Consider the following 56,271-nt stretch of genomic DNA (forward strand, 5'->3'; position numbering starts at 1 on the left):
TTCCCCCCAACTTTTTTGACTCCCTTGAGAAAACTGCCCCCCCTTACTTAAAGGCGATCAAAGCGCAGCAAAAAGACGCCTTCCACCGGAAGACGCCTGTGCTTGCAAGCATAAACGAACTGTTAGCCGCAACTAACTATTGTGCAATTTCGTTGCGTATGCTCTGCAGTATTTTTTTCTCCAGCCTGGATACCTGCACCTGGGATATGCCAAGGCGACTGGCTACCTCGGACTGGGTTTGATCCCGGAAATATCTCAAATATACGATAAGCCGCTCTCGCTCGGACAAACCGCCGATCGCTTCATTCAAGGCCAGCTTGTCAAACCACCGTTCCTGTGAATCATCCGCGATCTGGTCCATCAGCGTGATCGGATCTCCGTCATTCTCAAATACCGTCTCATGAATTGAAGTCGGCGGCTTGTTGGCCTCCTGGGCAAACACCACATCCTCCGGTGATACCCCAAGCTCCTCCGCCACTTCCTTAACCGTAGGCAGACGATCCAGCTGCTTGGACAGCTCATCGCGCTTCTTCCTTACCTTATTGGCCATTTCCTTCAGCGAGCGGCTGACCTTCAGTGTGCCGTCATCACGCAGGAACCGCTGAATTTCACCGATGATCATCGGAACGGCATACGTGGAAAACTTGACATCATAACTGAGATCGAACTTGTCAACAGACTTCAGGAGACCGATACAGCCGATTTGAAACAGGTCATCCGGGTCATAGCCCCGGTTCATGAACCTTTGTACAACCGACCAGACGAGACGAATATTACAATTGACGAGCGTGTCCCGTGCAAGCGTGTCCCCGCTCTGGCTAAGTGCAATGAGTCGTTTAACCTCCGCGTCGTCCAAAAAGGTCTGCGAAGTCTTCTTCACATCGGCATCCATTTGTCCAACCCCTAATTATATAAAGCTTTCTTGGATTCGATCCTCTTCTTCATTCTGATCGACGTCCCCTTGCCGGGCTCGCTGACCACTTCAAATTCGTCCATGAAGTTCTCCATGATGGTAAAGCCCATACCGGAGCGCTCAAGCTCAGGTTTGGAGGTATAGAGCGGCTGCTTCGCCATCTCCAGATCCTCAATGCCCGCTCCCTTGTCCTCGATCAGCAGCGTGATCATATCCCCGTCAATCCCTGCCTCGATTCGGACAACGCCTTCGGGGTTGCTGTCATAGCCATGGATGATACAGTTGGTCACCGCTTCGGATACTACGGTTTTCAGGTCGCTAAGCTCGTCCATCGTCGGGTCCAGCTGGGATACAAAGGCAGCCACAGCGACGCGGGCGAAAGATTCGTTCTCCGACCTTGCAGCAAATTCCAGCGTCATGAAATTGTGCTGTGCTTGAGCCTCACTCATGACACCACCTCCAGACCCGAGAGTGCGGTCCCCTCGTTTTCGTAGATCGGCATAATTTTGAACAGCCCCGACATCTCCAGCAGGCGGTATACCTGCGGTTTGACGTCACAGAGCGCCATCTTGCCGCCCTTATGCTTGATCGATTTATACCGACCCAGGATGACGCCCAGGCCGGAGCTGTCCATAAACTCCAGATTCTTCAGACTCATCACCAGATGCTCCGTCTGACGTTTTGTGATGGCATCATCCAGCATGATTCGGACATGATCGGCCGTATGATGATCCAGTTCACCGGACAAACGGACGATCAGGACATGTCTGTGATGCTCCATATCCACATGCAGATTCATGTTTGCTCACTCTCCTCCCTGACTTGAACAACAATTTCTACATGGTGAAAAGACATTCCTGCCCCGCGACAAAACTAGAAGAAAACTGCTATCAATCTACATCAAACAACTTGCTTGTCGTACGCTTGAACAGATTCCAGAAGCCGGCCTTCTTCACAGACACCGGGGAGGCCAGTTCAAACTCCTTGACCAGCTGCTCGCCTTGATAAACCGACAGCTTGCCAATGATCTGCCCCTTGTCCACCGGCGCTTTCAGATCCTCCACGAAATGAATTTCGTGCCGAAGCTCGGTCGTTTTGCCTCCTTTTTTCACAAGGACGCTATAATCCTTCTCGGCCTGGAGCGCAAGCTCAGGCACTTTCCCCTTCTGAATCTTGACGGTGCCCAGCACTTCCCCCGTCTTGAAGATCGAGTGCATGCTGTACTGCGAAAAAGCGTAATCAAACATCCGGGAAATATCGCTGTTCCTCGTCTTCGTGTCCGGGGCGCCCATCACGACCGCGACTGCACGCAGCCCGTCCCGCTTGGCCGTAGCCGACAGACAGAACTTCGCCTCCGACGTATACCCGGTCTTTAAGCCGTCAGCGCCCGAATAGAACCGCACGAGCTTGTTCGTATTGACGAGCCAGAATGGCTTCGGCGTATCCTGTCTTAAATAATCTTGATAGGCTCCCGTATATTTCGTGATTTCCTCATACTTGAGCAGCTCACGGCTCATGAGAGCAATGTCATGCGCGGTTGTGTAGTGATCCGCCGCCGGGAGACCGTTGCAATTCACGAAATGGGTGTTTTTCATGCCGAGCTCGGCGGCCTTGTCATTCATCATCTGCACGAATGCTTCTTCAGAGCCGGCGATCTTCTCAGCCATGGCCACAGAGGCATCATTGCCGGAAGCCATCGCAATTCCTTTGAGCATCTCTTCCACGGTCATCTCTTCCCCGGGCTCGAGGAAAATCTGTGATCCGCCCATCGACGCTGCATATTCGCTGGTCCGGACCTTGTCTGTCCATTTCAGCCGTCCGTCCTCAATCGCCTCCATCGTCAGCAGCATCGTCATAATTTTGGTAATACTTGCGGGAGGCAGCTTATCATGGCTGTTTTTCTCATAAATGATGGTTCCGGTATCCGCGTCGAGCAATATGGCAGAACGCGCGCTCGGTGCAAGCTCCTGTGTGCTTCCGGCATTTGCGCTCTTGTCATCCGCGGCATAACCAGGGGATGTCCCGCCAACCAAGCCGACAATCGCGGCCAGTATCCCGGTAAACAACGCTTTTTTCACAATCCGTCCCCTCCTGAAATATAGATCATCCCGTTCACATACGGGTCTCTATTCATTGTCGTCAGGATGTAAGCAAATTATTCCAATCGGGCACAACTAAAAATAGACCAACCGGAAGTTGCTCCGATTGGTCTATCACTGAAAGGCCGCACAGGCGTCAAAATCTCATCAACCTGCAAACCTGATGCGTTGTTACATGTTCGGGATGATGCCCATGACCAGTCCCAAAAATTTCTCTCTCACCTTCTCTGCGGTCTCCATCACTTCTTCATGAGACAGCGGCTGATCCAAAATGCCTGCCGCCATGTTGCTGATGCAGGAAATGCCAAGCACTTCAATGCCTGCATGCCTTGCAACAATCACTTCGGATACCGTGGACATGCCGACCGCATCGGCTCCGAGCGTGCGCAGCATCACAATTTCAGCCGGCGTCTCATACGTCGGACCGAGCAGACCGGCATACACGCCTTCGCGAAGAACGATGCCCTGACTGACAGCCACCTCCTTGGCTACCTGGCGCAATCTGCGGCTGTAGGCTTCAGACATGTCCGGGAAGCGAACGCCAAGCGCCGAATCATTCGGCCCGACCAGCGGATTGCGCCCGGTCAGATTCAGATGATCCGAAATCAGCATCAGATCTCCCGGCTGATAGGACAGGTTCACGCCTCCCGCCGCATTGGTAACCAGCAGGCTCTTGACCCCGAGCTCCTTCATGACGCGGACAGGAAATGCGGTTACTTCCGGACCATAGCCTTCATACATATGGAAGCGGCCCTTCATCATGACGACAGGGCGTCCCTGGATATTGCCCAGCAGCAGCTCGCCTTCATGCCCTTCCACGGTGGATACCGGGAAATGAGGAATGTCCGTATAAGCGATCGATACCGTATCCTCCATTAAATCAGCAAGCACGCCAAGACCTGATCCGAGAATGAGTCCGATTTCCGGCTTGATCGTCGTTTGCTGCGCTATGTATGCTGCAGCTGCTTTGATCGTTTCTTGATTTATTGTTGTCATTATAGTTCTCCTCACAAATGTATTAATTTCTTCTATATAATTATAGATTACCCCAATCGGCCGGAGTCCGAACACAATTGGCACAATATCTATTCGCCCGATTTCGGATGAAAGCGATCGTAGACCTCTTTCATGCTCTTCTTGGGCGCCTGGTACATCTGGGTCGTCGACAAGTCAGAATGACCCAGCAACTCCTGAACGGACCTCAGATCTGCACCGTTCTCCAGCAGATGCAGTGCAAAGGAGTGGCGCAGCGTATGCGGGTTAATTTCCTCCTCGATTCCGGCAGCTTCGCCATGCTTTTTCATAATCTTCCAAAAGCCCTGCCTTGTCATTCGTGTTCCCAGATTGTTCAAAAATAAAGCCTCTGCCTCCCGGTCCGGCTTCAGCATGCGGCCTCGCATGCCGTCCAGGTAAACCTCGACCGAATGCGCAGCCCCCGGGCTGATCGGAACGATGCGCTCCTTGCCTCCGCTGCCGACACAGCGCATAAACCGCATGCTTGTATCGACATCCCCGACGTTCAGGGACACCAGCTCGGACACCTTGATGCCCGATGCATAGAGCAGCTCCAGCATCGCCTTGTCCCTTGCGCCGTGTGGCGTCCCCGGATCAGGCATGGAGAGCAGCTTGTCCACCTGGGCCGTCGTCAGCGCCCGCGGCTGCTTGCGCTCCGGCTTGGGCGTGTCCATAAACAGCGTAGGGTCTTGCACAATGACCGATTGACGCACCAAATACCGGAAGAAGGAGCGAAGCGCCGCCATGCACCGCAGCAAGGAAGACGATGCGCGTCCCTGCTGCTTGAGGCTTCCGATATAGAGGCTGGGCAGCGCCCGGTTCACCTCTTGCGGATGCACGATGCCCCGCTCGGCAGCAAACGCGATAAATCCGGCGATATCTGTTTTATAGGATTCGATTGTATTCTTCGAAAGTCCTTTTTCATCTTCCAAATAAGACATGTAGGCTCCCAAATATGGTTCCATCTGTTATCCCCGCTTTTTCCTGTTCCGGTTCCGCTAGTATGCCGCTTATTCCCCATACCAATAGAACAGCTTCAGCCGCATCGCCGGTGAATATTGGCTGTCCATCGTGCTCTCGGGCTGAAATGCCTTCACAGCCTGTCCGCTTGGCACCTGGTACGGATTGGACGGATTGACCCAATCGCCCACCCAGTCCAGTACATAATAGAAGAACACCGTCAGCACGGCAAAACATGCAACAAAGCGAATCAAGGAGATCATTTTGCGAATGGATATAATCACTGGCAGCGCCTCACCTTCGTGAAATACCTGATCATTCCCAAACTATGTCCCGTCCTGCACAAATATGACCGTTCGCACTGTTTCGCACCGTCCGCTAGCGTATACGTTCTTATGGAATCTACTCTCCTAATCCCTTCTATATGTACAAGAATCCTATCTTCATATAAAAAGCCCTCCCGGAAGGATCGCCGGATGAGGGCTCGCCGTGATCGTTAGGAATCACTGCAGGTGATCGATTATGAGTTAGGATTTATCCGTATCATTCTTGCCCTTTTCCTTGCAACGGTAGCATATCCCGTGGAAATCAAGCCGATGGTCGTATACGGTAAAATTAAATTCGCGCTCCAGCCGCTCCTCTAATGGTCCAAGCCAATCCTCACGAATTTCGTCCATGCTTCCGCATTGAGTACATATCAGATGATGATGATGATGTTTCGAGGTATCGGTTCTGAGATCATAGCGGGCGACGCCGTCGCCAAAGTTGATTTTCTCCACAACATGCAGCTCGCTCAGGAGCTCAAGGGTACGGTACACGGTAGCCAGACCGATCTCAGGAGCCTTCTCTTTAACGAGCATAAACACATCCTCGGCGCTAAGGTGGTCGTCTTCATTCTCCAACAATACGCTTACCGTGGCTTCCCTTTGGGGCGTTAGTTTATAGCCTTGGGATTGTAACTGCTGTTTAATTTTGTCGATCCGCGCTTCCATCGTTTCCCTCCCCCTTGGAAATCACACCACGTAAAATGGTCACTTCCTTCATTATAGGGGGACTTTACAAACAAAGTCAATCGGTTTTGCTAGAAGGCAAGATTCGTGGCCTGAACCAGCATCGGCGTCACCCACCTCATCATGCTAGGGGTCACCCACATCTCAAACGAGGCTGCTGCCAGCGTCGCCAGAGCCATAACCCCGGTCGTTATCGCATAGGACATCAGCGGCTTAGCCAAGCTTCCGCCCCGCTGCACCAGCAGCCGGTTGCGTATCATATAAAGGGAGAAATGGATGGCCGTCACGCTGCACATCATGACGATAGGGATCATCAGCATATTTTGCGGGGCGACCGACACGAGGGCAAACAGCAGTCCGCTCCATGAATATTGGCCGACCAAATATCCGACGGTAAACCCGATCAGCACACCCTTCAAAAAGTCCAATATAAGAATGCCCGGCAGCCCGATCACTGACAAGCCTAATATCCATATCAACCCGATCCATTTCAGATGAAGGGAAGCAATCTCCCAGAAACTGGATTGTCCGCTCGCTGGGCCGCCTTCATGAAGATTAACAAAAAAATGATTCAAGTATCGCGCGATATCCTGCTGCTGCTCCAGTGACAGCGCATTGACCATCATCGCTCCGAACAGCACGCCTACCAAAAACAAGACGGCAACAAAAACATAGAGCGGGGCCTGATCCTTGAAGGCTTTGCGGAATGAATGCATAGAGTAGCGTCTCCTTTCATGGGTCTACTCTACTCTATGAAGACGGTCTCTTTTCTATGACTTTCTTATATCAATCGAGCGTGTGGTTCTTCGTATAGCCCACTCGTCATCCCTTGTCGCCAAGAAGCGACACCACCCGGATGCTGTAACGCCGCTTCATTTCATCACTTTCCCGTATGTCCCCCCGCCACCGGATGCTAACTGCAGCGTCCCGTTTCGGGCTTGTATAATGCTCTCCGCCAGCACCTCTCCAGCCACGGCTGCCAGCTCTGTCTCCGAAGCTCGGTGTAATATCGCCATCTCCGTCCCAAAGGCGTCCAGCAGCTTCTTCATCGCCGATTTCCCGAGTCCGGGAATGAACTCAAGCGGAATCTGGTAATGATAGGGCGGACGAAACGCAGGAATGATCGGCTCGGTGCGATCTGCGAAGCTCAGGATGCGGTCGAGCACGCCACCCACAAGCTTGGTGCTGCCGCAATAAGGGCATCGCCCTTCCTGTGAGGCCGCATCCGCCTCGTCCATAATGCTCTCACACCCCGAGCAATAGGTCCGGTGATATTTACCGAGCCTCGGGTTCAATCCGTAGTTCGCGGTTACTCCGCGGCCGTCTCTTCGCTCCAGCGCGAGCTTGAACTCTGCAAAGGACGGCTCCTTCATCGCGATCCGGTTGTACTCCCGGCCAATCTTGCCTAGGGAGTGGGCATCGGAATTGCTGAGAAAGGAATACGAGTCCAGCTCCGAGATCAATCCGGCCATCGCGGAATCCGCACTTAATCCAAGCTCGATGCCGGATATGCCACTCGGATCAAACACGTCGGCCAGCCGATCGGTCATGCTGCCGTAGAGCCCTTTATGAGGCGTAAACACATGGGCGGGAATAAGTATCCCGCCCCGGTCGGTCACCTCTTGCTGAAGCTCTCTCGGCGAGACATAGATGCGCTGCGAGCTGAGCTGGATATTTTTCATATAACGGGCCATCCAGCCTGTAAAGTCCTGCATCATGTTGAGGGATGGAAAATAGGCCAGCACATGCGCCGCTCCCCGGCCTGGCCCCCGAACCTCGATCTCGCTGCCCAGCAGAATCACCGTATCCCGGTAGGCGATGCCGCCTCCGGCCAGCTCCCTCATAATCCCGCTGTCCAGGCAGGCCATAATATCCTCCTGAACGGAGGGAGAATGGCAATCGATGATTCCGGTCATCTGGATCCCTTTGCGCTCCGAGCTTTCGACTGCAATGTTCTCGAAGGTCAGATTGTTGCTGGCGCTGATCTTGACCGCCTGTCCGTTGGTTGCCCGGCCGATGTGAATATGAAGATCACAGAAAAATTGCGTGAGTTCTTGCTGGTGAGAAGCTGTATTGTCCGTGCTCATCATCAGATTTTTCCCGTCAGGCTGTACATATTCCAGGCATATACCGCGAGGATCGTCTTCGCATCGCTGATGCGCTCCTCCTGAATCAGCTGGTAGGCTTCCTCAAGTGTGATCTCGGCCATTTCCAGAAATTCGTCTTCGTCGGGATTCATGTCGCCTCGCGTTAAATCTTCGGCCAGATAGAGATGAATAACTTCATCCGCAAAGCCGGGGGATGTATAGAAAGAATGCAGCTTTCGAATCGAGCCGCACGTATACCCCGTCTCTTCCTCCAGCTCGCGCTTGGCCGCTTCCAGCGGGTCTTCGCCAGGCTCCAGCTTTCCTGCCGGGATCTCCACCTCGCAGCGTCCCAGCGGCTGTCTGTATTGGTCAACAACAAGCATTTTTTGATCCTTCAAGGCCAGTACCGCCACAGCTCCCGGGTGTCTCACCACTTCACGGGTCGCTGTATTTCCGTTCGGAAGACGAACCGTGTCCACCTGAAGTGAGATGATCTTTCCGCTGAAGATGTTGTTCGTTGACAGTGTGGTCTCCTCCAGCCTTGCGTTCGGGACGTGCCCGTTCTTGCTGCCGATATCGCTCATATCATGGCCTCCTTTGTCTGATACGTGGCATCTTTGTCCATGCTATTGCATAAGGTGTATTATATCAAATTTCGCGAGAAAGAAGGAACGAGCCATGAAGAGCTACAAAGGAACAAATTCCTTTCATATGGTGGGACAAGCTTGGCAAATCCGGATTATGCTGAAGCAATGGCAAAAAGAATGGGGCAAGGACGCAACGGTACTGGATGTCATTATGCCTCCAAAACCGAGAAAATAACGTAAATATTAACCGTAGTTTATAGGACTTTAGAATCATTTTGCGACGTTTGGTGTGTTTTTTCAAAAAAAGTTCACGACTTATGCATCGTTTCGTGTGTTGTTACAGTGGGAGGCTTCGAATATGCGACAAATCATGCTTAATGAAATCGATTTAACAGCGAATCTCATATGGAATGATTATGAGCGGGGACAATGGTATGAACGGCGCGGGCTGCTGAAGGAAGCATTGGAGAGCTACCGCGCGGCCACTTCGCGCTCGCCGGACGTCGAGCGGTCCACTGGTCAGGATACGGCACTCATCTGGCTGCAATACGGCAAGCTCAGCATGCGTCTGCGCTCCTTCTCCAATTCAGAGTCGGCGTATGCGCATGTGGTTCAGAGCAGCAATGCCTATGCACAGCATGCGCTGAACCAATGGGCTGCCCTGCTTCTCACGCAAGGGTTAAGCGATCCGGAGATATACAAGCATCTCTCCGGCAGAATCTCCGGTCTCGCTGCTTCGCCGGAGATGATCGGCTGCGCGATGTTTTATATCGGCGCTTATCGCGAGGCTGCGGATTGTTTCAGAGGATGCCTCGACTCCCTCGGACCAAGCGGCGGCATCATGTATGCCAAGGCGCTCATTCGACAGCAGCAAACGTCGGAAGCGCTGCGGCTGTTGGAGCAATTGGAGAATCGCCAGGTCCCTTCCGGCAGCAGTAACAGGAATGCATGGCAACAAGATCTGCGCCATTTACAGCTGCTGTGCCAATGGAAGCTTGCAGGTAATTCCCAATCGACGCTGACGCTGACCGATCCGCTCGAGCTGGCGAAAACCGCTGTATCGGTCGGTCTGATTCCGGAGGCAGAATGGCTGCTCTCCTTGAACGGGATCGATGCCGGTTATGCTTTGATCTGCCTGTTATACAATGAAGGCTACATTACGGAGGCCGTTTCCCATATCGAGATGCTGGGGCAGCTTCCCATCGGAGACGCTGGCATCTACAGCGAGAAATTGTGTGTTATTGCTGCCGAAGTCTTGTATGATCAGGGCAAGTACGAGGAGGCCTCGTCCCAGTTTCAGCAAATCCGCCAAGCCTGGCCATCCTGCACGGCCGCCCGATTCGGAGAAGCGGCGTGTCATCTGCAATCGGCGCTGCTGTCGTTGTCCCGAAGACTGGAAACCAGCTTCTCCTCCCCTAAGCTGCAGCAGGAAATTATGGAGCATATCGACAACATCGTCGCCGCCCTCAACCTCGTTGACAGCTCTGGCTGGCACACAAGCTGGACACCCTCCCAGAAGCGGGTTGATAACAAACGAAAAGCCCCATGCGCTGTTCTGCTTAACTAAACGCTTGTGACTTCATTTCATCGCTCTTTATATATAAAGGGGTGTCCGGGCTTCTCATCCCGAAACACCCCTTTTGCTATGTCTCAATCATGCAATGAACCCATGCAATGAACCCATGCAATGAACCTTTACAACCTTTACCCACTTATGCCTTCGCATTCTCCTGTACAATCGCAACGACCAGTTCAGCCGCTTTGACGAGATCTGAAGCTTGAATACGTTCCTTGGTCGTATGGATCTCCTTGTAGCCCACCGCCAGATTCACAGTCGGCACGCCCAGACCGTTGAAGATGTTGGCATCGCTGCCGCCGCCCGAAGCAAACAGCCGCTCGTTCAGACCGATGCGGCCAATCGCCCGCTTGGCAAGCTGCACAACTTCATCGTGCTCGTTAAAGCTGAACGAAGGATAGATGATTTCGCTAATAAACTCAGAGTCAGCGCCGAATTCGCGCACTGTTGTTTCGAGCGCCTCACGCATATCGCTGATCTGCTTGTTCACCTTTTCCTGCACGATGCTTCTGGCTTCCGCTTCCAGCTGCACATAGTCACACACGATATTCGTCGGACCACCGCCGGCAAACTGACCGATATTAGCGGTCGTCTCATGGTCGATACGGCCCAGCTTCATTTTGGCAATCGCCTTGGCTGCAACCTGAATCGCGCTGATTCCATCCTCCGGATTGACACCCGCATGCGCGGATCTCCCCTTGATGATCATTTTAATTTTTGCTTGTGTCGGCGCAGCGACCGCGATGGAGCCGATATCTCCGTTGGAGTCAAGCGCAAAGCCCAGATCAGCATCCAGCATATTCGGATCAAGCGCTCTTGCGCCTACGAGTCCCGATTCTTCGCCTACCGTGATCACAAATTGAATTTGACCATGCGGAATGTTGTTTTCCTGAATGACACGAATCGCTTCCAGCAGAGCTGCGATCCCCGCTTTGTCGTCCGCACCCAGAATGGTCGTGCCGTCACTGCGAATCCAACCATCCTCTCCCAGCGTCGGTTTCACGCCTTTGCCCGGGGTCACGGTATCCATATGACAGGTAAACAGGAGCTTCGGCGCCTCCTCAGCCTGCTCCGCCTTCCAGGTAATGATCAGGTTGCCTGCACCATGTCCTGTCTTCTCCTTGGCGTCATCCTCCACAATGTCAAGCCCGAGGCTGCCGAATTTCTGCTTCAGCACGCCGGAGATCTGTTCCTCAAATTTCGTTTCACTATCAATCTGGACCAGTTCCATAAACTCTTTCACGATTCGCTCTTTAGAGACCACTGGACTTCCCTCTCTTTCACATATACGTTACAATGTCTTATAAGAATTGCCTATTTCGATATCAGGCATGCTAGCAATGTACATTATTAAACTTAAATTAAAGGAGCAACACCATGCAACGAAAAAAGTGGTTTAAATTTGTCATTTATCTGATGCTGCTCGCCATGATCTGCTCGACCTTGATGATTGTCCTCGAGCCTCTCTTGTTCCGTTAATCGGACATGTTCTGCCCATTGAGTGACATGAGGTTCCGTTCATCTTCCCGGATTCAGGCTGAATACCGTCCAATCCGGAAAAAACGCTCCCGTCGCCACCCAAGCAGGTGTAGCGGGAGCGTCCGTTATTTTAACGCCACACAGGTGCATAAGGAAATATACGGGTGAAAAAAGGCAACAGCTCACGCGCTACTTCCTCCACCTCAAAGGTGTTCCCCGTAATATCCTCCAGTGAGGTTACTCCGTATTCCTGAATTCCGCACGGTATAATTCCCGCAAATCCGTCTTCGGCAATGCCTGCCTTGATATTAAAAGCGAAGCCATGGCTCGTGACAAAGGCTCGCTGATGCCGGCATTTGTTAAACTTCACGCCGATGGCGCAAATTTTCCGGTCTCCGACCCACACCCCGGTATATTCCGGTTTTCTTCCGGATTCAATGCCGTGCGAAGCCAGATAATCTATAATGACCTGCTCCACGTTTCGGAGATAAGCGTGAAGGTCAAGCCCCTTTCCAGCATCCAGCATCAGCAAGGGATAGCCGACAAGTTGCCCAGGCCCGTGATATGTAATGTCTCCTCCGCGATCAATTTCGAACAGGCCTATGCCCCGCTTCTCAAGCTCTTCCCGGCTGAGCAACAAATGCTCGGGATGTCTCTGGGAACCAATCGTATACGTAGGAGGATGCTGGAGAAGCATCAGCTGCTCTGAACGCTTCCCCTCATCAATCCCTGCCACGATCTCCTTCTGAAGCTCCCAGGCATCTCCGTAATTCATCATCGGCGTGTACGTTACATCCAACTGTCTATTCATCTGCAGCGCCTTCTTTCACCTAAGAGTAATGCCGATGCCGATGGCCAATCTTTGTATCCATACCGTTTCTAGTACAGCTTGGTATCCAATGTATAGCCTTCCAGGTTGTCTTTGACCCTTTGCAAAAATCTTCCGCAGATGACACCGTCCAAAATCCGATGATCCAGTGACAGACACAGGTTAGCCATCGAGCGAACAGCAATCATATCATTGATGACAACCGGCTTTTTGACAATCGACTCAAACGTCAGGATGGCCGCCTGCGGATAATTGATGATCGGATACGACAAGATCGATCCGAAGGAACCGGTATTGTTGACCGTGAATGTGCCTCCTTGCATATCGTCGAGCGTCAGCTTGCCTTCCCGCGTCTTCCGCGCAAGCTCGTCGATCTCTCTGGCAAGGCCCGCGATGTTCTTCTGATCCGCACGATGAATGACCGGCGTCATGACGGAATCCTCGGTCCCTACAGCGAGCGACAGATTGATGTCCCGCTTGACCACAATTTTATCCACCGCCCAGAACGAGTTCATGATCGGATAATCCTTGATGGCGTTCACGACCGCCTTCAACAGAAAGGCAAGATAGGTCAGGTTAACGCCCTCGTTGCGTTTGAATTCATCCTTCAGTTTGTTCCGAAGCAGCACCAGGTTCGTTACATCCACTTCGATCATCGTCCAGGCATGCGGAATTTCGGTAACGCTCTGGCGCATGTTTCTGGCAATGGTGTTTCGTATCGGAGTTACGTCAATGAAATAGTCCGAGCGGCCGCCGCCTTCCACCTCAATGGTCGGAATCTTCGGCGTCTCCGTCAAATGCAGTCCGGAATGACGCACATCCGGGATCGGTGTGAAGAGATCCTCCTTCGACAATGGGGTAGCGGGTTGCTGCTTCAGGCCGCTAAACGGGGAGGCCGCTGATCCGGACTGCTCCCTTCTCTCTGCCCGGGCCGGTTCGGTAACAGCTGGCTGCGCCGCTGCGCCTTGTGATCCGCCCTGCTCGATATACTTCAATACATCCTTGCGCGTAATTCTTCCGCCCAGGCCGGTTCCCTGTACCCGGTTCAGATCGATCCCGTGCTGTGCAGCAAGCGTCTGTACCGCCGGGGAATACCGCGAACGCATCGACGTATCGCCAGATATCGCTGCACCCGGGGAATGTGCAAGTTCCGATGCGCCACCAGCTGGCGCCACCGTCCCGTCACTTGCTGCTGCAGTCTGAATACGGCAGATGACTTCACCTACACTGACAACCTGGCCCTCTTCGGCAAGAATGTCGCCCATAACCCCGTCAAGCGTAGACGGGATCTCCGCATTCACTTTATCCGTGATCACCTCACAGATCGGCTCATATTGCTCAATCGGATCGCCAGGCTTTTTGAGCCATTTGGCAATCGTTGCAGACACGAGGGATTCTGCCAGCTGAGGCATCGCAACGTCGGTCATCGTATATTTATCGGTCATGCTCACAACTCCCTGTTCTTAATAAAGCGCCAGCTGACGCATCGATTCCTTGACTTTGTCCTTGTTCAACATGAAAAACTTCTCCATCGGCGGGCTGATCGGCATCGCCGGCACATCCGGCCCGCACAGACGCATAATCGGCGCGTCCAGATCGTACAGGCAGTGCTCCGAGATGATCGCCGCAACCTCGCCACCGACACCGCCGGTTTTGTTGTCTTCATGAACGATAAGCACTTTCCCTGTGCGTCTCGCGGATTCAATGATGGCATCCTGGTCCAGCGGCTGCAGTGTGCGCAGATCGAGGACGTGGGCGCTGATCCCTTCCTCTTTCTCCAGCTCTTCGGCAGCCTGCATGACAAAATGCAGCGGCATGCTGTATCCGATCACCGTGATGTCGCTGCCTTCGCGCAGGACGTTCGCTTTCCCGATCGGAACGTCATAATCATCCTCCGGCACGTCGCCGGTGATCAGTTTGTAGCACTTTTTGTTCTCGAAGAAGAGGACAGGGTCCGGGTCGCGAACCGCTGCTTTCAGCAGCCCCTTGGCATCGTACGCCGAGAACGGAGCAACGATCTTCAGACCCGGCGTGCCAAAGAAGATCGATTCCGGACACTGGGAATGATACAGCCCGCCGAAGATGCCGCCGCCAATCGGCGCGCGGACGACGATCGGACAGCTCCAATCGTTGTTCGAGCGGTAGCGGATTTTCGCTGCTTCACTAATGATCTGGTTCGTCGCCGGAAGCATAAAGTCGGAATACTGCATTTCCGCGATCGGCTTCATACCGTACATGGCCGCTCCAATCGCTACCCCGGCAATCGCCGATTCCGCCAGCGGCGTATCCAGCACACGCATCTCGCCAAACTGCTCGATCAGCCCCTTCGTGGTCGTGAATACGCCGCCCTTCACGCCAACGTCCTCGCCAAGCACGAAGACGGATTCATCCTTCTCCATCTCTTCCTTCATCGCGAGGCGAATTGCATCAATATACTCCATTACCGCCATCCTTCAGTTCCTCCTTCGTCTTCGGCATACACATGAAGAAGCGTATCCTCAGGTTTCGGGAACGGAGCACGATCCGCGTATTCCGTCGCTTCTTTGATCTCCAGATTCAGCTGTGCCACCAGATCTTCGTCACGAGCCTCATCCCAGAGTCCCGCTTCGATCAGATACGTCTTGAAACGCGCCACGCCGTCCTTCTTCCAGTTCTCCTCCACTTCTTCCTTGGTCCGATAAGCCAGATCATTATCGGAAGTGGAGTGCGGGGACAAGCGGTACATAACCGACTCGATCAAGGTTGGCCCTTCTCCGCGCACAGCGCGCTCACGCGCTTCCTTCACCGCTGCGTACACCGCAAGCGCATCATTGCCGTCAACGCGGACGCCTGGGAAGCCGTAGCCGAGCGCACGGTCGCTCACCTTGCCGCTGATCTGCTTGTGCAAAGGTACAGAGATGGCGTACTGGTTGTTCTCACACATAACAACAACTGGCAGCTTGTGCACCCCCGCAAAATTCAGCCCTTCATGGAAATCGCCCTGGTTGCTGGAGCCTTCTCCGAAGGTGACAAACGATACAAAATCCTTCTTCTGCATTTTGGCCGCGAGTGCGATGCCAACCGCATGCGGCACCTGGGTCGTCACCGGACTGGAGCCGGTCACAATGCGCAGCCGCTTGGAGCCGAAATGGCCCGGCATTTGGCGCCCGCCGCTGTTCGGATCCTCGGCCTTGGCGAATGCGGACAGCATCAGCTCGCGAGGCGTCATGCCAACAGCCATAACAAAGCCGTAGTCACGGTAATACGGCAGGAAATAATCCTTCTCCCGATCAAGGGCAAACGCCGCAGCTACCTGACAAGTCTCCTGCCCGATGCCGGAAACGTGAAAATTGATTTTTCCCGCACGCTGCAGAAGCAGGTTGCGCTCATCGAATTTTCGCGCGAGCACCATATATTTGTACATGTCAATCACTTGTCCGTCAGTCAGTCCAAGCTGTTCATGCCTAAGCTTATTCGATGTCATCGTATCTTGTTCTTTCATGGAGATCCCTCCTTTTTCATGAGCCAGTCAAGCCTCCTGACCGATTCGGTTCCCCGATCAAGCGACCTCATATCAAGTATTAAAACCTGGTACTAAGACTTGGCTTAATCTTATTATAATCCCTTTTCCGGCAAAAAGAAATGAGGGATTGCATAGTGAGGTTATCCAAATGATCTGCCTAGAGGCCGATAGCTCGTCCATCCACGGCCAGCATGGCTTCGCCGAGCACTTCGGACAGGGTTGGATGCGCATGAACTGCCGCCCCGACTTCCCATGGCGTCGCATCCAGCACCTGGGCCAGCGCCGCTTCGCCGATCAGCTCGGTCACATGCGGGCCGATCATATGTACGCCGACAATATCGCCGCTGTCCTCATCGGCAATCACCTTCACAAAACCTTCCGTCGCCCCCTGCACCAAAGCTTTACCGATGGCCTGGAAAGGGAAACGTCCCACCTTGATCCGGCGTCCCTGCTCTGCGGCTTCCTTCTCCGTCAGCCCTACGCTCGCCGCTTCGGGACGGGAATATATACAGCGCGGAATCCACGCTTTCGGGTACGGCGCTGTCTTCTCGCCGGCCAGGTGGTTCACAGCTGCAATCCCTTCATGGCTGGCGGCATGGGCCAGCTGAAGACCGCCGATCACATCGCCGATGGCATAAATATGCGGCTCGGTCGTCTGGAGATGCTCGTTCACGGCAATAAGCCCGTTCTCAACCCGCACATCCGTATTTTCAAGCCCGATGTTTTCCGCGTTGCCTATGCGGCCTACAGACACCAGCAGCTTGTCTGCGCTTAGCGTCCGCTGCTCGCCCCCCGCCTCCACGGAAACGGTCACCTGCTCATCCACCACCGCATAGCTGTCCACAATCAATCTGGCGCCGGTATACACCTTCACGCCTCTTTTTTCAAGCTGCTTCCGCATTTCTTTGCCGATATCCTCGTCCTCGGTTGGCAGCAGCTGTGCGGTCGCCTCGATCAAGGTCACGTCCACGCCAAAATCATTCAGCATCGACGCCCATTCTACCCCGATCACGCCTCCGCCTACGATCAGCATCGACGCCGGCAGTTGCTCCAACTGGAGCGCTTCATCACTCGTCAGTATATGTATTCCATCCGCTTCAAGCCCCGGCAGCTGGCGCGGCCTTGAGCCTGTCGCTATGATAAGGTGGCCCGGTACGACCGTCTCCATCTCCCCATCCGGAAGCTCAACGGCAACCGCCCCGCTCCGCGGCGAGAAGATCGAGGGCCCGATCACCCTGCCTTTGCCCTGGATCACCGTAATTTTATTTTTGCGCATCAAATACTGAACGCCGTCGTGCAGCTTGTCCACAATGCCCTGCTTCCGCTTCTGCACTTTGTCAAAAGCAAGCCGGAGCCCGTCCGTCTCAATCCCGTATTGCTCGCTCTCTTTCATGTCGGCATACAGCTCGGCACTGCGCAGCAGCGCCTTGCTGGGAATACACCCCTTATGCAGGCAGGTACCGCCCAGCTTATCCTGTTCAATAATGACAACTTCCTTTCCCAACTGGGCAGCCCGAATCGCCGCGACATACCCCCCTGTACCTCCGCCAAGTATTGCAACATCACATGTTATGGCCACAAACGGCACCTCCACAATATAATCCATAATGGTTCTTCATTCTCTATCATTGTACTCTCTTTCAATCGTATTACAAAATAGCGAGAATTTAGACCAAAATCAATAGCCAGCATTTCGTTTGATCAATATATAGTATTGCTCACGAAATCTCATCTATATATTGTATTAGCAATGGATACTCATGCCCGATTTACGCATAGTGATTGACAACCTGTAAGAAAACAGGGAGCGCCGAAATGGACATCGAATCCGGAAAACGGTATGATAATCGATAGTTGAGTATCACTTACAGGATGGAAGGAAATTTGGTTATGAAAATGTTGATCTCCCGCTTTATCGCCATTCTTATTCTCGTCATCCCCGGATTTCTGGCGATGAAAGGTTTCCTGATGATGAAGGATGCATTCTTCCTATATATCGCCGTACACGGTGATGACAGCGTGCTCAATCCGACCTTCGAATGGCTCTCGTTCCTCGGCGGCCTGGCACTGTTTGTCATCGGCATCGGCTTCCTTGGCGGATGGATTCTGTTCCGTGACCGGAAGCGCAATTATGTAGGGCCAAGATTCAAGAAGAAACGTCCTGCCGCCAAGCCGGGAAGCTCATCCGGCAACTGACACTTCGCTTATCCGGATATTCGAAAGCGAAGCAGGTGCAGCAAAAGGTCGAAGACATCCGCTAGAACTTACGAAAGCGGCATCTTCGACCTTTTTGTATGTTACAACGATACCGCCAGACTTACCCCGATCCGCCACAACCGCCAAGCCGATGCAGTACTTGTCCAGTTCCGCGTGCTTCGCGCATGTGGTTGGCTGTTTCTATTCCATCAACGCATCCTTCAGTTTACTGGACATGCGGGCTTCTTTCCCGCTTGCCTTGAGTACCGCTTTTCTCAAATTCATGTTCTGCCGGGCAACCTGCTTCAGCTCCTCGAGCATCTCATGCAGAAGCGCGCGTGCCTCTGCCGTAAGCGCTCCGGCTGCCGCAAGCTCCTGAATTCGCTGTTCCCACATCTCCGCCTTGTCCATCATGCCTACCTTCCTTTCAACTTGCCATCCGCAAGCGTCCGACAGGGACGCTCGTAGAATCACGGACGCTTCTTCAAATTGGCGGCCAGCTCCCGGATCAGCTCGGGCATCCACGCCTTCACATTCCAGAAAGTAAAGCCGGACTCAGCCGCTCTTGCGTTGCTCATCACCCAATCTTGCGGCACGCCAAACGGTGATTGATGCTCTTGGGAAGCCTCCGACACCAGCGACGCTGTCTGTCCAATCTCCAGTTCGATCATACCCATAATTTCACGCACTGAAACAGTCCCGTCAGAGCAAGCATTGACCGGCCCCTCCAGTTTAACCTCGCCAATCCACTGCAAACATGCAGCTGCCTCCTCGGCATGAACAAACGATATTTGCGCATCCGGTGCCGGAAGTCCGATCGGCTCGCCTTGTGCAGCATGCTCAATGTGGAACCAGAGCCGCTTCGTGTAATCGTCTGTCCCGAGTACTATCGGGAATCGGACAGCTGCCACCGCCAGATTGCTTCTACCGAACAGCACCGCTTCGGACAGCCGCTTGCCTTCCTTGTAGCTGTATTTGCGCTCAGGATTGGTCTGAACCGGATAGTTATAAGGATCGAAATCGCCCTCTTGCAGCGGATGGTCTGCGTTATCGTACACGGCCAACGTCGAGGTCAGCACATACAGTCCGGTCCGTCCTGCAAAAATCTCCGCTGCCTGTTCCGCTTCCTCCGGGGTATAGCAGATGTTGTCATACACAACATCCCACTGCTGCCCCTCGACCGCTTGACGCAGCGCATCCGGATCGGTCCGGTCTGCTTGTAACCGTTGTACCTTATCCCCAAAGGGATCTTCACTAGCTCCCCTTGTCAATATCGCCACATCGGCTCCCGCTTCGATCAGCCGACTCACCAATCTGCGGCCAAAAAAACGGGTGCCGCCCAGCACCAGCACATTCTTCATCTCCGTCCCTCCTCCGTGTTATCCATGCCTCATTATCATACTCCCATTTGGTTCAAAAATCCAAAGCATGACGTTCACGCAAGCAAAGGAAAACGCCGTGTCCACACCACTGACCTTTCGTCAATGAGCGAAGACAACGGCGTTGCCGTCAGATGATAGGCTTTAGCGTGTATCCGGTCTTGGCACACCAAAGTTCGGCGTCCCGTCTTCATTCCAGCTTATCGCCTGCACGCGCGTATGGCGGTTCGGGTCGTAGAGCGGATCACCTTCAATCTCCTTGTAACTTCTGGCGTGATAGACCAGCAGGTCGAGCGAGCCATCCTCCGACACCGTAAAGCTGTTATGCCCCGGCCCGTATTGACGATTCACCTCTGAGGTGGCAAACACCGGCACCGGCGACTTGCTCCATGAGGATGGATCAAGCAGATCGCTGTTCTCATCCGCGGTCAGCATCCCCATGCAATAATGTTCACCGGTAGAACTTGCGGAATAGGTCATGAAAATCCGGCCATTTCGCTTCAGCACCGCTGCTCCTTCGTTGACAGAGAAGCCGATCTTCTCCCAGTCATACTCCGGAATGGACAGGCATAACTGCTCCCCTGAAAGCGTCCACGGGTTCTCCATCCGCGAAATGTACAGATTCGAGTTGCCCGGAATGTTCGGGTCCTTCTGGGCCCAGACATAATACCGGACGCCTCGGTGCTCGAACGTTGTCGCATCCAGCGAGAAGGATTCCCACTTTGTTTTGACCTGTCCTTTTTCCATCCAGTTGCCTTCAAGCGGGTTCTCAGCCGCATTTTCCAGCACGAACATGCGATGGTCGAACAGCCCGTCCCGTGTATCCGACGTATGGGCAGCCGCAAAATAAATGTACCATTTCCCATCCACAGCATGCAGTTCCGGCGCCCAGATGTTAGCGCTCATGCAGCCCGATTCATGCTTTCTCCAGACCGTGACGGCCGGCGCTTCTGCTAGCCCTTGAATGGTCAAGGAGCGTCTGAGCTCAATCCGGTCATACTCCGGAACCGAAGCGGTAAAGTAATAATATCCGTCCGTATGCTTGTATATCCACGGATCGGCCCGCTGTTCAATGAGCGGATTTTGAATATTGATTTGTTTATTTTCATGGATCATGGTGTTCTCTCCTATTTTCTTGTTCTATAGATCGGCTAGCCCTTGATGCCAGCATTCAGGTTAATCGACTGTACAAAATATTTTTGCGCGAACAGAAACAGCAGCAGTGTCGGGATGATTGCCAGAATCGCGGAGCCCATCAGCTGGCCGATCAGCCGGTAATTGCCGTAAATATCCTGGAGCAGCAGCAGTCCCGCCGTTACCGGCATTTTATCAACATCGGTATAGACGATGACGGGCCACAGGAAGTCGTTCCAGGAGCCTGTGAACGAGAACAGTCCGCACACGATCAGCACCGGCTTAATCAGAGGCAAAATGACCGAGAAATAAATTCTGAAATCTCCCGCGCCGTCTACTTTGGCGGATTCATCCAGATCCTTCGGAATGCCCTTCATGAACTGCCTGACCAGAAAAATATTACCCATACCAGCCAGACCGGGTATAATCATCGCCCATTCCGTATTCACCCAGCCGAACGCATCAATGATCTTGTAGGAAGGAATCAGGTTCACGACTCCTGGAAAGAAAGAAATGCCGAGCAGGGTAAAAAACAGCGTATCCCGGCCTTTAAAATTCATCCGCGCATAACCATAGCCGGTGATGGATATGATCACGATGACCAGTGCCGTATGTGTTGTCGCAATGAATATCGAGTTAACCAGCCACCGCAGGATAGGTGCCGTTGACGTGTTATTCAGGATCGTCACATAGTTATCCAGGATCCAGTTCACCGGAAGCAGCCTGAAGCCGGTTGATACCACCTCAGCCTGGGAACGAAAGGATGTCGTAATCCCGAAGATGACGGGAATGATCCAGATCACGCACAGGACAGTGAGAAACAGATAAGCGATATATTTGGATATCGGAAAACGCTTGCCCTGCAGCGGTTGTTGTACGGGAGATTTGATCTGCACTTCAGCCCCTGTATTGTTGAGCACTTGGTTGGACATTCACTTGCACCGCCTTCTTTCACTTATTCAGCATTTTGCAAAATCCACATAACTGCCGCCGCAAGTTTTACGAAGCATTCCGGTTCATCACATAGTACTGCAGCGCCGAGATGACCAGGATGACCAAGCCAAGCAGAACCGCCATCGCAGACGCCATGCCGGCAATCGATTCCCCATGACCAAAGGCCAGCTGGCGAATATACATCATCAGCACGGTCGTGCTCTGTCTCGGTCCCCCGTCCGTCATCATAAGCGGCTGACCGAACACGTTGAAAGCGCCGGCGGTCGTCATCACAAACGTATAGATGAGCGGGAAGCGAATCGAGGGCAGGGTAATGCTCGTAAAGCGGCGGATCGGACCCGCGCCATCCATCTCGGCTGACTCATACAGCTCTTTGGATACCCCGCTGATCGAGGCGCGATAGATGATCATGTTGCCTCCGACGCCGCCCCACACCGTAATGACGATGATGATAATCCAGGCGTAAGGCTGGTTCGCTGCCCACACTGTCTCTGAGCCGAACACATTGCCCGTAATGCCAAGCTGCTTGTTAAAGATCAACAGCCAGATGAGCGCCGCAGCGGAAATCGAGATAAGCCCAGGGATGTACAGCACAGCCTGGATGAAGCCCTTCAGCTTCACCTGTTTATGCTCCAGCGCAACCGCAATCATCAGCGGCAATGCAATCAGTATCGGCACGCTCAGGCCTACAAAAATCAACGTATTCTTCAAGCCGTTAAAGAACTGGGTATAGAAGGTCGAGCTCGTGTCTGACAATATCGTCCGATAATTATCAAGGCCAACCCATACCGGATCATTAATCAGATTCCATTTGGTAAACGAAGCGTATATCCCATAGATGGTCGGCAGACAGATAAAAATGATAAACAATATGAAATGAGGTCCTACAAAGAAAATAGGTGCAAAGGATTTCCTATTCATAACCTGACATTTCTCCTTTTAGTGGAGGAGCACCGCTCTGATGGAGCGGCACTCCTGCTCATGCTATTCATGTCATCTGCAGCTACTCATTCCCCTTGAGTGTTGCCCTCGGCAATTTTATCCTCCACAAACTTCTGCATCGTCTGCAGCGTCTCATCCAGGTCTACGTTCCCCCGAACGATGTCGGCAGCATACGTATCCACCGCTTCGGCTACATACGGATAATATTCGTAGGTGTAGATATACAGCGATTTAATCTCGTCCTCATTCGAGGTAAAGAAGGATTGAATGTAGTTCTCGTATTCCGGATTTTCAATGACCTGTTTACTCGCTACAATCTGGCCCGCCTTGGCCCATTCCATCGAGTTCTGGCGAATGAACTCTAGAAATTCCCCGATCCCTTGCTCTTTCTCGTCCGTGCGGTTGTCATTCTTCAGCATGGCAAACAGATGGGAGGAAGCGCGGTTGGTGAATTTGTCGGCAGAGGTAGAATAGATGTTCGTCACATCGAAGTTTAAACCCTCCACACTCGCATGGGCTGTCGAAGACCAGGTGCCGTCTGTGGAAAACAGGACATTCCCCGCCTGGAACATCAGATATCCATCCTCGCCAAATGGCGTCATCAACCCGGCGTCTGCAATCTTCTTCACTTCCAGAAACGCCTGCTTCATCGCTTCTGTATTGACCGCAGGCTGCCCGTTCTCTTGAATGTCTCCGCCCAGGTTCTGAATCTGGGCCATAATAACCCAGCCAAGCAGCGCGTCGTTCACCACATAATCGCCCTCTTCAAGCTTGCCTTGCAGGGACAGCATTTCATCAATGGTGACAACGTTGTCGTCCAGAAAGCCCTCAGCGTTGTATTTCTGTAACAGATCCTTGTTGTAATACATCACATTGCTGTGAATATCGAGCGGGACGGTGTATTGAACGCCATCGATGTTGCCGGTCGTCCAGGCTTGAGGCAGATAATTGTCCTCTTTCAATTCCGGCTGGGCTTCCATCACCGCGGTCATCGGCTCCAGCACCCCTTGTCTGACAAATCCCGGCACACGGTCGGCGTGGATAATGGCCAGATCCGGAACGCCTTTGCCGGAGTTCAGCACCGTCGAAATTTTCGTGTACATATCGGACGTAATGACATGTTTCACTTTGATCTCGGGATTGGTATCGTTGTATTCCTTAACAAGCTGATCCATATAACTGCCGTCTTCTCCTGTCAGCGGTGTCCAGAATGTAATCGTATTTTTGTCATCTCCGCCGCAAGCGGTTAGCATGGCCGATATGGCCAAAACCACCAAGGTGATCCCCCATCTTTTTTTCAATTTGCTCTCCTCCAGTCATTGATTTAGTTCTTGATTAACAAAAGCCAACACCAAAGCAGATATAAAACAACTTTTGGTTCAGTATACAGGCAGATTGAAAGCGTTGTCAATAATGTTTTTGTAAACTTAATCGTGTTTATTTTATTATTATTAATATATTAGTTAACTAAAATGAGTTGTAATCGATGATTTCCAACTAGTGATTTATATACTAGTTAATCAAATTTGTGTTATGATTAACTTATACATAGATGGTGTTACGCCACAAGTAATCCTAGAGAAAGAAGTGATCGCATGCAGCTTGAAATTGATCAATCCTCGCTTATCGTTTATGAAGCGCTGGCCAGTGAAGTGCGTTTGAAAATCATCCAATTGCTCTCCAAAAATAAAATGAACATCAAAGATTTGGCGAAGGAGCTGCAGATCAGCAGCGCGATTGTCACGAAGCATATCCAGAAGCTGGAGGATGCGGGCATTATTAAGACAGAGCTTGTCCCGGGGAAATCGGGGCGGCAAAAAATTTCGATTCTGAAGGTCGATCATATCGAAATTAATTTTCCGAAGAAAATATTCCATTCCTATGCGTCCTATGAAACGTCGGTGCCGATCGGCCACTACACGGATTATGATCTGAAGCCAACCTGCGGTCTGGCAACGGAGAAGGATTTTGTCGGCCCGGTGGACGAGCCGAAATACTTTATGGACCCGAAGCGGGTGGATGCGGAGATTTTATGGTTTACAGAGGGGTATGTGGAGTATAACGTGACCAACTTTCTGAAGAAGGACGAGAAACTGCAGCAGTTTGAGATCAGCCTGGAGATCGCTTCCGAGTTCCCGTTTGCCAACGATGTATGGCCGTCGGACATCACCTTCTCCCTGAACGGTATAGAGCTCGGCACATGGACGAGTCCCGGTGATTTCGCTGATACGAGGGGCAAACTCACCCCCGAATGGTGGCCAAGCAACATTAACCAGTACGGCCTGCTCAAGACGATCCGGATTACCAGCCACGGCACCTATATTGACGGCGACCCGCTGTCTCCGGTCTCCGTCAATGATTTGGACACCACCTGTGATCGCTGGAGTTTTCGTATCGAAGTGAAAGAAGATGCCGAGCACGTTGGCGGAGCCACCCTCTTCGGCAAGAAATTCGGCAATCACAATCAGGATATTGTGTTTAAGCTATATTATTTGTAGCAGCTGTTCGAAGAATAAAACTCTCGTCCAAGTAGACAGTAGTTAAAATGATTCTGCTGCTGCATGAAATAACAAACAAGCGCCACCTCGAAGAGATGGCGCTATTCGTTATTTGGTATCATTTCAGCAGCAAATATGCGTAATGAAAGTTCTGATAATAAACACAGAAACATGAGATCGACTAGATAACCAATGAATCGCAGACCGAGCACCATCACTTCGATGTGTCCGTCCTATAATTTTACGCAAACCGCGTGCTAGTCATCATCCGATTTCCGCGTCCCATCACCCTTTCACGACACTTTATGCTCGATTCTCAGCTTGTCTGCCACCATCGCGATGAACTCGCTGTTGGTTGGCTTGGATTTGCTGATGTTGATGGTGTAGCCGAACAGATGGCTGATTGAGTCGATATTGCCGCGTGTCCAGGCCACCTCGATCGCATGTCGGATCGCACGCTCTACGCGAGACGGAGTTGTTTTGAATTTCTCGGCAATGGCCGGATACAGTGTTTTGGTGATGGCGCCCAAAATTTCAATGTTGTTGTACACCATCGTGATCGCTTCGCGCAAATACTGATATCCTTTAATATGCGCAGGCACACCGATTTCATGTATGATCGATGTAATGTTGGCATCCAGATTTTTGCCTTTGCCCATCGGTACCACATTGGATTTGTTCGCCGAGGTGAACGGCGTGCTGGAGGACAGACCGCTCGGAGCGCCCACCAGCTGGCGAATACGGCTTGCGAGCACTTCCATGTCAAACGGCTTCAGGATGTAATAGGAAGCGCCGAGCTGAACCGCACGCTGCGTAATATTTTCCTGACCAAATGCCGTTAACATAATGACTTTAGGCTGAGGAGACAAGTTCATATCGCGAAGGCGTTCAAGCACACCGAGACCGTCCAGATGAGGCATGATAATATCAAGGATCAACACATCCGGAACCTTACCGGCTTCCTCGATCATATTCAATACTTCCTCGCCGTTGTAGGCAATACCAGATACAACCATATCGGGCTGATCCGAAATGTATTCGCCAAGCAAATTCGTGAATTCACGGTTGTCGTCTGCTAATAAAACTTCAATTTTTTGCAATTCTTGCTCCTCCTTTATCTGATCAGTAGTCATTTTGATTTTCTTTTCTTGTATTTTAAACTTTCGACAGCCACATTTAAATTCCTTCTGTCGAAAATTATTTTTCTTTATTTTTTTTTAATCTTGATTTATAATTTATTATTTGCGTCAAATTAGGATCATTTTCGTCTTTTTACGACAAAAAAAAATCTCAAGGCATTAACCTGCCTCAAGATTTTGGTGAACTGATGTTTCGCGAGACGGAAGGACGCCGGAGTCCTGCAGCATCCATTCGATAAAGCATCCATACCCCGATTTCGGATCGTTGACAAACACATGGGTCACTGCTCCGATCAGCTTGCCGTCCTGAACAATTGGACTGCCGCTCATCCCTTGCACGATTCCGCCTGTCTTCTGTAACAGCTTCGGATCCGTAATTCGCAGTACAAGCCCTTTGGTCGCCGGGGCGTCCTGCTTGGATACATGAACAATCTCCACAGAGAAGCGCTCTACCTGCTCCCCTTCCACTACCGTCAAAATTTCGGCCGGTCCAGGCTTCACTTCATGGGCAAACGCAATCGGAATCGGCTCCTTATACACGCCTTGCGCCGGTTTTTCATCCATTTTGCCGAAGATGCCAAACTGGGTGTTTCGTTCAACATTGCCAAGCACTTTTCCATCCTTAGCAAAGGAAGCCCGCTTCTCCCCAGGATCACCCTCCTCGCTCTTGGAGATGGAGGTGACGTTCGACTGAACAATATTTCCGCTGCCTACCTCAATGCGGGTCTGGGTGTTCATGTCTGTGATCACATGCCCAAGCGCACCGTAAACCTTGTGCTCTGGATCATAAAAGGTCAGCGTCCCTACACCAGCGGCTGAATCGCGGATGTACAGACCAAGTCTCCACGATTTGTCCTCTTCATCAAAGGCCGGGTTCAGCTTTGTCTTCATGACTTTCCCGCTGCGTTTAAATGTAATATCAAGAGGCCGTTTGTTTTTACCTGCTTTCTCCACAATGTCGGCGACCTTGGTTACATCATTCAGCGGCTTCCCATCCATATGGGTCAGAAGATCGCCCAGCTTTAATCCGGCTGACTCCCCGGGTGATACCCTTGCGCCATTCTCGGCATGAACCAGATGATGTCCGACAACAATAATACCGGATGATTTGACTTTGACGCCAATGGTCTGTCCCCCAGGAATGACCTTCAGTTCAGGCACTACATCCACGTGAACAGTTTTGACAGGGATCTTGCCAAATAATTTCAGGGTGACCGCAGCTCTGCCGATCTGCTGGGGCTGCAGGTGAAGCGGTTGTTTTGATGCAAGGAGAGATGTCTTGCCGGAACCATTCAGCTGCAGGATATCCGGCCTGTCGACCGAGGCAAGTGCCTGCACCGGCATATCCACATCCAGATGGGCCTGCTGGCCGGTAAACAGTCTCACTTCATCGGGCAAAGAAACAAAAGATTGGACAGGCTCGGCAGTGCCAAGGAAACAGAGAAGGAAAGCAAGAAGGAAACCGAGCAGTTTTTTCCTGATGTTAGGCTTCAATGGCTGTCACGCTCCCTTTTTCTTCTTTCGCTTGACGAAAAGGTGGTCGCCAATTGCGTACCTTTAAGTTACCCTGCCCCTAAGCTTTTATAACTGTTAATCATTGACCCGAAGCCGTTCTGGAAGCCTTTTGCGCTGCCGCCAGATTGAGCATTTCCTGGGCATGATGAAGTGTCTTCTCCGTGATTTCCACGCCTCCAAGCATACGGGCAAGTTCGGTCACTCTTCCCTGATCGCTCAAGTGCTCGACCTGGGTTCGCGTTCGGGATTGCTCCAGCTTCTTCTCAATTAAATACTGATGATCCGCCATACACGCCACCTGTGGAAGGTGAGTGATGGAGAACACCTGGCATGTCTTGGCCAGCACAAACAGCTTCTCCGCAATCGACTGCGCCGCTCTGCCGCTCACACCGGTGTCCACCTCATCAAAGATAAGGACCGGAATCTGATCATGTCGAGCAAAAATGCTCTTCATCGCCAGCATTATACGCGACATTTCCCCGCCGGAAGCAATTTTCGCGAGTGGACGGAGCGGCTCGCCAGGGTTGGCTGAAATCAAAAACTCAGCGTTATCCATTCCCTGACGCGTCAGGCGGATGCGCTGTCCTTCGTATTCATAGCCGTTCGCATCTTGAACCAGTTCGAGCCGCACATCAAATGAAGTCCGTTCCATCTGCAGATCCTTCAGCTCCCGCTCAACCGCTCGGGCCAGCTTTCTCGCGCTTTCCCTCCGAGCCGTGCTGAGCTCTCTGGCAGCCTGCAGCAGTACGCTCAGCAGCTCATCCCGCCGCTTCTCAAGACCCTGCAGCACCTCATCCTTGTTTTCCAGAAGCTCGGTCTCCTGTTGAATTCTACCGTAGTATTCCAGAATCTGCTCCACATTATCCCCATATTTTCGCCGCAAACCGGTAATCATATCAAGGCGATGTTCTATCTCATCCAGCCGTTCCGGATTGAATTCAATGTCATCCCGATAGTCGCGCAGCTGAAACACCGCATCCTCGAGCTGATAATAAGCAGATTGCAGCTGTTCAACAACTGGCTTGAGACCTTTCTCATCATAAGAAACGACATCCTGCAGGCGGGTGATCGCCCTGCTGATCGTCTCCAGGCCCTGCGGGCCGTACAGCAGATCATACGAACCGGCTACAGCATCCATCATTTTCTCGCTATGGGACAGCTTCAGCCGCTCTTCCTGCAGCAGTTCATCCTCTCCGACCTTCAGCTTGGCGGCCGCAATCTCCTCCAGCTGAAAGCGATACATATCCAGCATTTGATACGCCTTCTGGCTCGTTTCCTGAAGCTCCTTCAGCTCTTTCTCCACTTTGCTGAATTCAGCGAACAGCGCTTGATACTTCCGTTTGGCAGGCCCGATCACCGCTTCCCCATACGTATCCAGCAAGGTCATATGCTGCTCCGGCCGAAGCAGGCTTTGGTGCTCATGCTGGCCGTGGATGTTAATCAGCTTCTCGCCCACCTCCCGCAGCATGCTCAGATTGACCATTTGACCATTGATCCGAGAGGTGCTTTTCCCCTGGGAGGTCAGTTCCCTTCTGATGAGCAAATGCTCCGCCGGGTCCGCTTCAATGCCGAGCCGCCCGAGCGTATCCCAGACCGGATGAGCAGCAGGCAGGTCAAACAGCGCCTCGATCTCCGCCTTCTCACTTCCGTAACGAATCAGATCCGCGGAACCTCGGCCTCCGGCAATCAGACCGAGCGCGTCGATGACAATCGATTTCCCCGCACCCGTCTCCCCTGTCAGCACATGAAATCCCGGATAAAAATGCACGTCCACCTCTTCCACAACGGCGAGATTGCGAATGGACAACGTAACCAGCATCGCTAACACCTCCAAATCGTAACTGCATCCATCAAGAAATATAGCTGTTAATTTGCTCGACTACCTGCTTCCCGTCTTCCTCAGACCGGCAGATGAGCAAAATGGTGTCATCTCCGCTGATCGTCCCCATCACATGAGACCATTCCATATTATCGAGAAGCACTGCAACGGAATTCGCCGTTCCCGGCAAACATTTCATCACAACCAAATTGCCGGTCCGATCGATAAATACAAAGCTGTCGACCAACGCCCGCCTCAGCTTTTGCACCGGATTGTACCGCTGATCTGTCGGCATGGAATATTTGTAACGCCCGTCATCAGTCGGAACCTTGATCAGCAGCAGTTCCTTAATATCTCGCGACACCGTAGCCTGTGTCACCTGGAACCCTTCGGCCCGCAGCGCCTCCACCAATTCATCCTGGGTTTCAATATCCTGATGTGTAATAATGTCCCTGATCTTGATATGTCGTTGTCCTTTCATGTCCGAAAAATCCTCCTGTAAAAATAAACTTGGTCATCGTCAATCCTCATTGCCTGCCCATTCCTCATCTGACCACTCCATGTTCAGACGATGGACGCTGTGCGCGTGGGTGTCCACATACAGCAACCCTTCACATTCCGGGTACAGCAGAAGGAACGGCATTAATCGGTCTCGAATCCCTGCCCCCGTCCAATCGACAGGCAGCCGTTCACGTGCCAGCTTGACCAAATACAGCTCTCCGTTCTCGCCGGAAGCGATATAATCGATAAACAGCCGACTGTGGATTGGACGCTCGTCCGTATCGAAGGTAAGATTTATTTTTACTTTTCCCCCTACGACTTCATATCCCTCTTGCTCCAGCAGTGCAATCGCTGGGTGATCTGGAATTCGCTCGTTGATCGGCACACCCGGCAAATGATCAGGCTCAGGCGACATCAGCCAGCGGTTCAGCTGATAGCCAATCAGCAGCAAGATGATGATGCCCAGCAATATCATTAACAACCAATCGTAACTTTCACTCATCCCCTCACCTCGACTTTTGTATTCGAGAATGGGAACATAAATTCCTCTTTTTCAGCAAAAGAAACCCATCATTTCGATGAGTTTCCTGTGAAAGTATGAGCTGCCTGCTGCACAACGGCTGCAATCCGTTCCGCTAAATCCGCCGGCGCTTGTCCGGATTCCTGAAGCGGTTCTTCCGTAACTTCAGGGCCCTCCGGCTCTAATCGCCAGTGGGCCAGGAATTCGATATTTCCTTCCCCTCCGGTAATCGGAGAGAAGGTTAAATGCTGCAGTGCAAAGCCGATCTGACTGGCAAAGGTCAGCACCTCGGTTAGCACTTCCTTGTGCACCTTCGGATCGCGAACAACCCCGGATTTGCCAACCTTCTCGCGTCCCGCCTCGAATTGGGGCTTGATCAGCGCCACCACATCACCAGGCCTGCCGAGCAGCGCCTTCAGTGGCGGCAGAATAATCCGCAGCGAGATAAACGACACATCAATGCTTGCAAAGTCCGGTGCCGGCCCCTTCAGGTCCTCGGGCGTCATGTACCGGAAATTGGTCCGCTCCATGACACATACCCGCTCATTATTGCGCAGCGACCAGTCCAGTTGGTTGTACCCGACATCGATGGCATATACATATCCGGCGCCATGCTGCAGGGCGCAGTCGGTAAATCCACCGGTGGATGCGCCGATGTCCAGCATCGTCCGCCCGTCCATCGCAATGCCAAACTCCTTCAGCGCTTTCTCCAGCTTGAGCCCGCCCCGGCTGACATAAGGGTGCACCGCCCCTTTTACCCGCAGCTCTGTGTTTCTCGGCAGCTTGGTGCCCGCCTTTTCAATGCGTTCACTGCCCGCATAGACCAGCCCGGCCATAATCGCGGCCTTCGCTTTCTCCCTGCTATCGTAAAATCCTTGCTCCACAAGCAATATATCAATGCGTTCCTTTTGTGTTGAATCCATCTATATCTCCTAAACCGCCTAAGACATCAGGCTTCGCTTCCCCAAGGTAGATGCCCGCGAAGTCTTGAAGCTGCGAATTCTGTTACATACCTGTTCAAGCGTTAGCCCAACCTCTTCGCGCTGCTCCGGAATGCTGCCGTGCTCGATAAAGCGGTCTTCAATGCCCATAAGTGAAACAACGGTATCAAACAATTCCTGTTCCGCAAAAAACTCCAGCACCGCGCTTCCGAGACTGCCTGCCTGCGAAGCTTCTTCCAGCACCAGCATCGAAGTGCCGCTAGCCGCCAGCTCCTTCAGCATCGTCTCATCCAGCGGCTTCAGGAACCGGGCGTTAACGACCTGCACCGATAGCCCTTCCCGCTTGAGAAGTTCAGCCGCCTCTTCCGCCAGCTGAACCATCGGCCCGACTGCCAGAATCGCGTAGCCTTCGCCAGCGCGAACCGTTTCCCATGAACCGATCGGAATCGGGACAAGCTCCTTGTCGAGCTCGACGCCGCGACCATGAATGCGCGGATAGCGGTAGGCGATCGGACCGTCATCGTAATCCAGCGCCGTCTTCATCATATGCCGCAGCTCATTCTCGTCCTTCGGCATCATCAGCACGATATTCGGAATATGACGCATGAAGGCGATATCGTATACGCCCTGGTGCGTCTCGCCATCCGCCCCGACAAATCCTGCCCGGTCAATCGCGAACATCACGTTGGCGTTATGACGGCAAATATCATGCACGATCTGATCGTAGGCACGCTGCATAAAGGTTGAATACACGGCAAACACCGGCTTCATTCCTTCCATGGCAAGCGCAGCGCAAAGCGTGGCCGCATGCTGCTCGGCAATGCCGACGTCGATCATCCGTTCCGGAAATGTCTTCCCGAACGGAATGAGCCCGGAACCGCCCGGCATCGCCGGTGTGACAGCGACAATGCGCTCGTCCTGCTCGCCCAGTTCGACCAGCGTTTGGCCGAAAATCTCGGTGTACATCGGATTTCCTACTGCCTTGAGCACCTTCCCGGACTCAATCTTATAAGGCGTAATGCCATGCCACTTGTGTGAATCGGACTCGGCCGGGCTGTAGCCCTTCCCTTTGGTGGTGACAACATGAACCAGCACAGGCCCCTCCACGTTGTCCGCCTGATTAAACGTATCAATCAGTTTGCCCACATCATGGCCGTCGACTGGCCCCAGGTACGTGAACCCAAGCTCCTCGAACAATCGGCCCGGAACCATCGCAAATTTAAGGCTGTCTTTCATCTTCTCCGCCGTTTTGGCAAGCTTGCCGCCGATGGCCGGAATTTTCTTCAGCAGCATTTCAACTTCATCCTTGGCCCGCAAGTAGGTGCGGTCCGAACGGATCTTGCTTAAGTAATTATGCATCGCACCGACATTCGGCGCGATGGACATTTCGTTATCGTTAAGTACAACCATCAGCTTCTTCTTCTCATGGCCGATATGGTTCAGCGCCTCAAACGCCATGCCGCCCGTAAGCGCACCATCGCCGATGAGCGCGATGACCCGGTTGTCCTCACCTTTCAAATCCCTGGCCATCGCCATGCCCATCGCAGCAGACAGTGAGGTGCTGCTGTGGCCAGCTTCCCATACGTCATGCTCGCTTTCAGAGCGCTTCACGAAGCCGCAAAGGCCGTTCTTCTTGCGCAGCGTATCGAATTTGTCCATTCTTCCGGTCAAGATTTTGTGAACATAAGCCTGGTGCCCCACATCAAAAATCAACTTGTCCTGAGGGCTGTCGAAACAGTAATGCAAAGCCAGCGTGAGCTCAACTACTCCCAGATTCGGCGCGAGATGCCCTCCGGTCACTGACAGCTTCTCAATCAGGAACCGGCGGATTTCCCCAGCCAGATCATTCAATTGGTCTACAGTCAAATTCTTCAGTTGTTTCGGATGATTGATATTCGGAAGCAGCACGAGAATCCCCCCGCTTTCCTTCTAAATAAGTTTTCGAATTCAGATGCCATATGCTATCGTACCGCATTGCAAACACGGAATCGAATTTTGCAATATTGTAAAATCACATAAAGACATTATATCACAAAAAAACCGTTTGCATGTAAAGCGGCCTCAGTGATCGCGCGACATTAGAAAATCGGCGATTTCCAGCAATCTGTCCGGAGCCTCAAGTCCCGCTTCCTTAATCAGCGTCTTCGCTTCGTCTGTCAGCCGCCCCACTTCAAGCCTGGAAGCCTCGAGGCCGATAAAATAAGGATATGTAACCTTCTGCTGCTTCACATCACTCTGCGTGCTCTTCCCAAGCTTGGCTTCATCCCCAATCAGATCCAGAATGTCATCCTGGATCTGAAAGGCAAGACCGATTCGCTGACCGAATGCGCGCAGCGCTTCAATCTGGCGCTCCGAGCAGCCGGCCACTCTGCCTCCTGCGATGAGGGAGAACATGATCAGATCGCTCGTTTTGTGCAGATGAATGTATTCCAGTTCCTCCAGCTTCGTGATGCCTTGCTCCCCTTCCATATCGGCCACCTGCCCGCCGACCATGCCCCTTGGGCCTGCATACTCCGCCAGATCCTCCACGATGGACAGCACACGCTCTGCCGGAACCCCGAACTTCCTCGCACTCTGAACCACCATATAGAAAGCATGGGTCAGCAGCGCATCCCCTGCTAGAATGGCTGTCGCCTCCCCAAACACCTTGTGATTGGTCGGCTTGCCCCGCCGGAAATCATCATTATCCATCGCAGGAAGATCATCGTGGATGAGCGAGTAAGTGTGCACCATCTCCACAGCGCAAGCCACCGGAATCGCCGCTTCCGCACTGCCTCCTCCTGCTTCACAAGCAGCCACGACCAGAAGCGGCCGGAGACGCTTGCCGCCGGCCATCAAGGAGTATGTCATCGATTCGCGTAGAGAGTCCGGTACATCCCAGGCCCCGGGAAGGACATGCGTCAATTCGGTTGCAACCCGGTCTGAAATGCTGCTCATATATTGGTTAAAGGACGGTCTGCCGTTATTCACCAAGATCACCTGTCTCATCGAGAGCCCCTTTAAACGGCTTGCGTTTCAGCTCCCCGCCTTCCTCAATGATCATCTCAATTTTGTGCTCGACCTGCTCCAGCTTCTGACTGCACATCTGGGACAGCTTCATTCCCTTCTGGAACAAATCGATCGCCTTCTCCAGAGGAACATCACCGTCTTCAAGCTGTTCAACGATCTCCTCCAGCTGCATCATCGCCTCTTCAAAGCTTACTTCCTTCTCACTTGTCACGACTGTTCTCCTCCTTCATTCCCCACACCTGACACTGAAGCCGGCCGTCGCTGACCCGGACATGAACCAGATCGCCGAGCTGCACGTCGTCCAGCGATTTCACGAGATGCTTCTCTTGTTCATCGTATACGAGACTGTAACCTCTGGACATAATTTTCAGCGGACTCAGCGCATCCAGATGCCGGATTTCAGATTGCAGTTTGGATGTCTTCTCTTTCATCATGGACTGCATCGCCGAGACCAGCTGCCGCGTGGACGCTTCCCTGCGCTGCGCCGCCGTCTCCAGCTGGGTCCGGGGATTAAACCGGATCAGTCCCTGCTTCAGGGACAGCTGGCGCTGGCGCTGCAGCGACATCTTCGATTTCATCGTTCGCTGGAGCCGCAGGCTGAGCATGTCCAGCCGTTCGGCATGCTGAAGCATGTAGCGGCGCGGATAGACAAGCACCGGCGATCGCTGCAGCGCCGCCAGCCGCTCCTTGCTCGTCTTCAGCCGCTGCTGCAGAGCTTGTCCGAGCTGGCGCTGCCTTTGCCTCAGCCGGGCCGCCAGCTCGGCGCTGCTCGGCACAGCCAGTTCGGCGGCTGCGGTAGGCGTCGCCGCGCGCAGATCGGCCACAAAGTCTGCAATCGTAAAGTCGGTCTCATGCCCGACCGCCGAAATGACGGGAATCTCGGATTCGGATATGGCCCGCGCGACGATTTCCTCATTGAAAGCCCATAATTCCTCCAGCGAGCCGCCGCCTCTGCCGACGATCAGCACGTCCGCTTCACCGATCTCATTCATTGTCCGGATCGCCTGGACGATGGAAGGGGCTGCGCCTTTTCCTTGTACCAGCACAGGATAGAGCACGGCTCGCGCCTGCGGATACCGGCGCCGAATCGTAATCATTATATCCCGCACGGCAGCCCCAGTCGGAGAGGTGATCACCCCGATGGTCTCCGGGAATTTCGGGAGCGGTCGCTTGCGCTCGGCAGCGAACAATCCCTCTTCCTCCAGCTTCTGCTTCAGCTGTTCATACGCCAGATAGAGGCTGCCGATTCCGTCAGGCTGCATCTGGACCGCATAGAACTGATATTGCCCGTCCCGTTCATAGACCGATACGTTGCCGCGCGCAATGACGCGCGCGCCTTCCTTCGGAATGAACGGCAGCCGCCGGTTGTGGGTAGCGAACATAATCGCGCGAATCCGGCTGCCCTCATCCTTCAGCGTAAAGTACATATGGCCGCTGGAATGATGGGTGAAATTCGAAATCTCCCCGCGAATCCATACGTCCGACAGCACCGCATCGCCTTCCATTTTCATGCGGATATAGCGATTCAAATCTTTGACTGTCAGTATTCGGGATTGATCCATAGAGCTCATCTTAAACCAGCCCGTTCAACTTTTTGGCTGCAATCAAAGTGTTCTGCATCAGCATCGTAATGGTCATCGGACCTACGCCGCCAGGCACCGGCGTAATCGGACCGGATACCTCCTTCACGCTCTCAAAGTCAACGTCTCCGGCCAGCTTGCCGTTCTCAAGACGATTCATGCCGACATCAATGACAACGGCTCCCGGCTTGACATAGCTGGCGTCGATCATATTCGCTCGGCCGACAGCCACCACAAGAATATCCGCCTGACGCGTCAATTCAGCCATATTGGCGGTGCGGGAGTGGCACATGGTCACGGTCGCATTCTCCCGCTGGAGAAGCAGCGATACCGGTTTGCCCACGATATTCGATCTGCCGATGACAACCGCATGCTTGCCGGAAATTTCAATTCCGGTGCGTTTGATCAGCTCAATCACACCAGCCGGCGTGCACGGCAGAAGGCTGTCGTCGCCGATCACGAGATTGCCGACGTTCACCGGATGGAAGCCGTCCACGTCCTTTTCCACCGCAATCGCGTCGATAACGGACTTCTCATGAATATGCTTCGGCAGCGGCAGCTGAACCAGAATGCCGTGAATGGAAGACTGCTTGTTCAGCTTGTCCACCAGGGCAAGCACGGTTTCCTGGGTGGAATCTGCCGGGAGGCGATGGACTTCCGAGTAGAACCCGAGGTCATGACATGCTTTTTCCTTATTGCGTACGTATACATGGGAAGCCGGATCATCGCCGACAAGAATCACCGCCAAGCCCGGGCGAACCCCCTGCTTGGACAATTCCTGAACCTCTAGAGCAATGCCCTCCCGAATTTCCTGGGAAACCTGTTTACCGCTAATAATCGTTGCTGCTGTCATCCTAATCTCTCCTCCATTTCAAATAAATGAAACCGCTGATCCATAGTGATGCTATGCGTTTGACATTACAATTGCTGCAGCTTTTCCTTGACGCGATCCAGCTCCTGGATCATCCGGCCAAGCACCCCGTTCACGAATTTCCCCGAATCCTCTGTGCCAAAATGCTTGGACAGCTCAATCGCTTCGTTGACGGCCACCTTGCCAGGCACATCCTCGGCCTGGGTCAGCTCATAGACAGCCAGACGCAATATTTGGCGATCCACACGGGAAAGACGACTCACCTGCCAGCCTTTTAAATAATGAGCCAGCAGTTCATCGATGGCTTCCCTGGAATTCCATGTTCCGTTTACAAGCTGCAGCACATACTCCTTCAGCAGCACTTCATCACCGATGACCCGCTCGGTCTCATTTTCTTCGGCCGCCTCCGAGAGCAGCATCGTTACAGCCTCCATGCTGTCGACTTCGTTCATCTCCATCTGATAAAGGCTTTGAACGGCGATCTCTCTAGCTACACGTCTCTTCATCTTGTTCCTCCTGTGGACCTTGTAAAATCCAAATCCATTTTTCTGATTAGTATGATCAATTCCTTAAACTAAAAAAACCCGTAGACAGCCACTCCGCAAAAAAGGGCGAGCCTGCAGCCTGTCCCAGCATTTTTCGGAGAAAGCTATCACGGGTTCATTTAAACGGCCGCCAACGCTCCGACAGCCAGCGCCCCCATTCCTGCCAATGGAACAGGGAGCCTTGCTTCAGGTCCTTGCGTTTCCCAAACACATAGCCGATAAAAACCACTAATGCAAAGAACAGCATATCCCAAAAACCGGATATTAAGTAAATCAGTCCGCAAACAATGCCTCCGGTAACACCGACAATCCGTCCTCTGTGACTTTCCCATATCTCTTTCCAAGGCATCGGGAAGTTCACCTCTATTCCACACGACTCTTGAAGCTTGGCGCCTGTACCACATTCGCAATATACACGGATACAGAGGCCACTGGAATTCCTGTCGTATCCTCAACAAAATCATGCACCTGTTTCTGAACCTCGGTCGTCAGCTGAGGAATGGATTCCTCTCCGTCCACCACGGCACGAATCGCAATATCAAGTCCGGCCTGGGATACCTTGATCCGAGACTTCAGATCCTTGACACCGCGAACGCGGGAGGCTGCCTTCAGGCACAGATTCTCAATCGTCTCAACCGAGATCTGAATTTCACCGAAGTCGGTGCGCTGATCGATCGAATTCAGATTCGAGCGGTCACGCCGTACCGATATGTAGAAGAAACGGATGCTCATAAGAAGCAATATCCCGGCGATGATAATGCCGGTTAGAAACAGACGCTGTTCCTGAACGGGAGTCACTTCATAAGGAACTGCCCCGCTCAGGAGGAGGATGGCAATAACGGATATTACACCAATGCTGATGCTGTAAATAAACAGCAGCAGTCTGTCCATGATTTTGGCCACGCAAGCACAGCCTCCTTAAAATTGGATTAAACCCTCGACATTGCTGTCGGGGGCTCTATGATCTCTATATTCTGCGTTTTATTTCACGCGCTGAACAAGGTCCAGATCCTCGGTTTTGTCTGCTGACTTCGCAAACTGTACATCGTGAATATGTACATTTACCTCCACGACGTTAAGCCCGGTCATATTCTCGATCGAACGCTTCACATTGCGCTGGATCTCCCCAGCCACTTCAGGAAGGCGATGACCGTATTCGATAATAACGGATACGTCAACAGCCGCTTCGCGCTGGCCAACCTCAACCTTTACGCCCTTGGACAAATTCTTCCGGCCAAGCAGCTCGGCGATTCCGCCGGCAAACCCGCCGCTCATCCCTGCAACACCGGCAACCTCAACCGTTGCAAGTCCTGCAATGACCTCGATGACCTCCGGAGCAATTTGAATCTCACCGATATCCGTACGTTCAAATTCTGTTGGCAAAGATTCTACCATGATCTAAACACCCTTTCGTATAAGTTTGCGGATGCACCCGGACTGCTCAAGGCATGCGCCCTTATTACACATACTATACCATTTGGCCAAGTTTATGACAAACTTGGCCATATGGATCAAACTTCATTTTCTTCCAGGAATTTAATATCAAAATCACCTTTCAGGAAGGTCGGATGCTCCAGCAGCTTTTGATGGAACGGAATTGTAGTATAAATTCCTTCAATCTCAAATTCCATCAGCGCGCGTCTCATCTTCGCAATCGCCTCCTCGCGGGTCGGAGCCCATACGATCAGCTTCGCGATCATCGAATCATAATACGGACTGATGGTGTATCCAGGATAAGCCGCGCTGTCCACGCGAACACCCGGACCGCCTGGCGGCAGATAGAACTGAATCGTCCCCGGCGCAGGCATGAAGTCCTTGTCCGGGTTCTCCGCGTTGATGCGGCATTCAATCGACCAGCCGTTGATCTTGACATCCTCCTGCGTGAAGGAGAGCGGATTGCCTTCGGCAACCGAGATCATCTCCTGAATCAGGTCCACACCCGTGACCATTTCGGTTACCGGATGCTCAACCTGGATTCGCGTGTTCATTTCCATGAAGTAAAATTGACCGTCCGGACCGAGCAGAAATTCCAGCGTTCCGGCACCGGAATATTGAACGGCCTTGGCCGCGCGCACAGCAGCTTCCCCCATTCGGCTCCGGACTTCTTCCGTCAGAACCGGGCAAGGCGCTTCCTCCACCAGCTTCTGGCGGCGGCGCTGCACCGAGCAGTCACGCTCGCCCAGATGCACCGCATTGCCGTGCTTGTCGGCAATAATCTGGATCTCCACATGCTTCATGCCCGTCAAGTATTTCTCCAGATAGACGCCGGCATTGCCGAACGCCTTCTGCGCTTCCTGCTGAGCGGTTGTAATCTGCTTGATGAGCGCTTGCTCATCCTCTGCGATGCGAATGCCCTTGCCGCCGCCGCCGGCGGTCGCCTTAATGATGATCGGGTAGCCGATATCTCTGGCCAGCATCACCGCCTCGTCCAGATCCTCGACCAGACCGTCCGAGCCTGGAATGACCGGCACGCCGGCATCCTTCATCGTCTGTTTGGCGACAGCCTTGTCACCCATGCGGTTGATGGCATCGGCAGAGGGGCCGATAAAGGTGATGTTGCACGACTCGCAAATTTCCGCGAAGTCAGCGTTTTCAGCCAGGAACCCGTATCCGGGATGAATGGCGTCGCATTCCGTCAGCGTGGCTACGCTCATAATATTAGTAAAGTTCAGATAGCTGTCTTTGGATAAGGTAGGACCGATGCAATAAGCCTCATCAGCCAGTTTAACATGCAGTGAATCCCGATCCGGTTCCGAGTACACCGCAACGGTCGATATGCCAAGCTCACGGCAGGCCCGAATGATGCGGACAGCAATCTCCCCGCGGTTCGCAACCAGCACTTTTTGAAATGTCATGAAGTAACCTCCTTCGAACTCGTATGGCGTTCGTTCGTAAGCAATGTCCCGCGGATCAATCCGCTTTTACCAGGAACAGAGGCTGTCCGAACTCGACCAACTGGCCATTTTCCACAAGCACTTCAACGATCTGGCCTTTCACTTCGGCTTCCAGCTCGTTCATCAGCTTCATGGCCTCGATAATGCACACCGTTGTTTTCTCATCCACACGGTCGCCAGGGCTGACGAATGGACCCGCCTCTGGAGATGGGGAACGGTAGAAGGTTCCGACCATCGGAGACACAATCTTATGTAATGCGCTGTTGCTGTCCACGGCTGCAGCTTCCTGCGACGCCTGGGCTGGTGCCTGTCCGGTCTGAACGGTCTGCGGAGCCACAACTTGAGGCGCAGGTATAAACGTCTGAGGGGCTGCCTGCAGGCTGACCACCTCTTGGGTGCTAGGCTTTTTAATAGACAGGCGGGTGCCTTCGTTCTCAATCTCAAGCTCCTGAACAGAGGTTTCATCCACCAGTTTAATCAGTTCCTTAATTTCATCCAATTTAAACATTCTCGACGCTCACTCCTTCATATTCTGGAAAGCCCATCATAGGACAAGTCAGTCAATAGCTTAAAGTATTATATCACAAACATAAGAAATAGAAAGAGCCCCGAAAAAATCCCGGGCTCTTTGATATTTGGCGTTTTTCGCCGCATTTTGCGGAATTTTGCCGATACCGATTATGGCGATACGTATTGAACCGTAACTTTATCCGGGCTTACCTTGAGCTCTTTCATCACGAGGGTTACAATGCCAGCAGCTCCCTTGGCATCCAGCTCGTTTGTCAGCACCACGACATTATATCTGTCATTCTCTTCTTTGACAACTGCATTTCCGAACTGTTCTTGGAGTTCTACCTCAATGCTCTCGATGACCGCTTCTCTTTCCTCGGCAGCTCGCATCTGCTCGCTGGCCTTCGCCAATTCTTCCGGCGTGCTGTCCTGATTGCCGATTCTGGCCATCAATTCATCATACAGCTTCATATTTTTTTCCGTGCGCTCCATTTTGTAAGCTTCGATTTTGGATTCGCTGGTGCCCGCCTGGGCGGCAACCTCCTCCAAAATTTCCTTCTCTGTCTTGGCTCCGGTTGTGCTGCTCGTTTCACTCGACTTGTCCTCGCCTGAAGGTTCGGTCTTCGGCTGCTCGGCTCCGGTGTTCGATTGTCCGGCATTCTGATTGCCTTCAGCAGCCGACGTATCGGCATCGGCAGCACCGGAATCCGCATCAGCCTCCCCGGTTTCCGTGCCTGTGCTTTCCGCATTCTCCGGCGCCGTTCCCGGCTCTTCGGAAGCTCCTTCTTCCACGATCTCGTTGATCACCAGCTCATCCGGATTGCCTGTGCCGTCTGCGCCTTGTACGCCTGGGCCCGCTCCATCGGCCTGGGTGCTGTCCGCTACCGGCGGCGTCGTTGAGCCCGGATCATCCGTGAACAAGTAGTAGGCCGAGAGGACGACCATCAAACTGAGCATCGATACTAACCAAATGGTTTGTCTTTTGTTATTCATTATGAACGCTTCCTCCTTTAATTGAGAACCTGTGGGAACGATCGGCTCGTTCACCCTGCTACTGCTGCTTGCGAGGCACGACCGAGATGCGATAGGTTGGAACATTCAAACCTCGCTGCACCGCATCCACAATCAGTCCTTTCACCACTTCGTTCTCGGCGCCCTTGGCCACAACCAGCACGCCTCTGACCTGCGGTTTGATCCGCTTCGTCACGATCGGAGCCTGGTCTCCGGAAGTTTCGTAAGTGACGATCTGACCGTCGCGGGTGTAGCTGGTAATGTGACGTTTGCCCCCGTTCGCGTCGGTTTCCTCTGTCAGCTCCTGGGTATCCCTGATGTTTTTATGGACGACCAGCTCTTCCGTAGATTCCACCGTCACCATGACGTCGACCTCGCCGACGCCGACAATTTGCTCCAGCATCGCCTTGGTGCGCATCTCGAAGTCCTGCTCGATCGTTTCAAATTCGCCGGCCGCGTTATCCGCATCCGTTGGCACGGATGTTGTTACCGAGGCGTCCGGCGGCTCGCGGCTGACATTGTCCTGATCAATCTTCTTCACATTGATGAAGGAGCTGAACAGCATGATGGCCACGCCGACGAGCCCAAGTATGATGAGCCAGCGTAAGGTTTGAACCTTTTTAGCACCGCCCGCCCCGCCACCTAGCCACTCCTCCAACCGCTTTAGCCAGTTCCCCATCCGATTCACCTCCGTTCATAATGTCGTATCGCCTTTCACACCAGGCAGTTCGACGGTGATTTGCTCCGGTTTCAAATCCCACTGGCTGCTAAGCAATTCGCGAACCGGCTGAACCCTTGCCTTCGCTTCTGCCGAGCTCGCCTCCTGGACGCTGCCTGACTCGTTCTCCGGATTATCCTTATTCGGGTGTGACGTTGATTGAATGTTCACATCTATAGCATCAACGGGTGTTATACCGATTGGTTTATGGGTGATCTTGGAGTCGGGCTCCGCCGTCTTCGACTGATCCGGCACGAGCTTGACACTGACCGACTGAATGACTGCTTCCGACAACTCTTCCGATTTGCCAAGCGCCAGGACAACCTGCACGCTCTGTACACGCTCCCCCGTCTCCCGGCTGATGTCTTCCTTCATCACCCGGGCCAGCTCCTCGCCTGCCCATTGCAGGCTCTGGTTCCGCTGCTGTTCCTTGAACTGCTCGGCCTGGGCCAGGATGGCGTCCAGCTGCGCCTCGTCAGCGCTCCCTCTCTCCAGCTGCCTCAGCTCTGCGGCCAGCTTATTCTCCGGCGAATCCGTCAGCAGGCTGACGATGGGTCCGAGCAGCGTCAACAGGATGAGAAAGCTGAGCACGACTCTGGCGTAGCGTTCCATCTTTTTTCCCGGCAGGATCATATCCACGAAGGCTGCAAACAGCACGATCATGATGACGCTTTTCAGCCATTGTCCCAGCCAGTCCATTCTTCGCTTCACTCCCCTTCGGGCTCAGATAAGCGGCAGCGATCCGGTTCTCCTTCAAACGGGAAGCTTCATCTGCAGCTCTCCCCCTCCGCCTCACCTCATCATGACGGTGATGTTGCCTGCCGTCAGCATGATGGTGATCGCCAGAAAGAACATCATGCTCACCGCAGCCAGCGCTGCGAACACGTACAGCATCGTTTTGCCAATCGTCTGGAGGCAGGTGACAATCGGAGTGTCACCAAGCGGCTGCATGATTGCCGCGGACACATTGTAGATGAGCGCCAGTATCAATATTTTGATCGCGGGAAACGCGCACAGGAACAATATGATGATGACGCCGGCCAGACCGATCGAATTCTTCACGAGCAGCGATGCGGATATGACCGTGTCCGTTGCATCCGCGAACATCTTGCCGACGACCGGCACGAAGTTGCCGGTCACGTATTTGGCGGCCCGGATGACAACGCCGTCCGTAATCGAGCCGGATATGCCCTGCACGGAAATCACGCCGAGGAAAACGGTTAGCAGCACCCCCAGCACCCCCATACCGACACCCCGCAGCAGATTGCCAAGCTGGGTCAGCTTGTACTTATCGGACAGCGAGCTTACCAGATGCAGCATCGCCGAGAAGAACAGAAGCGGAAATACGATCGTGCTGATCAGCGTGCCCACGGTATGAACCATAAAGATGACCAGAGGATGGGCGACGGAGACGGTGACGACATTTCCCATCGAAGCCATCAGAGCGAACAGGAGCGGCAGCATCGCCAGCATGAAGTCAACCATGCTGCTGATCGCGCCCTTCGCGTAGCCGATGGCGACACTGAAGCTGTTGACCGCAAGGATCAGCACGACCATGTAGCAGATGGCGTAGGCGACGCGGCTGACCGTGTTTTTTTCAAAAGCGGATTGCAGCTGCTCCAGGATCATGCTCATGATGCTCAGCATCACGATGCTGACCAGCAGCTTGCCATTAAACAGCACCTCGTGCCACATGTACTTGCCGAGCCCGGAGAGCACCGACGTAAACGATAATCCGTCTCCTCCCGGCAGAAGCATATCCATCAGGGAGGGCGTTCTGCCCTCCGGGAAGAAGCCGCCATAATCCTTCATCAGCTGTTCCCAGTATTTCTCTACCTGCTCTGTCGGCAGCTGCTCGGTCTGCTGTCTGACCCAATCCTCCGCTGGGGAAGAGGCATGGACGGTTCCGGAAAACAGCCCCATCATCAACAACATCACGATCATCCATCCAAGAACTTGCAGCAGCCGATATGCTGAACGCGTCATGACACCCCCCACCTTCATCAGACCGGGAGCAGCTTCAGGACCGTCTCGATGATAATCCCGATTATCGGTATCGCCAGCACCAATATGAGCACTTTTCCCGCCAGTTCTATTTTCGAAGCGATGGACTCCTGGCCTGCATCCCGCACAATTTGAGCCCCCATCTCCGCGACATAAGCAATGCCTATAATTTTGAGCACGGTCTTCAAATATATCAGCTCTACCCCTGCGTTCTGAGCCATATTCTCCAGCATTCGAATGATCGAGCCGATCCGGTCTACCAGCACCAGCAGAATCATGAGCGAGGCGGCTACCGCAATCAGAAAAGCGAACAGCGGCTTTTGTTCCTTGACAACGAGTATCAGTATTGTGGCAATCAGACCAAAGCCGACCACCTGGATAATTTCCATAACTCCACCTACTGGAACAGAAAGATGCTTTTGATTTCCTTAAGCAGATCATCTAGCAGCCTGACAACCATAAACAGCACAACGACAAACCCGATAAGCGTCACCCAGTGTGCCATATCCTCTTTTCCCATCTGCTTCAGGACTGTATGAATCATGGCGATGATGATGCCGATTCCTGCAATCTGAAAAATGGCGTTCACTTCAATGTTCATTCCCTGGCACCTCGCTAAAAGATCAATATGACGATCAATGCTCCAATAAGCAGACCCAGGCTTTTGCTCATCTTTTCGTACTTGGCCTGGTCTTCCCTTGCCGCGGCCTCCTCGTGTTGTAGCTGGCCGACGGCCAGGGCTATATGCTTGATCTGGTCCTGCCTGTCACTGGTGCCAAGTACACCGCTTAACCGGTCTAACACGTCTTTCTCCGCAGTTTTCATGGAGGTTCGTCTCCAGTGCATATTCAGCGCCTTTCTGATGCTGTCCTCGGCCGAGAGTCCGTAATCGGGGCTCATATAATCCGATGCAGCGATAAACAACGTTTTCAGCGGCTCCTTGAGCCCGCCTCCAATTCGCTCCAGCGCATCCGGAAGCGGGGTGAAACCGTAGCTGATTTCGGTCTCCAGACGTTGAAGGGCCAGAATCAGTTCCCTCAGCTGCCTGGGCCTTAGCGCAAACTGATGAGCTTGATAAAAACCGGCTAAAGTTCCCGCTGCCAGCACCAGAATGGCCCCGATCAGATTAAGCATAGGCATCACCGCCCGGGGGACCTGCGCCGGCGGTTTGCAGCGTGCGCTGCCCGCCGTCGTACAGCTTGTAAGACCGTTCATGTCCCTTGCGGCATAGGACCGCATACATTTCAAACCTTCGCTGCTGCACCAGCGCCGACAGTGCAGGCCGCCCGCCAATATCCTGTATCGAGGAGCCATGTGCCGTAGCGATGACACTGATTCCGGCATGCAGCGCCTCATTGACAGCCTCGGCATCCTCCGGCCGCCCGATCTCGTCCACAATGAGCACATCCGGCGACATCGAGCGAATCATCATCATCATGCCTTCCGCCTTCGGGCATCCATCCAGCACATCGGTGCGCGGCCCGACATCGAACCCCGGCACGCCCCGCTGACAGCCGGCGATTTCGGACCGTTCATCAATAATGCCAACCTTGAGTCCGGGCCATTGAAGCTGGGCGTTCCCCCAGCTGCCATAGCTGATCTGTCTGGCCAAGTCTCGCAGCAACGTCGTCTTCCCTTGCTGGGGAGGGGAGAGAATCAAGGTGTGCATCACCCTGCCCCGTTTTCGGTCAAGCAGAAAAGGAAGAATCTCATCCGCTGCGCCCCGAATTTCCTTTGCTATCCGGACGTTGAACCCGCTGATGTCCCGTATATGCTCCACCCTGCCGCCGCTCAGCACCGTTCTGCCGACCAGCCCAACCCGGTGGCCGCCGGGAATCGTAATGAAGCCTTTTCGCAGCTCCTCCTCCATCGTGTACAAGGAGTGGTTGCTGATCAGGTCCAGCAGCCGCCTTGTATCCTCCCGGGTCGGCTTGTACGCTTCGCCGGGGTGCAAGCTCAAGCCGCCGTCCCGGTCCAGAAAATGATGCCGGCCAGCGGCATTGATCTCAAGCGGACGCTCCTCGCGGATTCGAATCTCCTCAAGATGGTCCAGCATCGCCTTCGGCAGCTTCAGCAGGATGAGCCTGATGCTTTCGGGAAACAGCCCTAACCAATCCAGTGTCATATCCATTTCCCCCAACCTACCTGTCCTCATGGTAACTACCTCATATAAAAGAACTTTCTTACTCCCATGTGTATGCTTGTACCTGACTTTTATGCCGCGAATCTATCATTTTTTTAAGATCCCGTATAAGAGACAGGACACCCCGCACAATATCCAGCCAATCTTGCCCCAGGACAATTTGTCGGCCATTCCGACAAGCCCGATCGTGGTCGTCACAATCAGGATGAGCGGCCCCATAAACGCAAGCGCCGAGTTGACCGCCAAGGCCTTGTCCACTTGGTTCAACCGGAGCATAATAATGGCTGCGACAATTTCCAGGCTGCCGGAGAAAAATCGGAGCGAGGCCATGCTCGTGACAAACTTGTCCAGCATCAGTAAACCTCCTTCTGCTTGTTATGATGTTTAAAAATATGCAGCCTTCTCTCGGAATATCTCTATTTTTTTCAATATCATAGACAGAAATGGAGGGAACTTGCGGGAAGGGGCAGCGAAACTGCTGCCCTATTAGGCTCGACAATGCAGGGCGGGGCGTTCAAGATTCGAGAGATCTCCGGGATATCCTGGCTTCCCACGGCAGGTGAGTATAAAAAAAGCGAGCCGAGCAAAGGATTTCTCCTTGCTCGGCCCGCTGTTATGGTTAGAGGTGCGTATTATCGGCGTACCTGAGGCCCGCCGACAACCGCCTGCTGATCCGTGTCCAGTCCGTACGCGGTATGAAGCGCCTGAACGACATTTTGTAAATTGCCGCTCTCGATGACGCAGGACACCTTGATCTCCGACGTGCTGACCATCTTGATGCTGACGCCCTGTTTCGAGATGACATCGAACATCTGGGCGGCCACGCCCGGATGGCTGACCATGCCGGCGCCAACGATGGATACTTTCACCAAGTTATCCTCGGAGGTCACGTCACGGTACGGCAGCTGATCGCGGATTTTCTCAATAACCGCAAGCGCCCGCTCCCGATCCTCAAGCGAGACGGTGAACGCAAAATCCGCCTCTCCGTTCTGCACGCCGCTCTGCACGATGATATCCACGTCGATCCCTTCTGTGGCAAGGGCACCGAACATCTGGGCGAGCACGCCCGGAACATCGGCTACCCCCAGAATGCTGATTCTGGCGACGTTCTTATCATAGGCAATTCCACTGACTACCACACCCTGCTCCATGCTTGCTTCCTCCTTAACAACCGTTCCTTCGTTATAATTGAAGCTCGATCTGACGACCAGCTTCACCTGATTGTGCTTCGCATACTCCACCGCCCGCGGATGCAGGACCGCAGCGCCGAGATTGGCAAGCTCCAGCATCTCGTCATAGGAGATTTCATTCAGCTTTCTGGCGCATTTGACAACGCGCGGATCGGTCGAGTACACGCCGTCCACATCGGTGTAAATCTCGCAAACGTCAGCGTCAATAGCCGCCGCAAGCGCAACCGCCGTCGTATCCGAGCCGCCGCGGCCGAGCGTCGTGATTTCGCCTTCCTCGGACATGCCCTGGAAGCCGGCTACGATGACGATGTTCCCTTCATCCAGCGCTTTGAGCACGCGCTCCGGATGAATGTCGGCAATACGCGCTTTGCTGTGGACGGAATCGGTAAGGAATCCGGCCTGCCAGCCGGTATACGATAACGCCTTGCGCCCGAGGCTGTGAATCGCCATCGACAACAGGGAGATCGAAATCTGCTCCCCTGTCGTCAGCAGCATATCCATTTCCCGAGCCGGCGGATTGTCGTTTAATAGCTTCGCCTGATCGATCAAATCATCGGTTGTATCCCCCATGGCGGACACGACGACAACGCATTGGTGACCTTCATCCTGCTTCTCTACAATTCGTTTGGCGACGCGCTGCATCCGTTCCGTATCCCCTACAGAACTGCCTCCGAATTTCATGACGTACAGTGACAACGCTTCTTTCACTCCCCACATAGAATCTGTATCTGCTCACATCAGTTTCTCACTTTAAAACAGTATAATACGAAAGTGACTTGTTCCGTCAAGGTTTTTCGCATGAATGACGGCTATCTGTTATAAATTGGGCGTCCGTTCGTCCCTTGGAAAGGACGACAGCAGGACCTCCGGGAATTGCGCAAAAAACCCCTGTACACTGTACAGGAGTCTCTCACGTCATGATGCCTGGAAGCCGCCGCTTGCGGTTTCCAAGTCTTCATTATGCACGGGAGATGTACTTGCCGTCACGGGTATCAATCAGAAGCACATCGCCTTCGTTAATAAAGAGCGGAACCTGAACGTTCAGACCCGTCTCTACCTGGGCATTCTTCGTTGCTCCTGTCGCTGTGTTGCCCTTGATGCCTGGTTCGGTTTCTACAACCTTCAGTTCAACGCTGTTTGGCAGGTTGATCCCGAGGATTTCGCCTTGATAGCTGATGATATTTACATTCATATTCTCTTTCAGGAAGTTCAGTTCCCATTCCAGCTGTTCGCTGGTCAAGCTGAACTGGTCATAGGTTTCGTTATCCATGAACACATGCTCTTGTCCGCTTGCATACAGGTACTGAACGCCGCGGTTGTCGATTTGAGCGCGGCCGATCGTTTCGCCTGCGCGGAATGTTTTTTCAACGGTGTTGCCATTGCGCAGGTTTTTCAGCTTGGAGCGAACGAACGCTGCACCTTTACCCGGCTTTACATGCTGGAAATCGAGAACGGTATAGATATCGCCCTCCACTTCTACGGTTAATCCTGTTTTAAAATCGTTAACTGAAATCACTGAAGATCCCTCCTAAGGATAGTTAAATAAATAGCTGCGGTCACATCATGAAAGTACGGTGTAATCCTTGCTGGAGCTTGTCAGGATCTGTATACCCGTTTCCGTGATGACGATATCATCCTCGATCCGGACCCCGCCGAGTCCAGGGAGATAAATGCCAGGCTCTACAGTAACCACCATGCCTGGCTGCAGCACATCGTCGCTCAGCTTGGACAGCCGCGGCGACTCATGCACTTCCATGCCAAGGCCATGACCTGTGCTGTGACCGAAATACTCGCCATAGCCATAACGGTCAATGATATCGCGAGCAAGCGCGTCGGCCTCGCGTCCTGTCATGCCCGGCTTGATATGGGCCAGCGCATGCAGCTGCGCCTCCAGCACAATGTCATAAATCTCCTTTAATTTCGGATCCGGGTTGCCCAGTGCCACGGTACGTGTCAGATCCGAGCAGTATCCGTCCAGCAGCGCGCCAAAGTCGAAAGTGACAAATTCATTGCCCTGAATGACCCGTTCGCTGGCCACGCCATGAGGGAGCGCGGAGCGTTCCCCGGACGCCACGATCGTATCGAACGAAGAGGCGGTCGCGCCATGCTGACGCATGAACATTTCCATCTCCAGATCGATCTCACGCTCGGTTAAGCCCGGCTTCAGAATGCCCAGCACATGGCTGAACGTCTTATCTGCCAAATCCGCCGCCCGCTGCATCACCTGCAGTTCCTCGGCGTCCTTGAATATGCGCAGCTGTTCCACCAGGCCTGATGTAGCTACGAGCTGAATCGGATTCAGCTGCTCGGAGTATGTAGAATATACGCCGTATGTAACATGATCCTGCTCAAAGCCCAGGGAAGTGATGCCCTCCGAAGCGAGAAGCTCCTTCACCGTCTCCATCACCTTCGGTCCATGTTCAACGACCTTGAATCCTTTGGCCTGCTGGGGAGCCTGCGTCATGTAGCGGAAATCCGTAAGCAGATACGCCTCGTTCAAGGTGATGAGTACATAGCCGGCCGATCCGGTAAACCCGGACAAATAACGGCGGTTGATCGGACTTGCAACCAAGACGGCCGACAATCCATCCTGCTGCAGCTTCTCGCGAAGCTTGGTCACTCGATGATTGCTCATATCTTTTCTATCTCCTCTCTCAGATCGTATCAATAGGCCTGTTACTTGGCCTCCTGCCGATCCAGCACCTGGAGCAGCGCCGTCAGTCCGAGACTGTAGCTGTCTGCACCAAAGCCTGCAATCTGCCCTACAGCGACCGGGGCGATGACCGACTTGTGACGAAATTCCTCACGGGCGTGAATATTCGACAAATGAACTTCCACAACCGGAATTCGCGCCGAGCTGATCGCATCGCGAACCGCATAGCTGTAGTGGGTCAGCGCACCGGGGTTCAGCAATATGCCGTCGGCCTTGCCCATCGCTTCATGGATGCGGTCAATGATCGCTCCTTCATGGTTCGACTGAAAGAAGGTAATACCGATACCGGCTTGTTCCGCCTGTTTGCTCAATGACTCTTCGATCGCCTGCAGGCTGAGCGAACCGTAGATTCCCGGTTCCCGAACGCCAAGCAGGTTCAAATTCGGTCCGTTTATCACCCATATGGACTTCATAGGGTTTCCCACCTTTTCGTCAAATAACCAAAAGCTATTTTACCATAGCGGGCATCGCCTTGAGAAGTTTTTATTGTTCGGGCAGGCGGGAGCCCTCTCTAGCTGATCATCTTCTTCGGCTCTCGCAGCTTTTCATCCGTATATTCCTGAGCTGTCGTGTACCCGATAAACAGCCCCCATAGAATAAAGACGCAGAACTCCGATATATTCGAATCCCAGGTCAGCAGCTTGACCGGCCTTGTCATTTGCAGCCACGGGTTTAATACGATGAACAGCATGATCCACCAGACCGCCCCATATGCAATGCCGGGCCAAGGCCCCTTCAGCTTGCGAAACAGAAATACGTACAGCAGCGAGGCGATGACCGAAAAGGCAATGAAGCCAAGCCATCCGGCCAAATGTCCCGCTGTGCTGTTCAGGAAACGATGTTTGAAATACGGCTCCAGCAGAAATCCCGGCAGCACCTGCGTAAAGTTCAGCGTATAAAAAACCCACCGGATCGCCCCCCAGATCAGCCCGGCATAGTAGCCCAGCTCCAGCGCAAAAGCGATCGGATTCGTATGCGGATACTGCTGTCGAAACAGGCGTTCATGCATGTCGCTTCATCCTCCTCTATGCATCCGCACTCCCGGCTCCACTACCGGAAGATGCTCTTTCATGGAAATAAGCTATAGTATGCTCCGATCGCGCCCAGCCTAATCCAACTAGAAATTACTTTCAAAATTCGCTACAATAGGTTTCATAGATTGAATTTCAGGAGGGTGAGCCGGTTGTCCCAAAAATCAACCCCGGTCAGCTACGGCGGTCAGGCTGTCATCGAAGGTGTTATGTTCGGCGGCAAGCATGTCAACGTTACGGCTGTTCGGAGAAAGAACGACGAGATTAAATTTTTGGAGGTTCCTCGCGAAGACAAGGCTTGGGTCCTGAAGCTCAGAAAGATTCCGTTTCTCCGCGGTATTGTGAGTCTCATAGATTCCTCCATTAAAGGTTCCAAGCATTTGAACTACTCTGCTGATGCTTATGCTGACGATACGCTGGAGCCTGAGGAGCGCGAAAAGCAGAAAGAGAAGGAAGAATCGGGCTGGAGCCTCAGCATGATTATCGGCGTTGCCGCCGTCAGTGTGCTGTCCTTCATATTAGGCAAGCTTCTGTTCACCTTGGTCCCTGTTTTCGTAGAGGATTTTTTATTTGGCAACACATTAGACAACTACATTGTGCGTAATCTGATAGAAGGCGTCATCAAGCTGATTTTATTGCTGGCGTATCTGTGGATCATCTCGCAAACGCCTGTCATCAAGAGACTGTTCCAGTATCACGGTGCGGAGCACAAGGTCATTAGCGCATACGAAGCCGGTGAAGAGCTCACGGTGAAAAATGTGCAAAAATATACGCGCCTCCATTACCGCTGCGGCAGCAGCTTCATGATGCTGACCATCGTGCTCGGCGTGGCCGTATATTCCCTCGTTCCATGGGACAATATGACCGAACGGATTGTTCAGCGGATCGTTCTGCTTCCGGTCGTGCTTGGCGTTTCTTTCGAATTCCTCAAGCTGACCAATGCGCTCAGAGACGTCCCAGTGCTCCGCTACCTTGGATATCCCGGTCTGTGGCTTCAGCTTCTGACCACGAAAGAGCCTACCGATGACCAAGTTGAAGTATCCATCGCATCCTTTAACAGAATGCGTGAACTGGATGCTCAGTACGAGAAAGAGAACGTTACCGTTCCGCAATCTGTGACAGGGAGTGTGCTGGATCCCGCGAAAGGATGAGTAATCCATGAGAAGGCATGCCATTATTTTTTGGACTGCAATTACGCTTGCAGCGCTCGGAATTATCAGTATGTTGTTCAACCCAAGTACGAGGAACTATGTTCTGATCCCGGTCATTGTCGTCGGGGTGGTATACCTGCTCTACAAGTTTCCTCCACGAACGAAACGGCATCCGAAGGTAAAGCCATCGAAGCGTACTGCCGCCAAGCTTGCTGCCAAAAACAACGGTGTCCGGAAAAGCAGTCCGCCATCCAAACGGAAGCAATATCCGTTCCAGGTTATCGAGGGCCAGAAAGGGAAATCCGATCCGTCCGACGATCTCCCGAAATATCATTAACATATCCTGGCCCTGCAGCCGCAAGAGGTGTCCATCAAGATCCTAAGATCTTGAGGACACCTCTTTTGTTGCGTGGTCATACGATACGCTTGCCGGTTCGTTGACGCTATAGCCTTCCTTCCGCCTTCCAGCGGGAGAAAAACTGCGTCCCTGCGCGCACCCCCGATGCGTACAGGCTTTCGCTTTCCTCTTTTGTCAGATCGAATTGGGTGGTGCTGATGCCAAGCGTCGGTATTTTGATCGTCCGGCTGCGGTTCCTCTGCTCGATATAACGTTCATCATGGGCGGACAGCATCGTTTCGAACATGGCCGTCATCATGCTGAACGGGCCGTTAATGACGCGCGGCTTATTGCTGTTCTTCCCGACCATCTGAAAGCCGATCACCGGCAGCGGCTTCGGTCCGCCCAGCGAATCTTTATCAAACAGCCACAGCGGGAAATTGCTGAGCAAGCCCCCGTCAACCACGTAAACAAACTGCTCGTTGAAGGATTTGCCTTTCGCCGCCCGTCCCAGCAGCCGAAGAATCACCGGATCAAAAAAATACGGTATGCTGCAGCTCATGCGCACGGCCTTGGCGACCGGAAACGTGGACGGATTAATGCCGTAATGGCGCAAGTCATCAGGCAGCACCAGCAGTCTGCCATTCGTAATGTCCGAAGCGACAATGTACAGTTTCCCGGACGGTATATCTGAAAAGGTCAACATCCCTTTCTCCAGCAAAATGTTGCGGATCCAGCTCTCCAGCGCCTCACCGGAATACAGGCCTCTCTTGATCAGCACCCGAAGCGCCGGACCTACGATTTTGGCATTGAAAATCGGAGCCCGCTTCAGCAAGGAATGAAAAGGCGTGCTCTCAATGATCAGCTTCATCTCATCCGCTGTATACCCTGCGGCCAGTACTGAGGCAACGATGGAGCCTGAAGACGTGCCTGCCACCCTGCTGAATTGAATCCCGGCAGTCTCTGCTGCCTTGACAGCTCCTGCAAGCGAGATTCCTTTGACTCCCCCGCCTTCAAATACAGCGTTTATTTGCATATGAAAATCCCCCGCCTCACATGGTCTATTGACTATGTATGAGAACGGGGGAGTATTCATACCTCAAGGACGTGCCGATGATCTGTAATATGATTGCAATTGATCTTTAAGTCCCAAAGGATTGCTTAGTATATTTTCTGCTCTGAAGAAGATGCTGCCTTTGATTTCACTGTATTGTTGGTTATAACGCAGCTGATTGATAATCTCTGACGCGCTTTGCCAGCCAATCTCCGAGGTGCCCAGCTTGTATGCCGCATGCCCGATCAGCAGATCGACATCGGTTCCGCTCACTTCCCTCACCCACCAGTCGACAAGCACATCGTAATCGACCGCCGGGTTGCTCATGCTCCAGTAGATCTGCGGAGCCACGTAGTCGACCCATCCGTTGCGGATCCAGGCCCGAACGTCAGCATACATGCTGTCATAGGCGGTGACGCCTGCACTGGTCTCCGATCCGCTTGCATCGGTGGACTGATTGCGCCACACGCCGAACGGACTGATGCCAAACTTCACATCCGGTTTGACATGATGGATGCTGTCCTTCAGTCCGCTTACAAACAGGTTGATGTTCCCCCGGCGCCAATCGCCGATGTTGCGGTAAACCCCCTGATTGTAAGTCTGGTAAGCTGCCTCATCATGAAACACCGTATTCGACGGATAGAAGTAATCATCCAGGTGAACGCCGTCGATATCATAGCGGTTGACCACTTCCATAATGACATCAATGATATGTTGTCTTGCTGCCGGAATGCCGGGATTAATATACAGCTGATTGCCTGTATTCACAATCCACTCCGGATGTGCAACCGCGACATGCCTCGGGTCAAGCCCCGTCACATTGGCAGCCGTGTTCGCCCGGAACGGGTTGAACCAAGCGTGAAATTCCATGCCTCGCTTATGCGTCTCTTCGATCATAAAGGCCACCGGATCATAGCCCGGATCGACGCCCTGAGTGCCGCTGACCGTCTTGGACCATGGCACCAGCGCGGACGGGTACAAAGCGTCCCCTGCCGGACGAACCTGCACATAGACGGTATTGATGCCCGTGCGCTGCAGCTCGTCAATCATGCGAATATAATCCGCTTGCTGCTGCTGCACACTGCTTCCAGCCACGGGCCAATCCAGATTGTACACCGTGGATATCCATGCGCCTCTTATTTCATCCGAAGCTGGCGCCCCGGGTTCTCCCGGTTGTCCTGGCTGTACCGGCTGTACGGGCGGGCTAACGATTCTGCTGTACAGATCGATGCGCTGAGCTGCCTGGTTCCAGGATACCCTCAAGCCGAGATTCTCACTGATGAACCGGATCGGCACCATGATTCTTCCGTTTCGGATCTCCACCGATGCGTCAAGCGGCACCGCTGCTCCGTTGACGGTAGCTGTCGTTCTGCCTGACGTTAACGTAATGACCGAGCCATCCTTGCGGATCATTGCGGTTTTCGAAGCCTGATTCCAAGTTACGCTCGCACCGATGCCTTCGCTGATTATCCGGGTCGGCACCATGGTTACATATACTTTAGGAAGTATGTAGGGGGATGTATCGCTGTTCAATCTTTGTCCATCCAGATAAATGCTGATGCCTGCTGACTGTGCTTGTGCAGTCGGAATTACAGAAGGGATACATAATAACAACATCATCAGTACCAATAACCATCTTCGAAGCCTCATGATATAAATTCCTTTCAAAACAAAATTTGCAGGTGGATGAAGAGTGCAGAGAGTGAACGAAAAGGCGCCCCCAAGGCGACCTCTCTAAGGAACCGGGCATGAGCCGCTGCATTAGAAAGCACTTTCCGTCATGTTAGGAAAAGGGCACCTGTCACAGGCGACAGATGCCACATTACGATTCGTTGACTAATTCGTTATGAATGTCACGCAATTCCTGAAGTCGATTCTCGTCACGCTTGAAATATTCGACAAGCGTTTCAATTCTC

Annotated in this window: 64 protein-coding genes (1 of these 64 only partly in view); 7 read left to right on the forward strand and 57 right to left on the reverse strand. The window is 53.0% G+C overall.

Annotated elements, in window-relative coordinates; genetic code table 11:
* Positions 1-136: 136 nt before the first annotated feature.
* The 11 genes from sigF to MKX64_RS00055 form a co-directional block, all read right to left on the reverse strand.
* Positions 137-892: an RNA polymerase sporulation sigma factor SigF gene (gene sigF, locus MKX64_RS00005; protein ID WP_095263459.1), complete on the reverse strand. Its 756-nt coding sequence runs from the start codon at positions 890-892 to the stop codon at positions 137-139.
* An 11-nt stretch (positions 893-903) separates the two neighbouring features.
* Positions 904-1,362, reverse strand: a complete 459-nt coding sequence (gene spoIIAB, locus MKX64_RS00010) for an anti-sigma F factor (protein WP_095263458.1) — start codon at positions 1,360-1,362, stop codon at positions 904-906.
* On the reverse strand, positions 1,359-1,712 hold the full coding sequence (gene spoIIAA, locus MKX64_RS00015; protein WP_095263457.1) for an anti-sigma F factor antagonist: 354 nt from the start codon (positions 1,710-1,712) through the stop codon (positions 1,359-1,361). The genes spoIIAB and spoIIAA overlap by 4 nt, the downstream gene beginning before the upstream one ends.
* A 91-nt stretch (positions 1,713-1,803) precedes the next feature.
* Positions 1,804-2,991: a D-alanyl-D-alanine carboxypeptidase family protein gene (locus MKX64_RS00020; RefSeq protein ID WP_095263456.1), complete on the reverse strand. Its 1,188-nt coding sequence runs from the start codon at positions 2,989-2,991 to the stop codon at positions 1,804-1,806.
* 192 nt (positions 2,992-3,183) lie between these two features.
* Entirely contained in the window at positions 3,184-4,008 is an 825-nt protein-coding gene (locus MKX64_RS00025; RefSeq protein ID WP_095263455.1) for a purine-nucleoside phosphorylase, read from the reverse strand.
* An 89-nt stretch (positions 4,009-4,097) separates the two neighbouring features.
* Positions 4,098-4,991 carry a site-specific tyrosine recombinase XerD gene (gene xerD, locus MKX64_RS00030; RefSeq protein WP_095263454.1) on the reverse strand — a complete coding sequence of 298 codons (894 nt, stop codon included), beginning with the start codon at positions 4,989-4,991 and terminating at the stop codon, positions 4,098-4,100.
* 45 nt (positions 4,992-5,036) lie between these two features.
* On the reverse strand, positions 5,037-5,270 hold the full coding sequence (locus MKX64_RS00035) for a YqzK family protein (RefSeq protein WP_095263453.1): 234 nt from the start codon (positions 5,268-5,270) through the stop codon (positions 5,037-5,039).
* Between the two features lie 243 nt (positions 5,271-5,513).
* Complete coding sequence (gene fur, locus MKX64_RS00040) at positions 5,514-5,978, reverse strand: ferric iron uptake transcriptional regulator (RefSeq protein WP_095263452.1); 465 nt, start codon at positions 5,976-5,978, stop codon at positions 5,514-5,516.
* Between the two features lie 89 nt (positions 5,979-6,067).
* Positions 6,068-6,712 (reverse strand): stage II sporulation protein M, encoded by a 645-nt coding sequence (gene spoIIM, locus MKX64_RS00045; protein ID WP_155617379.1) that lies wholly within the window; start codon positions 6,710-6,712, stop codon positions 6,068-6,070.
* Positions 6,713-6,868: 156 nt separating this feature from the next.
* Positions 6,869-8,083, reverse strand: coding sequence for an endonuclease Q family protein (locus tag MKX64_RS00050; protein ID WP_341036186.1), 1,215 nt, complete (start codon positions 8,081-8,083; stop codon positions 6,869-6,871).
* A gap of 2 nt (positions 8,084-8,085) precedes the next feature.
* Positions 8,086-8,667: an NUDIX hydrolase gene (locus MKX64_RS00055; RefSeq protein ID WP_095263449.1), complete on the reverse strand. Its 582-nt coding sequence runs from the start codon at positions 8,665-8,667 to the stop codon at positions 8,086-8,088.
* A gap of 94 nt (positions 8,668-8,761) precedes the next feature.
* Here MKX64_RS00055 and mciZ point away from each other — a divergent pair, with 94 nt between their 5' ends.
* Together mciZ and MKX64_RS00065 are read left to right on the forward strand one after the other, a co-directional pair.
* A complete protein-coding gene (gene mciZ, locus MKX64_RS00060; RefSeq protein ID WP_095263448.1) occupies positions 8,762-8,905 on the forward strand; it encodes a Z-ring formation inhibitor MciZ in 144 nt (47 codons plus the stop codon).
* A gap of 123 nt (positions 8,906-9,028) precedes the next feature.
* Positions 9,029-10,237: a tetratricopeptide repeat protein gene (locus MKX64_RS00065; RefSeq protein ID WP_341035174.1), complete on the forward strand. Its 1,209-nt coding sequence runs from the start codon at positions 9,029-9,031 to the stop codon at positions 10,235-10,237.
* A 145-nt stretch (positions 10,238-10,382) separates the two neighbouring features.
* On the opposite strand, the gene MKX64_RS00070 is transcribed toward MKX64_RS00065, so the two are convergent.
* On the reverse strand, positions 10,383-11,510 hold the full coding sequence (locus tag MKX64_RS00070) for a tripeptidase T (protein ID WP_341035175.1): 1,128 nt from the start codon (positions 11,508-11,510) through the stop codon (positions 10,383-10,385).
* Positions 11,511-11,623: 113 nt separating this feature from the next.
* Here MKX64_RS00070 and prli42 point away from each other — a divergent pair, with 113 nt between their 5' ends.
* Entirely contained in the window at positions 11,624-11,725 is a 102-nt protein-coding gene (gene prli42 / locus MKX64_RS00075; protein WP_095263445.1) for a stressosome-associated protein Prli42, read from the forward strand.
* Between the two features lie 130 nt (positions 11,726-11,855).
* Here prli42 and lipB read toward each other — a convergent pair whose 3' ends face one another.
* From lipB to lpdA, 5 genes are all read right to left on the reverse strand, one after another.
* Positions 11,856-12,536, reverse strand: a complete 681-nt coding sequence (gene lipB / locus MKX64_RS00080) for a lipoyl(octanoyl) transferase LipB (RefSeq protein ID WP_095263444.1) — start codon at positions 12,534-12,536, stop codon at positions 11,856-11,858.
* Between the two features lie 68 nt (positions 12,537-12,604).
* Complete coding sequence (locus MKX64_RS00085; RefSeq protein WP_341035176.1) at positions 12,605-13,999, reverse strand: dihydrolipoamide acetyltransferase family protein; 1,395 nt, start codon at positions 13,997-13,999, stop codon at positions 12,605-12,607.
* 18 nt (positions 14,000-14,017) lie between these two features.
* Positions 14,018-15,004, reverse strand: coding sequence for an alpha-ketoacid dehydrogenase subunit beta (locus MKX64_RS00090; protein ID WP_341035177.1), 987 nt, complete (start codon positions 15,002-15,004; stop codon positions 14,018-14,020).
* Complete coding sequence (locus MKX64_RS00095) at positions 14,995-16,035, reverse strand: thiamine pyrophosphate-dependent dehydrogenase E1 component subunit alpha (RefSeq protein ID WP_155617376.1); 1,041 nt, start codon at positions 16,033-16,035, stop codon at positions 14,995-14,997. The genes MKX64_RS00090 and MKX64_RS00095 overlap by 10 nt, the downstream gene beginning before the upstream one ends.
* Positions 16,036-16,213: 178 nt before the next feature.
* Entirely contained in the window at positions 16,214-17,635 is a 1,422-nt protein-coding gene (lpdA, locus tag MKX64_RS00100; RefSeq protein ID WP_341036188.1) for a dihydrolipoyl dehydrogenase, read from the reverse strand.
* A 311-nt stretch (positions 17,636-17,946) separates the two neighbouring features.
* Between lpdA and MKX64_RS00105 the strand changes: the two genes are divergently transcribed.
* Positions 17,947-18,252: a DUF2627 domain-containing protein gene (locus MKX64_RS00105; protein ID WP_095263440.1), complete on the forward strand. Its 306-nt coding sequence runs from the start codon at positions 17,947-17,949 to the stop codon at positions 18,250-18,252.
* A gap of 201 nt (positions 18,253-18,453) precedes the next feature.
* Here the strand turns inward: MKX64_RS00105 and MKX64_RS00110 are convergent, their stop codons facing one another.
* The 6 genes from MKX64_RS00110 to MKX64_RS00135 form a co-directional block, all read right to left on the reverse strand.
* On the reverse strand, positions 18,454-18,666 hold the full coding sequence (locus MKX64_RS00110; protein ID WP_095263439.1) for a hypothetical protein: 213 nt from the start codon (positions 18,664-18,666) through the stop codon (positions 18,454-18,456).
* A 56-nt stretch (positions 18,667-18,722) separates the two neighbouring features.
* Positions 18,723-19,613 carry an NAD-dependent epimerase/dehydratase family protein gene (locus tag MKX64_RS00115; RefSeq protein WP_341035179.1) on the reverse strand — a complete coding sequence of 297 codons (891 nt, stop codon included), beginning with the start codon at positions 19,611-19,613 and terminating at the stop codon, positions 18,723-18,725.
* Between the two features lie 162 nt (positions 19,614-19,775).
* A complete protein-coding gene (locus MKX64_RS00120; RefSeq protein WP_155617372.1) occupies positions 19,776-20,747 on the reverse strand; it encodes a glycoside hydrolase family 43 protein in 972 nt (323 codons plus the stop codon).
* A 35-nt stretch (positions 20,748-20,782) separates the two neighbouring features.
* On the reverse strand, positions 20,783-21,697 hold the full coding sequence (locus MKX64_RS00125; RefSeq protein WP_155617371.1) for a carbohydrate ABC transporter permease: 915 nt from the start codon (positions 21,695-21,697) through the stop codon (positions 20,783-20,785).
* 67 nt (positions 21,698-21,764) lie between these two features.
* Positions 21,765-22,640: a carbohydrate ABC transporter permease gene (locus MKX64_RS00130; RefSeq protein ID WP_095263435.1), complete on the reverse strand. Its 876-nt coding sequence runs from the start codon at positions 22,638-22,640 to the stop codon at positions 21,765-21,767.
* Between the two features lie 86 nt (positions 22,641-22,726).
* A complete protein-coding gene (locus MKX64_RS00135) occupies positions 22,727-23,914 on the reverse strand; it encodes an extracellular solute-binding protein (protein WP_155617468.1) in 1,188 nt (395 codons plus the stop codon).
* 342 nt (positions 23,915-24,256) lie between these two features.
* Between MKX64_RS00135 and MKX64_RS00140 the strand changes: the two genes are divergently transcribed.
* Positions 24,257-25,159, forward strand: a complete 903-nt coding sequence (locus MKX64_RS00140) for an ArsR/SmtB family transcription factor (protein ID WP_095263434.1) — start codon at positions 24,257-24,259, stop codon at positions 25,157-25,159.
* Between the two features lie 293 nt (positions 25,160-25,452).
* Here MKX64_RS00140 and spo0A read toward each other — a convergent pair whose 3' ends face one another.
* The 31 genes from spo0A to MKX64_RS00295 all read right to left on the reverse strand — a co-directional run bounded on the left by spo0A (position 25,453) and on the right by MKX64_RS00295 (position 51,791).
* Positions 25,453-26,259, reverse strand: a complete 807-nt coding sequence (gene spo0A, locus MKX64_RS00145) for a sporulation transcription factor Spo0A (RefSeq protein ID WP_095263433.1) — start codon at positions 26,257-26,259, stop codon at positions 25,453-25,455.
* A 198-nt stretch (positions 26,260-26,457) separates the two neighbouring features.
* Entirely contained in the window at positions 26,458-27,792 is a 1,335-nt protein-coding gene (spoIVB, locus tag MKX64_RS00150; RefSeq protein ID WP_095263418.1) for a SpoIVB peptidase, read from the reverse strand.
* 100 nt (positions 27,793-27,892) lie between these two features.
* On the reverse strand, positions 27,893-29,632 hold the full coding sequence (recN, locus tag MKX64_RS00155; protein ID WP_095263417.1) for a DNA repair protein RecN: 1,740 nt from the start codon (positions 29,630-29,632) through the stop codon (positions 27,893-27,895).
* 31 nt (positions 29,633-29,663) lie between these two features.
* Positions 29,664-30,113: a transcriptional regulator AhrC/ArgR gene (gene ahrC, locus MKX64_RS00160; protein WP_095263416.1), complete on the reverse strand. Its 450-nt coding sequence runs from the start codon at positions 30,111-30,113 to the stop codon at positions 29,664-29,666.
* Between the two features lie 39 nt (positions 30,114-30,152).
* Positions 30,153-30,635 carry a hypothetical protein gene (locus MKX64_RS00165; RefSeq protein WP_095263415.1) on the reverse strand — a complete coding sequence of 161 codons (483 nt, stop codon included), beginning with the start codon at positions 30,633-30,635 and terminating at the stop codon, positions 30,153-30,155.
* Positions 30,636-30,703: 68 nt separating this feature from the next.
* Positions 30,704-31,576, reverse strand: coding sequence for a TlyA family RNA methyltransferase (locus MKX64_RS00170; protein WP_095263414.1), 873 nt, complete (start codon positions 31,574-31,576; stop codon positions 30,704-30,706).
* An 18-nt stretch (positions 31,577-31,594) separates the two neighbouring features.
* The gene (gene dxs / locus MKX64_RS00175) at positions 31,595-33,502 is read right to left on the reverse strand and encodes a 1-deoxy-D-xylulose-5-phosphate synthase (RefSeq protein ID WP_095263413.1); all 1,908 of its coding nucleotides are present in this window, start codon (positions 33,500-33,502) and stop codon (positions 31,595-31,597) included.
* Positions 33,503-33,655: 153 nt separating this feature from the next.
* Entirely contained in the window at positions 33,656-34,582 is a 927-nt protein-coding gene (locus tag MKX64_RS00180; RefSeq protein ID WP_179292053.1) for a polyprenyl synthetase family protein, read from the reverse strand.
* On the reverse strand, positions 34,557-34,814 hold the full coding sequence (gene xseB, locus MKX64_RS00185) for an exodeoxyribonuclease VII small subunit (RefSeq protein ID WP_141235825.1): 258 nt from the start codon (positions 34,812-34,814) through the stop codon (positions 34,557-34,559). Before xseB ends, MKX64_RS00180 begins: the two co-directional genes overlap by 26 nt.
* Positions 34,804-36,165, reverse strand: a complete 1,362-nt coding sequence (gene xseA / locus MKX64_RS00190) for an exodeoxyribonuclease VII large subunit (protein ID WP_095263412.1) — start codon at positions 36,163-36,165, stop codon at positions 34,804-34,806. The genes xseB and xseA overlap by 11 nt, the downstream gene beginning before the upstream one ends.
* 10 nt (positions 36,166-36,175) lie before the next feature.
* On the reverse strand, positions 36,176-37,036 hold the full coding sequence (gene folD, locus MKX64_RS00195; protein ID WP_095263411.1) for a bifunctional methylenetetrahydrofolate dehydrogenase/methenyltetrahydrofolate cyclohydrolase FolD: 861 nt from the start codon (positions 37,034-37,036) through the stop codon (positions 36,176-36,178).
* A gap of 65 nt (positions 37,037-37,101) precedes the next feature.
* On the reverse strand, positions 37,102-37,560 hold the full coding sequence (gene nusB / locus MKX64_RS00200) for a transcription antitermination factor NusB (RefSeq protein WP_095263410.1): 459 nt from the start codon (positions 37,558-37,560) through the stop codon (positions 37,102-37,104).
* A gap of 154 nt (positions 37,561-37,714) precedes the next feature.
* Positions 37,715-37,948, reverse strand: a complete 234-nt coding sequence (locus MKX64_RS00205) for a DUF2273 domain-containing protein (RefSeq protein ID WP_095263409.1) — start codon at positions 37,946-37,948, stop codon at positions 37,715-37,717.
* A gap of 14 nt (positions 37,949-37,962) precedes the next feature.
* The gene (gene amaP / locus MKX64_RS00210) at positions 37,963-38,502 is read right to left on the reverse strand and encodes an alkaline shock response membrane anchor protein AmaP (RefSeq protein ID WP_095263408.1); all 540 of its coding nucleotides are present in this window, start codon (positions 38,500-38,502) and stop codon (positions 37,963-37,965) included.
* A gap of 78 nt (positions 38,503-38,580) precedes the next feature.
* Complete coding sequence (locus MKX64_RS00215; RefSeq protein WP_095263407.1) at positions 38,581-38,994, reverse strand: Asp23/Gls24 family envelope stress response protein; 414 nt, start codon at positions 38,992-38,994, stop codon at positions 38,581-38,583.
* Positions 38,995-39,110: 116 nt separating this feature from the next.
* Positions 39,111-40,454, reverse strand: coding sequence for an acetyl-CoA carboxylase biotin carboxylase subunit (gene accC / locus MKX64_RS00220; protein ID WP_341035180.1), 1,344 nt, complete (start codon positions 40,452-40,454; stop codon positions 39,111-39,113).
* A 55-nt stretch (positions 40,455-40,509) separates the two neighbouring features.
* Positions 40,510-41,001, reverse strand: a complete 492-nt coding sequence (gene accB / locus MKX64_RS00225) for an acetyl-CoA carboxylase biotin carboxyl carrier protein (RefSeq protein ID WP_095263405.1) — start codon at positions 40,999-41,001, stop codon at positions 40,510-40,512.
* A gap of 170 nt (positions 41,002-41,171) precedes the next feature.
* On the reverse strand, positions 41,172-41,996 hold the full coding sequence (locus MKX64_RS00230; RefSeq protein WP_095263404.1) for a SpoIIIAH-like family protein: 825 nt from the start codon (positions 41,994-41,996) through the stop codon (positions 41,172-41,174).
* 58 nt (positions 41,997-42,054) lie between these two features.
* Positions 42,055-42,693, reverse strand: a complete 639-nt coding sequence (spoIIIAG, locus tag MKX64_RS00235; protein ID WP_095263403.1) for a stage III sporulation protein AG — start codon at positions 42,691-42,693, stop codon at positions 42,055-42,057.
* A gap of 15 nt (positions 42,694-42,708) precedes the next feature.
* On the reverse strand, positions 42,709-43,431 hold the full coding sequence (gene spoIIIAF, locus MKX64_RS00240) for a stage III sporulation protein AF (protein WP_341035181.1): 723 nt from the start codon (positions 43,429-43,431) through the stop codon (positions 42,709-42,711).
* A gap of 93 nt (positions 43,432-43,524) precedes the next feature.
* A complete protein-coding gene (gene spoIIIAE, locus MKX64_RS00245; protein ID WP_413773585.1) occupies positions 43,525-44,667 on the reverse strand; it encodes a stage III sporulation protein AE in 1,143 nt (380 codons plus the stop codon).
* 68 nt (positions 44,668-44,735) lie between these two features.
* Entirely contained in the window at positions 44,736-45,125 is a 390-nt protein-coding gene (gene spoIIIAD / locus MKX64_RS00250; RefSeq protein WP_095263401.1) for a stage III sporulation protein AD, read from the reverse strand.
* Between the two features lie 8 nt (positions 45,126-45,133).
* Positions 45,134-45,337 (reverse strand): stage III sporulation protein AC, encoded by a 204-nt coding sequence (gene spoIIIAC, locus MKX64_RS00255; RefSeq protein WP_007129715.1) that lies wholly within the window; start codon positions 45,335-45,337, stop codon positions 45,134-45,136.
* Positions 45,338-45,351: 14 nt separating this feature from the next.
* Positions 45,352-45,870: a stage III sporulation protein SpoIIIAB gene (spoIIIAB, locus tag MKX64_RS00260; RefSeq protein ID WP_095263400.1), complete on the reverse strand. Its 519-nt coding sequence runs from the start codon at positions 45,868-45,870 to the stop codon at positions 45,352-45,354.
* Positions 45,863-46,861 (reverse strand): stage III sporulation protein AA, encoded by a 999-nt coding sequence (spoIIIAA, locus tag MKX64_RS00265; RefSeq protein WP_095263429.1) that lies wholly within the window; start codon positions 46,859-46,861, stop codon positions 45,863-45,865. The genes spoIIIAB and spoIIIAA overlap by 8 nt, the downstream gene beginning before the upstream one ends.
* A gap of 105 nt (positions 46,862-46,966) precedes the next feature.
* Positions 46,967-47,233 (reverse strand): YqhV family protein, encoded by a 267-nt coding sequence (locus tag MKX64_RS00270; protein WP_095263399.1) that lies wholly within the window; start codon positions 47,231-47,233, stop codon positions 46,967-46,969.
* Positions 47,234-47,511: 278 nt separating this feature from the next.
* The gene (locus MKX64_RS00275) at positions 47,512-48,765 is read right to left on the reverse strand and encodes an aspartate kinase (protein WP_095398037.1); all 1,254 of its coding nucleotides are present in this window, start codon (positions 48,763-48,765) and stop codon (positions 47,512-47,514) included.
* 262 nt (positions 48,766-49,027) lie between these two features.
* Entirely contained in the window at positions 49,028-49,585 is a 558-nt protein-coding gene (efp, locus tag MKX64_RS00280) for an elongation factor P (protein WP_095263398.1), read from the reverse strand.
* Between the two features lie 45 nt (positions 49,586-49,630).
* Positions 49,631-50,704 (reverse strand): M24 family metallopeptidase, encoded by a 1,074-nt coding sequence (locus MKX64_RS00285; RefSeq protein ID WP_095263397.1) that lies wholly within the window; start codon positions 50,702-50,704, stop codon positions 49,631-49,633.
* Between the two features lie 41 nt (positions 50,705-50,745).
* Complete coding sequence (aroQ, locus tag MKX64_RS00290) at positions 50,746-51,195, reverse strand: type II 3-dehydroquinate dehydratase (RefSeq protein ID WP_095263396.1); 450 nt, start codon at positions 51,193-51,195, stop codon at positions 50,746-50,748.
* A 98-nt stretch (positions 51,196-51,293) separates the two neighbouring features.
* Entirely contained in the window at positions 51,294-51,791 is a 498-nt protein-coding gene (locus MKX64_RS00295) for a YqhR family membrane protein (RefSeq protein ID WP_095263395.1), read from the reverse strand.
* A gap of 174 nt (positions 51,792-51,965) precedes the next feature.
* On the opposite strand from MKX64_RS00295, the gene MKX64_RS00300 reads away from it, so the two are divergent.
* On the forward strand, positions 51,966-52,964 hold the full coding sequence (locus MKX64_RS00300; protein ID WP_095263394.1) for a DUF1385 domain-containing protein: 999 nt from the start codon (positions 51,966-51,968) through the stop codon (positions 52,962-52,964).
* 7 nt (positions 52,965-52,971) lie between these two features.
* A complete protein-coding gene (locus tag MKX64_RS00305) occupies positions 52,972-53,301 on the forward strand; it encodes a hypothetical protein (protein WP_095263393.1) in 330 nt (109 codons plus the stop codon).
* Positions 53,302-53,407: 106 nt separating this feature from the next.
* Here MKX64_RS00305 and MKX64_RS00310 read toward each other — a convergent pair whose 3' ends face one another.
* From MKX64_RS00310 to mntR, 3 genes are all read right to left on the reverse strand, one after another.
* Positions 53,408-54,337: a patatin-like phospholipase family protein gene (locus MKX64_RS00310; protein WP_095263392.1), complete on the reverse strand. Its 930-nt coding sequence runs from the start codon at positions 54,335-54,337 to the stop codon at positions 53,408-53,410.
* A gap of 63 nt (positions 54,338-54,400) precedes the next feature.
* On the reverse strand, positions 54,401-56,005 hold the full coding sequence (locus tag MKX64_RS00315; RefSeq protein ID WP_155617367.1) for a family 10 glycosylhydrolase: 1,605 nt from the start codon (positions 56,003-56,005) through the stop codon (positions 54,401-54,403).
* Between the two features lie 172 nt (positions 56,006-56,177).
* On the reverse strand, positions 56,178-56,271 hold the end of the coding sequence (mntR, locus tag MKX64_RS00320; RefSeq protein WP_095263390.1) for a transcriptional regulator MntR. Its footprint extends 332 nt past the window's final position; 94 of the gene's 426 nt are visible here — the last part of the coding sequence; the start codon falls outside the window, past its right edge; its stop codon occupies positions 56,178-56,180.

The organism is Paenibacillus sp. FSL M8-0334 (genome assembly GCF_038000405.1).
GTDB classification, from domain to species: Bacteria; Bacillota; Bacilli; order Paenibacillales; family Paenibacillaceae; genus Paenibacillus_AQ; species Paenibacillus_AQ campinasensis.

Coding starts and splice junctions, on each gene's coding strand:
- prli42 (WP_095263445.1), top strand. CDS start 11,624: ATGCAACGAAAAAAGTGGTTTAAATTTGTCATTTATCTGATGCTGCTC.
- MKX64_RS00120 (WP_155617372.1), bottom strand. CDS start 20,747: ATGATCCATGAAAATAAACAAATCAATATTCAAAATCCGCTCATTGAA.
- MKX64_RS00090 (WP_341035177.1), bottom strand. CDS start 15,004: ATGGCGGTAATGGAGTATATTGATGCAATTCGCCTCGCGATGAAGGAA.
- MKX64_RS00170 (WP_095263414.1), bottom strand. CDS start 31,576: ATGGATTCAACACAAAAGGAACGCATTGATATATTGCTTGTGGAGCAA.
- mciZ (WP_095263448.1), top strand. CDS start 8,762: ATGAAGAGCTACAAAGGAACAAATTCCTTTCATATGGTGGGACAAGCT.
- MKX64_RS00105 (WP_095263440.1), top strand. CDS start 17,947: ATGAAAATGTTGATCTCCCGCTTTATCGCCATTCTTATTCTCGTCATC.
- accB (WP_095263405.1), bottom strand. CDS start 41,001: ATGTTTAAATTGGATGAAATTAAGGAACTGATTAAACTGGTGGATGAA.
- xseA (WP_095263412.1), bottom strand. CDS start 36,165: ATGGATCAATCCCGAATACTGACAGTCAAAGATTTGAATCGCTATATC.
- MKX64_RS00215 (WP_095263407.1), bottom strand. CDS start 38,994: ATGGTAGAATCTTTGCCAACAGAATTTGAACGTACGGATATCGGTGAG.
- spoIIIAD (WP_095263401.1), bottom strand. CDS start 45,125: ATGGAAATTATCCAGGTGGTCGGCTTTGGTCTGATTGCCACAATACTG.
- lipB (WP_095263444.1), bottom strand. CDS start 12,536: ATGAATAGACAGTTGGATGTAACGTACACGCCGATGATGAATTACGGA.
- spoIIIAC (WP_007129715.1), bottom strand. CDS start 45,337: ATGAACATTGAAGTGAACGCCATTTTTCAGATTGCAGGAATCGGCATC.
- spoIIIAB (WP_095263400.1), bottom strand. CDS start 45,870: ATGCTTAATCTGATCGGGGCCATTCTGGTGCTGGCAGCGGGAACTTTA.
- MKX64_RS00095 (WP_155617376.1), bottom strand. CDS start 16,035: ATGAAAGAACAAGATACGATGACATCGAATAAGCTTAGGCATGAACAG.
- MKX64_RS00130 (WP_095263435.1), bottom strand. CDS start 22,640: ATGAATAGGAAATCCTTTGCACCTATTTTCTTTGTAGGACCTCATTTC.
- MKX64_RS00205 (WP_095263409.1), bottom strand. CDS start 37,948: ATGCCTTGGAAAGAGATATGGGAAAGTCACAGAGGACGGATTGTCGGT.
- accC (WP_341035180.1), bottom strand. CDS start 40,454: ATGACATTTCAAAAAGTGCTGGTTGCGAACCGCGGGGAGATTGCTGTC.
- spoIIIAA (WP_095263429.1), bottom strand. CDS start 46,861: ATGACACTGGATTGGTTAGGGCTGTTTCCCGAAAGCATCAGGCTCATC.
- MKX64_RS00110 (WP_095263439.1), bottom strand. CDS start 18,666: ATGATGGACAAGGCGGAGATGTGGGAACAGCGAATTCAGGAGCTTGCG.
- MKX64_RS00115 (WP_341035179.1), bottom strand. CDS start 19,613: ATGAAGAATGTGCTGGTGCTGGGCGGCACCCGTTTTTTTGGCCGCAGA.
- spoIIIAE (WP_413773585.1), bottom strand. CDS start 44,667: ATGTTGTTGATGATGGGGCTGTTTTCCGGAACCGTCCATGCCTCTTCC.
- spoIIIAG (WP_095263403.1), bottom strand. CDS start 42,693: ATGGGGAACTGGCTAAAGCGGTTGGAGGAGTGGCTAGGTGGCGGGGCG.
- recN (WP_095263417.1), bottom strand. CDS start 29,632: ATGCTGGTTACGTTGTCCATTCGCAATCTCGCCGTTGTGGAAGAGGTG.
- MKX64_RS00230 (WP_095263404.1), bottom strand. CDS start 41,996: ATGAATAACAAAAGACAAACCATTTGGTTAGTATCGATGCTCAGTTTG.
- nusB (WP_095263410.1), bottom strand. CDS start 37,560: ATGAAGAGACGTGTAGCTAGAGAGATCGCCGTTCAAAGCCTTTATCAG.
- MKX64_RS00125 (WP_155617371.1), bottom strand. CDS start 21,697: ATGTCCAACCAAGTGCTCAACAATACAGGGGCTGAAGTGCAGATCAAA.
- MKX64_RS00135 (WP_155617468.1), bottom strand. CDS start 23,914: ATGCTAACCGCTTGCGGCGGAGATGACAAAAATACGATTACATTCTGG.
- MKX64_RS00305 (WP_095263393.1), top strand. CDS start 52,972: ATGAGAAGGCATGCCATTATTTTTTGGACTGCAATTACGCTTGCAGCG.
- MKX64_RS00295 (WP_095263395.1), bottom strand. CDS start 51,791: ATGCATGAACGCCTGTTTCGACAGCAGTATCCGCATACGAATCCGATC.
- MKX64_RS00140 (WP_095263434.1), top strand. CDS start 24,257: ATGCAGCTTGAAATTGATCAATCCTCGCTTATCGTTTATGAAGCGCTG.
- MKX64_RS00180 (WP_179292053.1), bottom strand. CDS start 34,582: ATGAGACAGGTGATCTTGGTGAATAACGGCAGACCGTCCTTTAACCAA.
- xerD (WP_095263454.1), bottom strand. CDS start 4,991: ATGGAACCATATTTGGGAGCCTACATGTCTTATTTGGAAGATGAAAAA.
- MKX64_RS00270 (WP_095263399.1), bottom strand. CDS start 47,233: ATGCTGGACAAGTTTGTCACGAGCATGGCCTCGCTCCGATTTTTCTCC.
- MKX64_RS00065 (WP_341035174.1), top strand. CDS start 9,029: ATGCGACAAATCATGCTTAATGAAATCGATTTAACAGCGAATCTCATA.
- MKX64_RS00050 (WP_341036186.1), bottom strand. CDS start 8,083: ATGAGCACGGACAATACAGCTTCTCACCAGCAAGAACTCACGCAATTT.
- MKX64_RS00310 (WP_095263392.1), bottom strand. CDS start 54,337: ATGCAAATAAACGCTGTATTTGAAGGCGGGGGAGTCAAAGGAATCTCG.
- aroQ (WP_095263396.1), bottom strand. CDS start 51,195: ATGAAGTCCATATGGGTGATAAACGGACCGAATTTGAACCTGCTTGGC.
- MKX64_RS00315 (WP_155617367.1), bottom strand. CDS start 56,005: ATGAGGCTTCGAAGATGGTTATTGGTACTGATGATGTTGTTATTATGT.
- spoIIAB (WP_095263458.1), bottom strand. CDS start 1,362: ATGAGTGAGGCTCAAGCACAGCACAATTTCATGACGCTGGAATTTGCT.
- MKX64_RS00165 (WP_095263415.1), bottom strand. CDS start 30,635: ATGAGTGAAAGTTACGATTGGTTGTTAATGATATTGCTGGGCATCATC.
- folD (WP_095263411.1), bottom strand. CDS start 37,036: ATGACAGCAGCAACGATTATTAGCGGTAAACAGGTTTCCCAGGAAATT.
- MKX64_RS00285 (WP_095263397.1), bottom strand. CDS start 50,704: ATGAGCAATCATCGAGTGACCAAGCTTCGCGAGAAGCTGCAGCAGGAT.
- MKX64_RS00025 (WP_095263455.1), bottom strand. CDS start 4,008: ATGACAACAATAAATCAAGAAACGATCAAAGCAGCTGCAGCATACATA.
- MKX64_RS00085 (WP_341035176.1), bottom strand. CDS start 13,999: ATGACCGATAAATATACGATGACCGACGTTGCGATGCCTCAGCTGGCA.
- spoIIM (WP_155617379.1), bottom strand. CDS start 6,712: ATGCATTCATTCCGCAAAGCCTTCAAGGATCAGGCCCCGCTCTATGTT.
- spoIIAA (WP_095263457.1), bottom strand. CDS start 1,712: ATGAATCTGCATGTGGATATGGAGCATCACAGACATGTCCTGATCGTC.
- sigF (WP_095263459.1), bottom strand. CDS start 892: ATGGATGCCGATGTGAAGAAGACTTCGCAGACCTTTTTGGACGACGCG.
- fur (WP_095263452.1), bottom strand. CDS start 5,978: ATGGAAGCGCGGATCGACAAAATTAAACAGCAGTTACAATCCCAAGGC.
- ahrC (WP_095263416.1), bottom strand. CDS start 30,113: ATGAAAGGACAACGACATATCAAGATCAGGGACATTATTACACATCAG.
- MKX64_RS00055 (WP_095263449.1), bottom strand. CDS start 8,667: ATGAGCGATATCGGCAGCAAGAACGGGCACGTCCCGAACGCAAGGCTG.
- spoIIIAF (WP_341035181.1), bottom strand. CDS start 43,431: ATGGACTGGCTGGGACAATGGCTGAAAAGCGTCATCATGATCGTGCTG.